At 36.2% G+C, this 47,268-nt stretch carries 43 protein-coding genes; 16 read left to right on the forward strand and 27 right to left on the reverse strand.

Annotation, left to right across the window (positions count from 1 at the left end):
- From ABWO41_RS00270 to ABWO41_RS00285, 4 genes are all read left to right on the forward strand, one after another.
- Positions 1–371 (forward strand): hypothetical protein (locus ABWO41_RS00270; protein WP_353131870.1); only part of this gene is annotated, 371 nt, incomplete at its 5' end.
- Positions 372–574: 203 nt separating this feature from the next.
- Positions 575–1,714, forward strand: a complete 1,140-nt coding sequence (locus ABWO41_RS00275; protein ID WP_353131872.1) for a COG1470 family protein — start codon at positions 575–577, stop codon at positions 1,712–1,714.
- Positions 1,715–1,719: 5 nt separating this feature from the next.
- On the forward strand, positions 1,720–2,673 hold the full coding sequence (locus ABWO41_RS00280) for an ABC transporter ATP-binding protein (protein WP_353131874.1): 954 nt from the start codon (positions 1,720–1,722) through the stop codon (positions 2,671–2,673).
- Complete coding sequence (locus ABWO41_RS00285) at positions 2,670–3,635, forward strand: ABC transporter permease (RefSeq protein ID WP_353131876.1); 966 nt, start codon at positions 2,670–2,672, stop codon at positions 3,633–3,635. Before ABWO41_RS00280 ends, ABWO41_RS00285 begins: the two co-directional genes overlap by 4 nt.
- Before the next feature lie 191 nt (positions 3,636–3,826).
- Here ABWO41_RS00285 and ABWO41_RS00290 read toward each other — a convergent pair whose 3' ends face one another.
- From ABWO41_RS00290 to ABWO41_RS00300, 3 genes are all read right to left on the reverse strand, one after another.
- Positions 3,827–4,519 (reverse strand): metal-dependent hydrolase, encoded by a 693-nt coding sequence (locus ABWO41_RS00290; protein WP_353131878.1) that lies wholly within the window; start codon positions 4,517–4,519, stop codon positions 3,827–3,829.
- Positions 4,520–4,534: 15 nt separating this feature from the next.
- Positions 4,535–4,858 carry a YbaB/EbfC family nucleoid-associated protein gene (locus tag ABWO41_RS00295; protein WP_353131880.1) on the reverse strand — a complete coding sequence of 108 codons (324 nt, stop codon included), beginning with the start codon at positions 4,856–4,858 and terminating at the stop codon, positions 4,535–4,537.
- A gap of 118 nt (positions 4,859–4,976) precedes the next feature.
- A complete protein-coding gene (locus ABWO41_RS00300; protein WP_353131882.1) occupies positions 4,977–6,191 on the reverse strand; it encodes a serine hydrolase domain-containing protein in 1,215 nt (404 codons plus the stop codon).
- 223 nt (positions 6,192–6,414) lie between these two features.
- On the opposite strand from ABWO41_RS00300, the gene fumC reads away from it, so the two are divergent.
- The 5 genes from fumC (at position 6,415) to hisS (ending at position 10,899) form a co-directional block, all read left to right on the forward strand.
- Positions 6,415–7,812 carry a class II fumarate hydratase gene (fumC, locus tag ABWO41_RS00305; protein ID WP_353131884.1) on the forward strand — a complete coding sequence of 466 codons (1,398 nt, stop codon included), beginning with the start codon at positions 6,415–6,417 and terminating at the stop codon, positions 7,810–7,812.
- 50 nt (positions 7,813–7,862) lie between these two features.
- Positions 7,863–8,360 (forward strand): hypothetical protein, encoded by a 498-nt coding sequence (locus tag ABWO41_RS00310; protein WP_353131886.1) that lies wholly within the window; start codon positions 7,863–7,865, stop codon positions 8,358–8,360.
- 9 nt (positions 8,361–8,369) lie between these two features.
- On the forward strand, positions 8,370–8,822 hold the full coding sequence (locus ABWO41_RS00315) for a low molecular weight protein-tyrosine-phosphatase (RefSeq protein ID WP_353131888.1): 453 nt from the start codon (positions 8,370–8,372) through the stop codon (positions 8,820–8,822).
- Entirely contained in the window at positions 8,819–9,238 is a 420-nt protein-coding gene (locus ABWO41_RS00320; RefSeq protein WP_353131890.1) for a hypothetical protein, read from the forward strand. Before ABWO41_RS00315 ends, ABWO41_RS00320 begins: the two co-directional genes overlap by 4 nt.
- A 278-nt stretch (positions 9,239–9,516) precedes the next feature.
- Complete coding sequence (gene hisS / locus ABWO41_RS00325; RefSeq protein ID WP_353131892.1) at positions 9,517–10,899, forward strand: histidine--tRNA ligase; 1,383 nt, start codon at positions 9,517–9,519, stop codon at positions 10,897–10,899.
- A 109-nt stretch (positions 10,900–11,008) separates the two neighbouring features.
- Here the strand turns inward: hisS and ABWO41_RS00330 are convergent, their stop codons facing one another.
- Positions 11,009–12,016, reverse strand: coding sequence for a LacI family DNA-binding transcriptional regulator (locus ABWO41_RS00330; protein WP_353131894.1), 1,008 nt, complete (start codon positions 12,014–12,016; stop codon positions 11,009–11,011).
- A gap of 129 nt (positions 12,017–12,145) precedes the next feature.
- Here ABWO41_RS00330 and ABWO41_RS00335 point away from each other — a divergent pair, with 129 nt between their 5' ends.
- Together ABWO41_RS00335 and azu are read left to right on the forward strand one after the other, a co-directional pair.
- Complete coding sequence (locus ABWO41_RS00335; protein ID WP_353131896.1) at positions 12,146–13,537, forward strand: LutB/LldF family L-lactate oxidation iron-sulfur protein; 1,392 nt, start codon at positions 12,146–12,148, stop codon at positions 13,535–13,537.
- Positions 13,538–13,651: 114 nt separating this feature from the next.
- Positions 13,652–14,182 carry an azurin gene (gene azu, locus ABWO41_RS00340; RefSeq protein WP_353131898.1) on the forward strand — a complete coding sequence of 177 codons (531 nt, stop codon included), beginning with the start codon at positions 13,652–13,654 and terminating at the stop codon, positions 14,180–14,182.
- Positions 14,183–14,371: 189 nt separating this feature from the next.
- Here azu and ABWO41_RS00345 read toward each other — a convergent pair whose 3' ends face one another.
- The 20 genes from ABWO41_RS00345 to ABWO41_RS00440 form a co-directional block, all read right to left on the reverse strand.
- Positions 14,372–14,989: a SprT family zinc-dependent metalloprotease gene (locus ABWO41_RS00345; protein ID WP_353131900.1), complete on the reverse strand. Its 618-nt coding sequence runs from the start codon at positions 14,987–14,989 to the stop codon at positions 14,372–14,374.
- Positions 14,990–14,999: 10 nt separating this feature from the next.
- Positions 15,000–17,117: a ferrous iron transport protein B gene (feoB, locus tag ABWO41_RS00350; protein WP_353131902.1), complete on the reverse strand. Its 2,118-nt coding sequence runs from the start codon at positions 17,115–17,117 to the stop codon at positions 15,000–15,002.
- 7 nt (positions 17,118–17,124) lie between these two features.
- Positions 17,125–17,340 carry a FeoA family protein gene (locus tag ABWO41_RS00355; protein ID WP_353131904.1) on the reverse strand — a complete coding sequence of 72 codons (216 nt, stop codon included), beginning with the start codon at positions 17,338–17,340 and terminating at the stop codon, positions 17,125–17,127.
- 205 nt (positions 17,341–17,545) lie between these two features.
- The gene (locus tag ABWO41_RS00360) at positions 17,546–17,935 is read right to left on the reverse strand and encodes a VanZ family protein (protein WP_353131906.1); all 390 of its coding nucleotides are present in this window, start codon (positions 17,933–17,935) and stop codon (positions 17,546–17,548) included.
- A gap of 3 nt (positions 17,936–17,938) precedes the next feature.
- Positions 17,939–18,316 carry a glycine cleavage system protein GcvH gene (gcvH, locus tag ABWO41_RS00365; RefSeq protein WP_353131908.1) on the reverse strand — a complete coding sequence of 126 codons (378 nt, stop codon included), beginning with the start codon at positions 18,314–18,316 and terminating at the stop codon, positions 17,939–17,941.
- 33 nt (positions 18,317–18,349) lie between these two features.
- Positions 18,350–18,604, reverse strand: a complete 255-nt coding sequence (locus ABWO41_RS00370; protein ID WP_353131910.1) for a DUF1456 family protein — start codon at positions 18,602–18,604, stop codon at positions 18,350–18,352.
- 53 nt (positions 18,605–18,657) lie between these two features.
- Positions 18,658–25,731: a T9SS outer membrane translocon Sov/SprA gene (sov, locus tag ABWO41_RS00375; RefSeq protein ID WP_353131912.1), complete on the reverse strand. Its 7,074-nt coding sequence runs from the start codon at positions 25,729–25,731 to the stop codon at positions 18,658–18,660.
- Positions 25,732–26,316 (reverse strand): Holliday junction branch migration protein RuvA, encoded by a 585-nt coding sequence (gene ruvA / locus ABWO41_RS00380; RefSeq protein ID WP_353131914.1) that lies wholly within the window; start codon positions 26,314–26,316, stop codon positions 25,732–25,734.
- 35 nt (positions 26,317–26,351) lie between these two features.
- Positions 26,352–28,640, reverse strand: a complete 2,289-nt coding sequence (locus ABWO41_RS00385) for an NADP-dependent malic enzyme (protein WP_353131916.1) — start codon at positions 28,638–28,640, stop codon at positions 26,352–26,354.
- Between the two features lie 44 nt (positions 28,641–28,684).
- Positions 28,685–30,112 (reverse strand): lytic transglycosylase domain-containing protein, encoded by a 1,428-nt coding sequence (locus tag ABWO41_RS00390; protein WP_353131918.1) that lies wholly within the window; start codon positions 30,110–30,112, stop codon positions 28,685–28,687.
- A 65-nt stretch (positions 30,113–30,177) separates the two neighbouring features.
- A complete protein-coding gene (gene gatA, locus ABWO41_RS00395) occupies positions 30,178–31,611 on the reverse strand; it encodes an Asp-tRNA(Asn)/Glu-tRNA(Gln) amidotransferase subunit GatA (protein ID WP_353131920.1) in 1,434 nt (477 codons plus the stop codon).
- 75 nt (positions 31,612–31,686) lie between these two features.
- Positions 31,687–31,863, reverse strand: coding sequence for a twin-arginine translocase TatA/TatE family subunit (locus ABWO41_RS00400; RefSeq protein ID WP_353131922.1), 177 nt, complete (start codon positions 31,861–31,863; stop codon positions 31,687–31,689).
- Between the two features lie 33 nt (positions 31,864–31,896).
- The gene (locus ABWO41_RS00405) at positions 31,897–32,175 is read right to left on the reverse strand and encodes a Sec-independent protein translocase subunit TatA/TatB (protein WP_353131924.1); all 279 of its coding nucleotides are present in this window, start codon (positions 32,173–32,175) and stop codon (positions 31,897–31,899) included.
- Between the two features lie 59 nt (positions 32,176–32,234).
- On the reverse strand, positions 32,235–33,494 hold the full coding sequence (locus tag ABWO41_RS00410) for a murein hydrolase activator EnvC family protein (RefSeq protein WP_353131926.1): 1,260 nt from the start codon (positions 33,492–33,494) through the stop codon (positions 32,235–32,237).
- A 22-nt stretch (positions 33,495–33,516) separates the two neighbouring features.
- Positions 33,517–34,293: a lipoprotein insertase outer membrane protein LolB1 gene (gene lolB1 / locus ABWO41_RS00415; RefSeq protein WP_353131928.1), complete on the reverse strand. Its 777-nt coding sequence runs from the start codon at positions 34,291–34,293 to the stop codon at positions 33,517–33,519.
- Positions 34,271–36,016 carry a tetratricopeptide repeat protein gene (locus tag ABWO41_RS00420; RefSeq protein WP_353131930.1) on the reverse strand — a complete coding sequence of 582 codons (1,746 nt, stop codon included), beginning with the start codon at positions 36,014–36,016 and terminating at the stop codon, positions 34,271–34,273. Before ABWO41_RS00420 ends, lolB1 begins: the two co-directional genes overlap by 23 nt.
- A 27-nt stretch (positions 36,017–36,043) precedes the next feature.
- A complete protein-coding gene (gene dut, locus ABWO41_RS00425) occupies positions 36,044–36,478 on the reverse strand; it encodes a dUTP diphosphatase (protein ID WP_353131932.1) in 435 nt (144 codons plus the stop codon).
- A complete protein-coding gene (locus tag ABWO41_RS00430; RefSeq protein WP_353131934.1) occupies positions 36,478–37,956 on the reverse strand; it encodes an oligosaccharide flippase family protein in 1,479 nt (492 codons plus the stop codon). Before ABWO41_RS00430 ends, dut begins: the two co-directional genes overlap by 1 nt.
- A 3-nt stretch (positions 37,957–37,959) precedes the next feature.
- Positions 37,960–38,232: an acylphosphatase gene (locus ABWO41_RS00435; protein ID WP_353131936.1), complete on the reverse strand. Its 273-nt coding sequence runs from the start codon at positions 38,230–38,232 to the stop codon at positions 37,960–37,962.
- 55 nt (positions 38,233–38,287) lie between these two features.
- Entirely contained in the window at positions 38,288–39,460 is a 1,173-nt protein-coding gene (locus ABWO41_RS00440) for an amidohydrolase family protein (protein WP_353131938.1), read from the reverse strand.
- A 109-nt stretch (positions 39,461–39,569) separates the two neighbouring features.
- Between ABWO41_RS00440 and rlmN the strand changes: the two genes are divergently transcribed.
- The 3 genes from rlmN (at position 39,570) to ABWO41_RS00455 (ending at position 42,757) form a co-directional block, all read left to right on the forward strand.
- Positions 39,570–40,625, forward strand: a complete 1,056-nt coding sequence (gene rlmN, locus ABWO41_RS00445; protein WP_353131940.1) for a dual-specificity RNA methyltransferase RlmN — start codon at positions 39,570–39,572, stop codon at positions 40,623–40,625.
- Between the two features lie 105 nt (positions 40,626–40,730).
- A complete protein-coding gene (locus ABWO41_RS00450) occupies positions 40,731–41,348 on the forward strand; it encodes a ComF family protein (protein WP_353131942.1) in 618 nt (205 codons plus the stop codon).
- A 26-nt stretch (positions 41,349–41,374) separates the two neighbouring features.
- Positions 41,375–42,757, forward strand: a complete 1,383-nt coding sequence (locus ABWO41_RS00455) for a hypothetical protein (RefSeq protein WP_353131944.1) — start codon at positions 41,375–41,377, stop codon at positions 42,755–42,757.
- Positions 42,758–42,855: 98 nt separating this feature from the next.
- On the opposite strand, the gene ABWO41_RS00460 is transcribed toward ABWO41_RS00455, so the two are convergent.
- Together ABWO41_RS00460 and glyA are read right to left on the reverse strand one after the other, a co-directional pair.
- On the reverse strand, positions 42,856–43,248 hold the full coding sequence (locus tag ABWO41_RS00460; RefSeq protein ID WP_353131945.1) for a response regulator: 393 nt from the start codon (positions 43,246–43,248) through the stop codon (positions 42,856–42,858).
- Positions 43,249–43,364: 116 nt separating this feature from the next.
- Positions 43,365–44,639 (reverse strand): serine hydroxymethyltransferase, encoded by a 1,275-nt coding sequence (glyA, locus tag ABWO41_RS00465; RefSeq protein ID WP_353131947.1) that lies wholly within the window; start codon positions 44,637–44,639, stop codon positions 43,365–43,367.
- Positions 44,640–44,785: 146 nt separating this feature from the next.
- On the opposite strand from glyA, the gene ABWO41_RS00470 reads away from it, so the two are divergent.
- Positions 44,786–45,808: a Gfo/Idh/MocA family protein gene (locus ABWO41_RS00470; RefSeq protein ID WP_353131949.1), complete on the forward strand. Its 1,023-nt coding sequence runs from the start codon at positions 44,786–44,788 to the stop codon at positions 45,806–45,808.
- On the opposite strand, the gene ABWO41_RS00475 is transcribed toward ABWO41_RS00470, so the two are convergent.
- Positions 45,765–46,523, reverse strand: coding sequence for a segregation and condensation protein A (locus ABWO41_RS00475; RefSeq protein WP_353131951.1), 759 nt, complete (start codon positions 46,521–46,523; stop codon positions 45,765–45,767). The two genes, ABWO41_RS00470 and ABWO41_RS00475, sit on opposite strands and share 44 nt — an antisense overlap.
- A gap of 127 nt (positions 46,524–46,650) precedes the next feature.
- Here ABWO41_RS00475 and ABWO41_RS00480 point away from each other — a divergent pair.
- The coding region (locus ABWO41_RS00480) for a 1-deoxy-D-xylulose-5-phosphate synthase N-terminal domain-containing protein (RefSeq protein ID WP_353131953.1) at positions 46,651–47,268 on the forward strand (618 nt) is incomplete at its 3' end.

Here is a 47,268-nt window from a genome sequence, read left to right on the forward strand (position 1 = left end):
ACGAAAACGGCAGAGCAAAATCTACAATAACCTCGTCTATCAATATTTTTGGGGAAAAGATAAAAAGTATCAAAGGCCATGACGGGAAAGAATCTTTATCCATAAAAAAATCTAAAGATATTTTTGGCAGTGAGATAATCAGCATCAAAGGAGCAAACAGTACCGACGATGGTACGGTAACCACCTCTACCAACATTTTCGGAGATATTATTACTACGGTAAAAGATTCTAATGGACAGGAAGTCCTTTCTATTAAGAAATCTAAAGATATTCATGGTGATGAAACAACAACTATAGACAGGAAGAGTAACAACTCTGATTCTATAAAAAAGGCAATGAATATGCTCCGACTTTTACAGATGAATTTTTAACAAGAACAACAAAAGTTATTAGGAACTCATAGGGTAATCCACCATATACTAAACTACTCAAACACAGACATCTGCTATATATTAAAATCATCTAACTATAGGATGAATTGCAAAAAAATGTTAAATTTTTTGATTTTTTTTAGACCCTCTATAAATTCGATTCAGAAACTCTAAATTATTAATTTAAACCACATTAAAGATCTATGTCGAATAGAGAAAAAAGGCTTCGGTTAATTTTTCTGGGCATTATTTTGATGGTTTTCACAAAACTAAATGCTCAGAGTGTACAACTCTACACCACCTATCCCAAAATCTCAGTCTCTCCCGGAGAAGTAGTAGATTACAACATCGAGTTAATTAATAACAGCAATGGTGTTAAAACCAACGACATCTCCCTGTCTGCTCTTCCAAAAGGTTGGCATTACGAACTCAAATCGGGCAATTATGTTATAGACCGACTCTCTGTCCTTCCGAAAGATCGGAAAACTTTAAACTTAAAAATTTTCGTTCCCGGTATGCAGGCCAAAGGTTCTTATACATTTTATGTGTCTGCAGGGAATGAAGCAAGATTACCACTTACTATTAAGATAACAGAAGAAGGTGTTTCAAGCTCCGAATTAAGTTCGAACCAGACCAATATGGAGGGTTCTGCCAACTCGACATTTACCTACAATGCGACATTGTTTAACAGATCGTCAGATAGCCAGGTTTATGCTTTGTCTGCAAACGCCGCCTCAGGATGGGGTATCGTATTTAAATCTGAAGGTAAACAGGTAAGTTCAGTTAATATTGAGCCCAATCAACGTAAAGATATTATAGTTGAAATTAATGCGCCTGAAGGAGTAAAAAAAGGGAGTTATAAAATACCTGTTAGAGCCACCAATGCCAATAATCAGTCGGAAATCACGTTTGAAGTCGTCATAACAGGATCCTATAAACTAGAATTAACTACCCTATCAGGAGCATTAAGCACCACAGCGACCAGTGGATCGGTCAAAAAAATGCAGCTGTTGGTAAAAAATACCGGAGCTTCAGACCTTAGTCAGATTAACATGTCATCGGAAGCCCCAGCCAACTGGGAAGTCATATTTGAACCAACCAGAATTACTACGCTAAAAGCTGGTGAATCTGCCACGGTCAACATGAGTGTTAAACCGACATCCAATGCCATAGCAGGCGATTATGTGTTAACTGTCTCTGCCAGATCATCAGAAGCAAATGGTCAGGCACAATTCAGAATTACTGTAGAAACTTCGATTCTGAGAGGATGGCTCGGAATATTGTTAATCGCATTGGCTATTGGCGGAGTATATTATTTGATTCGTAAATATGGAAGGAGGTAATAAGTGTGGATACTCCTATTATTTCTATAAAAGGGCTTAGAAAAGTATATCATAACCATATTGCGGTAAATCATCTTGATCTTGATATACACAAGGGAGAAATATTTGGTCTGCTAGGTCCAAATGGCGCTGGAAAATCTACTACTATCCTCATGATACTAGGGCTAACAGAACCAGCTTCCGGCTCGGTTCTGGTTGATGGAATAAACCCGCAGACGCACCCTGTTGATGTCAAGAAACTGGTTGGATATTTACCGGACAATATTGGCTTCTATGAGCAAAGGACTGGTTTAGATAATCTTGTTCTGGTTGCTGAGCTTAATGGTTATAGTTATAACGAAGCACTCGGAAAAGCTAAAGACCTTATTACTACAGTTGGGCTTAAGGAAGTGGGTAATAAAAAAGTATCAACCTATTCGCGCGGAATGAAACAGCGTCTTGGACTGGCTGATACACTTATTAAAAACCCCAAAATTATTATATTGGATGAACCTACGCTTGGACTCGACCCCACAGGTGTTAAAGAATTTTTAGCTCTCATTCAGAAACTTAGTAAAAAAGAAAATCTTACAGTTTTACTTTCTTCGCATCATCTTCACCAGGTACAGGAGGTTTGCAACAGAGTGGGAATTTTTGTTAAAGGAAATCTGATAGCACATGGTAAGGTTCAAGATTTGGCTCATCAATTATTTAGAAATAATGGTGTAACGACCTTATTAGATACTGGTCTCAATGATACAGATGAGATAAACGCCATAAAATCTAGACTCCTGAATATTGATGGTATAGAACATACAGATATGAATGGAAAGCAAATTGCTATTCATCATTCTTTTTCGTCCAATACTCCTTTGATAAAAGCGTTGTCAGATCAGGAAGTACCAATCAGGCAAATACTGCAAAAAGGCTATGACCTTGATGATATTTATTCGTATTATTTTGAGGAAAACAGATTATGAAAAAAGCTGATTTCAATTTTAGATCTTTCAAAATACTCATTAAAAAAGAAATTTCAGATTATATAAAAAGCTGGAAATTCATTATCTTATTGGCTATTGTATTATTAACCTGTGTAGCATCTTTATACAATTCGTTATCTGTTTTAAGGAAAAACATACCTGCCCCGAATGATCTGGATTCAGCTTTCTTCTTTCTAAAAATTTTCACTAGTTCCGACGGGACTTTACCTCCATTCCATGTGTTTGTAGGTTTTCTGGGACCTCTTTTAGGAATATTTTTAGGTTTTGATGCTGTAAATTCAGAATTTAACAATAGAACAATCAGCCGAATTTTGTCGCAGCCTATACACAGGGACAGTTTTTTAAACTCTAAGTTTACAGGGGCGATACTTATAATAGCCAGCCTGTTTAGTACACTGTTTTTGCTTACTACCGGCGCTGCTATAATCTGGACAGGTTTGTCTCCTACCTGGCATGAATGTGGCAGATTATGCCTCTTTTTACTATTAAACATTGTATATGTTGGATTCTGGCTTAATCTCTCTATCCTTTTTTCGGTTTTATGGAGATCTCCGGCCACTTCTGCTCTTATTGGTATTGCAATATGGCTATTCTTCACTATCTTTTTCCCTTTAATTGTAAACGTGATTGCAAAAAGAATGATGCCAGCCCCTTATTCGTCTTACCAGGAAATAAAAGCTTATCAGGACTTCATATTGACTATCACACGCTTTGCGCCAAATCAGCTCTTTGACGACGGCACAAATATATTGTTAATGCCTTCTATACGTAGCCTTGGCCCTTTAAGTATGGAACAAGTACAAGGTGCAATCCCTTCTCCCCTGCCAATATGGGAAAGTATAAAAATTGTATGGAGTCAATTAACAGGTTTACTGGCTGCTACGATTATATGTTTTGCATTGTCTTATTTTAGTTTTATGCGCAGAGAAATAAGAGCCTAAACAAATTGATTTTATAAATCTGAGCATGAGTTAATGGAGATATTGTAATGACGAACACTCTCAAGAAGGAAACATTATTGTACGACAGAAGGGAGACTGCTCATCAGATCCGATTCTGAAAGAGATCTCCCGACTTCATTGTCTTGCAGAATAGATGGTTCGCTCTCGACAGCAAGCGTTCTGAAACAGTATTATATTTCCTCTGCATCTTCCGGCTTGTCACTAATCTTCATTAATGTCAGTTTCAGACCTGCATCTTCAAATTTTTGTTTCGCTTTTTCTTCATCAATTTTTATATAACCAAATGTATCGTAATGCATCCCGATAATTTTTTTGCAGTTGATAAATTTCGCCGCTATTATGGCATCATCTACTCCCATTGTAAAATTATCGCCAATGCATAGGAAAGCATGGTCTATATCATAAAGTTCTCCTAATAACTTCATATCAGATATTAAAGCCGTATCTCCGGAGTAATAATAGGTCTTGTTCTCGGTTTTCACCAGAAATCCGCCGGCTGTACCTCCGTAACTTCCATCCGGCAAGGAATTAGAGTGTGCAGCATATGTCATTTTAACATTACCAAAATCAAAGTCCCAGCTTCCTCCCAAATTCATAGGATGAACTTTTTCAGCACCTTGTTTCGAAGCCCACTGCACCAATTCAAAAGAACTTATAATGGTTGCTCCAGTTCTTTTTGCTATATCGATTAAATCTGCAACATGGTCGCTATGACCGTGAGAAACCAGTATATAGTCACATACAATTTCATCTATATTGATATCTCTGGCCAATTCATTGGGAGAAATGAACGGATCTATCAGGATTCTTTTCCCTGCAGCTTGCAGTAAGAAACAAGAATGTCCAAAATAATTTACTTTCATAGTGCATTTGAATTATTATTTACCAAAAAGTTTACCCAATGCTCCTAAACCGCCCATGCTTCCCAACATCTCTTGTGTCATAGCGGCAGTTTCCGATTGCGAAATATTATCTGCCTGTTCAAAGGCTTTATTTAATGCTACAACCAGTAACTCTTCAATTTCTTCTTTATCAGCATTTTTAAAAAACTCTTCATCAATCTTCACTTCCTTTACTTTTTTATTGGCTGTTACTATTACCTGAATAGCGCCACCCTCGGCCTCTCCTCTTACGCTGATGCTATCTAAGCGCTTTTTTATTTCTTCTGCTTTTTGTTGAGCTTCAAACAATTTATCAAACATATCTTTAGTGTTTTAGTTTATTAATATTTAGTTCATTAACAAAACAATGTGTTATTAGAAGTTCCGAATTTTAATCTCCCGAACCAAACCATCGAACTTTAGCTTGAAATTAAGAATTCTAATCAAAATCGGAACTGCTTCCGTCTCTTCCATAAGCTCCTTTTCTAATTACCGGCATTTTTAGATGTTTGTATAAATCATCTAAATGCAAGAGACTACCGTTCGTTAAATTTCCCAGAAATGCTATAACAATTTCGTTATTTAAATCTCTCACGTATATATTTCTAAAACCATGCCACCAACCTGTATGATAAACCACTTTTTCTCCATTTTTGCCATCAAAAATTCGCCATCCATAACCGTAATTAAAATGCCCGTTTTGGGGTTTATTTCTTCCCGTGTACATAGAGTCTAAGCTCTGCTGACTTAATAAACGTCCATTTTTTAGTGCATGATCGTAAAGTATTAAATCTTTAATTGTAGAATATATCCCCTTATCGCCTACAGGACCATCTAAAAAGTTTTGCGCTACAGAATACCTCCATGTCCTATCATGCCCAACAACATCTACCGGAATTTTATCATAAACTGCGGTTGAATAAACATGGGTATTTTTCATACCTGCAGGTTTAAAAATATGCTCCATCACATATTCCGCATAACTTTTACCAGTAATTTTTTCTATAATAGCGGCCAACACCATGTAATTGGAATTATTATAATGGAAAGTCCTATCAGGACTTGTATATGGTGTGGGTTTATGCTCTGCAATAATATTCATTACATCTTCATTGGTGATTCCCTTACGCATATTTCGTTTTTCTTTTCTCCAGATATCATCTACAAAGTATACATAATTCATCATTCCGCTACGATGGGGAAGCAACAGTCTGATAGTAATATTGTCGTAAGGGAAATTGGGGAAATATTTTTTCACGTTATCATCTAAAGATAGCTTTCCTCCTTCCAGCAACTGCATAATTGCAACGCCAGTGAATGTTTTAGTAACGGAGGCAAGTTCAAATTCAGAATCTATTTTAAGGCTGTCTCTTAGCAGGTAATTTGCCCAACCGTAACTTCCCTGGAATAAAATTTTTCCCTTTTTTGCTACAATAACATTTCCGTTGAAACCATATTTTTTATGAAGGTTTCGCATGAAATCGGCAATGTAGGGATCTTCATTTTTTTGATCATAAACTAATAAAAGGCTATCGGTTTTATCATCTTTATCTGTCCTGGCTTTAGGATCTTTCTTTTCGTTTCCCGATAGAGAACATGAGGAATAAACAACTACAGAAAATACGGCAATAGCTAAGGTTCTAAATAATCTCATCAAATAATATCGTTTTTTACAACCAAAAATTATAAAGCTGGCAAATTAAAAATTATATATTCAATAATTAAGGCTTAGTTTTAAACATTTAGGCCAGTTTCCCTTCTGAAGTTGTCTGTTTTCAGTTGATATCCTTTTTCATGTATAATTTATAACCGAAAAACTCCTAACCCACAACCAAAATAAAATCATAAATTTGGCTGTTAATCAAAAATCAGTAAAAATGGAATACAGAATTGAGCATGATACCATGGGTGAGGTTAAAGTTCCTGCAGACAAATTCTGGGGAGCGCAAACCGAACGTTCAAGAAACAATTTTAAAATAGGTCCGGAGGCGTCTATGCCGAAAGAAATCATTTACGCTTTTGCTTACCTGAAAAAAGCGGCAGCTATGGCAAATGCTGACCTGGGTGTGTTATCTGCTGAAAAAAGAGAGCTTATTGCAAAAGTCTGTGACGAAATCTTAGAAGGAAAATTGGACGATCAGTTCCCTTTGGTAATCTGGCAAACTGGTTCTGGGACTCAGTCTAACATGAATGCGAATGAGGTTATAGCATATCGCGCTCATGTGAATAATGGTGGTTCTTTACTTGATGAAAAGAAAATTCTTCATCCTAATGATGACGTTAATAAATCTCAGTCGTCTAATGATACTTTCCCTACCGCAATGCACATCGCAGCATATAAGCAGGTAGTAGAAATAACTTTACCGGGATTGGAATTGCTAAGAAACACACTGGCTAAAAAAGCAGAAGCATATAAGGATATAGTTAAAACAGGCCGTACCCATTTTATGGATGCGACACCTTTAACATTAGGACAGGAGTTTTCTGGTTATGCACAACAAATAACCAATAGCATCAGAGCGATTAACAATGCTTTAGAGATGATTAAAGAATTGGCTTTAGGCGGCACCGCAGTCGGTACCGGCTTAAATACGCCAAAAGGCTATGACGTTCTGGTAGCAAAATATATAGCAGATTTAACAGGATTACCTTTCGTAACAGCTCCTAATAAATTCGAGGCATTAGCTGCTCACGACGCCATGGTAGAGTTATCTGGGGCATTAAAAAGAGCCTCCGTTTCTTTAATGAAAGTTGCTAATGACATCAGAATGTTATCTTCTGGTCCTAGATGTGGTATTGGCGAAATTATCATTCCTGATAACGAACCCGGATCTTCTATTATGCCGGGGAAAGTTAACCCTACTCAACCAGAAGCATTAACAATGGTTTGTGCTCAGGTAATTGGTAATGATGTTGCCGTTTCGATAGGCGGTACAAACGGACACTTTGAATTGAACGTATTTAAACCGGTAATGGCAGCTAACGTTTTACAATCTGCGCGTTTAATTGGTGATGCCTGTGTTTCTTTCAATGACCATTGTGCAGCAGGTATCGAGCCAAATTTGCCGGTTATTAAACAACATCTTGAAAATTCATTAATGCTGGTTACTGCTTTGAACCCACATGTGGGGTATGAAAACGCGGCAAAAATTGCAAAGAAAGCACATAAAGAAAATAAAACTTTAAAAACCGCTGCTGTAGAATTAGGTTTATTAACTCCTGAACAATTTGATGAATGGGTTAGACCTGAAGATATGGTAGGTTCTTTAAAATAACACAAAAAGCCGGGTGTTTTTAAAGCACCCGCTTTGTCTTACCGAGTAGAATGCAGAAATCGTTTTTAGTTTTTATTATTTCATTGGCCATAAGTTCTTGTGCCTTTAATCCCCCGCCAGACAATTCCGGGAAGGAATTTTTACAGGGCTTTTGGACAGAAGATTCGATACCTTTTGAAGATAAATTGGTTTCTTATGAAAAGTATCATTTCAGATTCGTTTGTGATTCTTTTTATTTAAATATTAAAAACTACTCAAAAATAAACCTGAACGGTGGCGAATGTTACAATCAAAATGAATGGCAGGAATATGTTAAAGGGACTTACAAAGTTAGACAGGACACTTTACATTTAGAAGGTGCATTTGTTAGCTCTACTTACCGTTTTAAACCACAGGGAGATTGCTATCGTTTTGGAAATTTCAAGGAAGAGTTTATAATTAAAAAAATAAGTGCAGATACATTAATGCTTAATAACACCGTTACTTCTCTTCCACATATTATAGTTTTGAAAGAGAAATTAAGCTGCAATACAACAGCACAAAATTAAGTAGAAGGCATGAAAATATTAATGGTGTGCCTGGGCAATATTTGCCGTTCTCCATTGGCACACGGCATTTTAGAACATTTAGCGAAACAAAAGGGATTCGACTGGGAAATAGATTCGGCCGGTACAGGTTCCTGGCACATTGGTAATCAACCAGACAGGCGATCTATTGCTGTTGCTAAAAATTATGGGGTAGACATTACTTCTCAAAGAGCAAGACAATTCAGCACTAAAGATTATGATCTTTACGATTTTATTTTTGTAATGGACGAAAACAATTATAAAGACGTTATAAGATTAGCAAAAACGCAGGAGCATAAAGAAAAGGTAAGCTTGTTTATCCCAAATGGTGCCGTACCAGACCCCTATTGGGATGATAGTCAATTTGATTCGGTTTATCATCTTATTCATGCACAATGCGAAAAATTGATAGAATCATTAAATAAAGAAAAACTAACAAAATGAAGAGATTAATCCTGTTTATTTTATTGGCTTGTAGTTTAGCTACTTTTGCTCAGAAAAAAACAAAAAACCTTGATTATTATTACTACTCTGCAAAAGAAGACCCAACATTCGTAGCTTACTTAAAAGCAAAAAAGAAATTCGATAACAAAAAAACTGATTTTAAACTTCCAAAATCGGAAGCAGCGGTAAAAGAAATAGAACAAAACCGTGAAAAAATCATGCGGAACGAAAAAACCTATGCTGAATTTCTGAGTAAACACGGTATGAAAAACTCAGGAGAATATGCCAGTCTATGGTTTAACCAATTAACAGCATTAAAAAATTTTCTTAAAAAGAACCCTGAATTTTCTGCACTTTCTGCAAAGCAAAGGCAGGACATAATAGATAAATGGTATTTTTCGGGAGAATTTAAATAAGATAATCGTCGTTTTGACTGATCATAGGGAATGGAGGAATCTCTTCATTACATGTAGAAACCTAAATAAAGTGCGTTTTGGGTTATAAATTTTCCACTCCTTACGATTAGTTGAAATGGCATAAGTTTCAATCGCTCCTCCAGTATTTGTGTTTATTCTTATAATACCTAACTGAATAGTTTTCCTGAAAGCCAACCTTTTAAAATCACTTTCAGATAGCTCACTAGCCTGCGGTAAATTTAATCCTAAATTATCTTCCAAATCCTTATTTTTGCGGCATGGCAACTATTAAGGCTTCGGTTCCAAAAGGCACAAGAGATTTTGGCCCTATAGAAACTCAAAAGAGGAACTACATTTACAATACCATTAAATCAGTTTTCAGGAAGTATGGATATCAGGAAATCCAAACTCCTACCATGGAGAACCTGGATACGCTTACCGGAAAATATGGCGAGGAAGGCGACAAACTGATCTTCAAGATATTAAACAGTGGAGACTTTTATGAAAAAGCTTTATCTAAAAAGCCTGCTGATAATGTTTTCAGTTCCAAAAGTATCTTATCACTAATTTCAGAAAAAGCTTTACGTTACGATTTAACGGTCCCCTTTGCCCGTTTTGTGGTGATGCACCAAAATGAAATCACTTTTCCTTTTAAAAGATTTCAGATACAACCTGTTTGGCGAGCAGACAGACCGCAAAAGGGAAGATACCGGGAATTTTATCAATGCGACGTAGATGTTGTCGGTTCTGATTCGCTATTAAATGAAGCGGAGTTCATTTGTATTTACGATGAAGCATTGACCAAACTTGGATTAAAAGATTTCAGCATTAAGATTAATAACCGAAAAATATTGACCGGAATTGCCGAACTAATTGGTAAACCGGGTCAGATTGTCGATATGACGGTAGCTATTGATAAACTGGATAAAATTGGATTGGAGGGTGTAGAAAACGAACTTTTATCGAAAGGTTTTACTTCTTCAGATCTGGAAATTCTAAAACCAGTTATTCTACTAAATGGCAATAATGAAGAAAAGTTAGACCGACTGAAAGATATTCTTAAAAATTCTGAAAATGGGTTGAAAGGAATAGAGGAAATTGAAACCGTTTTAGCATATCTGTCAAACTTCGAGATTAAAACTGCTCAAATTGAGTTAGACCTTACTTTAGCCAGAGGCTTAAACTATTATACAGGTTGTATTTTTGAAGTAAAAACGAATGAAGTTGCAATGGGTTCTATTGGCGGCGGTGGCCGTTATGATGATCTTACCGGAATGTTTGGTTTAAAAAATCTAACAGGAGCCGGAGTTTCTTTCGGTGCAGATAGAATTTACGATGTTCTGGAAGAACTGGATTTATTTCCAAAAGCATCTGAAGAAAGTACAAAAGTACTCATCTGCGTATTCGGGGAAGAAGAAGAACGATACGCTATTCCGGTTTTAGCTAAATTGAGAAGAGCTGCTATCAATTCAGAGCTCTATCCCTTTGGTTCAAAAATGAAGAAACAAATGCAATATGCAAATGACAAGCATATTCCTTATACCATTGTAATAGGTGGGGATGAAATGCAAAGTGGCAAATTGGCTTTTAAAAACATGGATAGTGGCGAACAACGGCAGATAACTGTTGAGGAAATCATAGAATTGCTATCAAATGCTTAGCCGTTTAACTGTTTAATCGCAAAGAACACTAAGAGATTATAAAGCGCACAGAGATTTAATCGCAAAGTGTACAAAGTCTTATGTGAATTTTGCGGTTAAATAATCTCTTTCAGGCATTTTCATGGAATGTTGTATCCAGGATAGCCGTTTCAAATTCTTCTACCGGATATTTACTTTCAATCAGGCTAATTAACATCTCCGCTGCTTTTCTGCCCATTTCAAATGCAGGCTGTCTTACAGCAGAAAGAGACGGAGTTAAGAGTTCAACCACATCGGAATTACTAAACCCTGCAATCAATATATCGTTCTTTATATTATATTTTTTTAATGCCGCCAGACATCCGGTGCTTAATCTGTCACTTGCTACAAATATTGCATCTGGCTTATCTGGCATATTTAAGAAATATTTAACTGCATCTTCTACTTCCTGTTTGTTACTACCACCATATTTACAATACCTTACCAAATCAGGGTTTGGCTCTATTCCATGCTTTCTCAAAGCGTCCTCGTAACCTGTTTTTCTTTCCGAAGTGATAGATAGCTGAGAAGCATTGGCTAAATGCGCAATTCTTTTGCAACCTTTATTAATCAGGTATTCGGTTGCTTTAAACGCTCCTTCCTGATTATTGCTGGTTACTTTGTGTGTATTAATCGAATCTAATATCCTATCAAAAAAAACAATCGGCAAACCTTGCTGATGTAGTTTTATTAAATGGCTATAGTCTTTGGTTTCGGCACTTAACGAAATCAACAGACCATCTACAGATCTATTGGCTAAGTGTTCGGTGTTAATTACTTCCCGGCTATATTTATCGTGTGTTTGCGAAATAATAACATGGTATCCCTTACTATAAGCTATTGACTCTACCCCGTCAATTGCCTGAGAAAAAAACTGGTTGGCCACTTCACATACTACCACACCAATAGAATAACTCCTTCTTTCTCTAAGGCTTAGCGCTATAGGGTTTCGCTGGAAATTAATCTTCTCTGCATACTCCAGCACAATCCTTTTGGTCTCTTCGCTTATTTCATACCCTCCGCGTAAGGCTCTGGAAACTGTTGAGGTAGATAGGTTTAACGCCTTAGCAATATCTTTAATTGTAGTAGGTTTAAACATGAATTCGGCTTTGTATACATCTTAAAAGTAGGCAAATACTAGGTTATTTAAAAATTAAAAAGTTAAAATGACAATATTCTCTAAAAATCGACGTAGGTAAAAAATAGCATTTATTCCTACATTTGCAATATGACAACTTTTGCCAGAGATTTTATAAACACTTCTGCAGAGAAGGCTTTCGATAAGGAACACAGAGATATCATTAATTATAACATTGGCAAATATGATGTTGCGGTAAGTCGTGGATTATCAAGATTGGTTAATCTGGAACATGCTAAAAGAAAGGGGCATGTAATTAAGTGGAAGGTTATGGAAAACCTGGATAAATTACTTCCTGAGTTTGAAGCTAATTTTCAGAAAAAAGGAGGTAAAGTTATCTGGGCAAACGATGCCGCCGAAGCCAATAAAGAAATCCTAGAAATCCTTAAAAGACATCAGGCGAAAAGTGTCATTAAATCTAAATCAATGGTTACAGAGGAAATCCACCTAAATGATTTCCTCGAAAAAAATGGTATCGAATCATTAGAGTCTGATCTGGGAGAATACATTGTACAGCTACTTGGTCAAAAACCATATCATATTGTGACTCCTGCAATGCATCTTAACAAAGAAAAAATTGCAGAGCTTTTTCATAGAAAATTCGGTACACCATTAGATGCTACACCAGAACAGTTAACTTTAAAAGCCAGAGAGCTGCTAAGAGACAAATATTTAACTGCTGATGCTGGTATTACTGGCGCTAACTTTTTAATTGCCGATTCGGGTAGTATTGCTCTTACCGAAAATGAGGGCAATGCCAGATTAACAACAACGTTTCCAAAGATACATCTTGCCATTGTGGGAATCGAAAAAATGATTCCTTCTTTTGCAGATCTGGCTCTTTTCTGGCCTATGTTGTCGACTCATGGAACCGGTCAGAACTTAACTGTCTATAATAGCATTTTAAGCGGCCCAAAACAAGCACATGAAACGGATGGTCCGGAAGAAATGTATGTTATTCTGTTAGATAATGGCCGTACTAATTTGTTGGCACAAAAAGAGCAAAGACAAGGTTTATATTGCATCAGGTGTGGCGCATGTTTAAATGGGTGTCCAATATATAAGAATATAGGCGGACATACTTATGAGACCACCTATAGCGGTCCAATTGGCTCAATTATTACGCCTCATCTTCAGGGGATGAAAGACTTCAAACATCTAAGCTACGCATCCAGCCTTTGCGGAAAATGTTCAGAGGTGTGCCCGGTTAAGATAGATATCCACAAAATGCTGTTATTGAACCGTAGAGACGCTGTTAATGAGAATTTAAGTACTAAAGCAGAGAACATAGGTTGGTTTTTCTGGAAAAAGGCTATGACGAACAGAAAACTGGTCGATCTTTTTGGCGGAAAATGGAAAAACTTCTTTTTAAAGAACTTCTTTTCGAAATTGTGGGGAAAGAGCAGAGTACTTCCGGAAGTAAGCAAAAAATCTTTTAGTCAGGAATGGAAGGAGAATAACGGAATTAAGAAAGATGCATAATTAACTATCTTAATCAAAAGCGATTATATATCAATAATATCTTCTACGCTTTTATCTCCGTTTTAAACTAGGTATCATCTTTGTGGGTTTTTATAAAAATAAAATCCATCAACCATGAAAAAAATTCAATTCCATGTATTGACTGTATTTGCCTGTGTTGCACTTTTATCTTGTGGTGGTTCCGGAGAACGGAAAACTGAATCAAATTCAACTACAAAACCCGAGATTAAATCTACTGAACCCCAGGTAACCAGTTCTGCCGCTCCATTATCTCAGGAGATAGTATTGGAAGGCAATGATCAAATGAGATTCAACACTACAGAATTTAGGGTTAAAGCGGCAGACCCCATCCATTTAACATTGAAACATGTAGGAACCATGAAAAAAGACGTTATGGGACATAACGTTATTGTTCTCAAAAAAGGCTCGGATCTGAATGCTTTCGCTGCCGAAGCAATTAAAGCTAAATCGACAGACTATATTCCGACATCTCTCAGCAACGAAATTATTGCCCATACAAAATTGTTAGGTGGAGGCGATTCCGATACCATTACATTTACTTTAGAAGAACCGGGGACATACGAATTTCTTTGTTCTTTTCCGGGACATTCAACATTTATGAAGGGTAAAATCATAGCAGAATAAACAAATGAATGTAAATCACAGGAGTTATTTAATAGGCTTACTGTTCCTTGTAAATCAATAATACTAATTGCATTTGAGGTGCTGTCTGTTACCTTTGTACAAGCATAACAGACAGCGCCGCTTTTCTCAATTCCCTGTTGGGTAACGGAGATTTTTAGTCCTTCCCGACGTCTATTTTAGATTACTTTTTTATGAAATTGCTTTCACTTCTGCCAACGGGCTAAAGAGATAGATCTTGCCGGTAGAAATCTCAAGGCATTTATAGCGGGTTCTGTTTCTGGTAAGTTTTTTAAACTTTCGTCCGGTTTTAATTTCAAAAATTTGGTTTTCTGTAATTTCCGAAATATTTACATATTCAGAATCCTGCTTAACATCATACTTTTTCAGCACAGAAAAAAGCCCCTGATCTGTACAGCTCGAAGCTGCCGGATTTTTCAGGTATTTCGCTAAGGCCTTTTCAATATCTAAAGGAAAAATAGTCATTTCAAAAAATGGGATCATCATCCTTTTAAAGTTATTTTTCCATTCCGTTCCATGCGGCTTAACCCTACTTTTCCATTGATTATAAGTAAGCAAATGTGCAAACTCGTGTACAGTAGTAATTAAAAAAGCATAACGATTTAAATTATGGTTTACGGAAATACGATGCCCAGCTCCCTGATATGGAGCCCTATAGTCACCAAATTTAGATTCTCTGCTTTTGGTAATCTTGAATTCGCATTTATACTTATCTATCCATTCGGCTATAAGCAAAGCAGCCTTTTCCGGCATATATTCAGTCAATATTTTTACTTTGCGGTCTTCCATAGAAAGATTGCTATTTTAGTAGCTGATAGGCTATAAGAGCAGTTATATAAGCCAAAGTTGTCATATAAACAAATTGTATAGCAGGCCACTTCCATGATTTTGTTTCTCTATGAACAATCGCAACTGTACTCATACATTGCATTGCAAAAGCATAAAAAAGCATTAAAGAGATACCAGTGGCTACCGTATAAACCGGCAACCCGGTTTTCGGATTTATAGAGGCTGCCATCCTTTCTCTAATCGTATTGGTATCTTCATCTCCACCATCTACACTGTAAATTGTTGCCATAGTCCCTACAAATGCTTCACGCGCTGCAAACGAGGTAATAATACCTATTCCTATCTTCCAATCATATCCCAGAGGTCTTATTATCGGTTCTATCGTATGTCCCAAGATACCAATATACGAGTTCTCCAATTTCTCCTTGGCAATTAAAACTTCTATATGCGCCGCTTGCTTTTCATTTGCAGAAGCTAATTCCTTTTCATATTTAGCTTCAATCTGTTCGAATCTACCTCCCGGGCCAAAGGTTGCCAATACCCATAAAATAATAGAAATAGCAATAATTACTTTACCGGCTTCTATAACAAATGTTTTGGATTTATCGTACATCGTGAGCAATACGTTGTTCCATCTGGGCATACGGTATACAGGCATTTCCATTACGAAGTAACCTTTATCCCGTGACTTAATGATTTTTTTCATTATCCATGCTATTACAAAAGCTGCCACCAAGCTTAGTATATAAAGCCCCATTAAGACCAATGCCTGCTGGTTAAATATTCCAAAGACTTTTTCTTCAGGAATTATTAAAGATATCAGCAATGTATAAACGGGTAAACGGGCAGAGCAACTTACCAAAGGAACAACCATAATAGTTATTATCCTGTCTTTCCAGTTTTCGATGGTTCTTGCGGCCATAATTGAAGGTACTGCACAGGCTAAACCGCCTATCATCGGCACTACAGATTTACCATTCAGCCCAACTTTTCTCATTAGCCGGTCCATCATAAACGTAACCCGGGCAATATAGCCGGTTTCTTCTAAAATGGAAATAAAGGCAAAAAGAATAGCTATTTGAGGGATAAAAATTACAATTCCTCCTAAACCTGCGATTATCCCGTCTAAAATCAAATCAGTTAGTAACCCTGCAGGAAGCTTTTCGTGTCCTACCTCAGAGATCCAAACAAATAAACCTTCTATCAAATCCATAGGATAGGAAGACCAGGAAAAAATAGCATTGAAGATAAACAACAAAATGCCGAAGAAGATTACGAAACCCCAAACTTTATGGGTAAGCACATGGTCTATTTTATTACTGATATTTTCTTCTAATGCGACAGATCTATGACTTACCGTATCTGAGAGAATATCATTAATATAGTTGTAACGTTCTATGGTTTCCTTCGCCTGAGATTCCTGTGTATGGAAATTATGTTTCCCTTCAAGTTCTTCTACTCTATTACTTTTTTCTTTAGAAAGGTATCTTAAATACTCATGCTGATGTGCAACCTGTAAGGCTACATAAGGATTCTCAATAACTAACTCACCCTGAATATCAGCTATTAAATCAGGAGCCAGACTAACGACATCAATGGTATCATTCTGCAACGGTAAACGGGTAGAATGAGCAATAGCCGACTTCAATTCTTCTAAACCTCTACCTTTTCTTGCTGCTAAAGGAACAACGGGAACATTTAGTTTTTTTGCAAGACCATCAATATCGATATCAATATTTCCTTTTTCGGCCTGATCCATCATATTTAAAGCTACGATTACCGGGAGCTTTAAATCTGCAATTTGGGTATAAAGCAGCAGATTTCGCTTCAAATTTGTTGCATCAGCAACTATAATTACCAGATCCGGGTAAGATGACTGGCTGGGATCAGACAATACCTGAAATACAATAGACTCGTCTATACTTTTCGGATATAAGCTATAAGTACCTGGTAGATCTATTATTTCCGCGATTTTCCCATCAGGGAGTTTACAAGTACCCGATTTTTTATCGACAGTTATTCCCGGGAAGTTCCCGACTTTTTGATTTAGTCCTGTTAATGCGTTGAAAATAGTAGACTTTCCGGTATTCGGGTTACCTACTAATGCTACTCTGATGCTATGTTCCAATACAATCTTAAATTAATTCTATAGTTGCGGCTTCCTGTACTCTTAGAGATAATTGATAACCAGAAACGCTAACAGCTATTGGGCAACCTAAGGGGGCAATCCTTTCTACTCTTACAATTTCTCCTGGCAAACAACCCATTTCCATTAATTTAACAGACATTTCTAAGTCAGTAAACTCTTTAATGATGCCTTGTTCGCCTTTATTTAATTGAGAAAGTTTCATATCCTGATTATGATTTGCTCCGAATTTACACCTTATTTATAATAATTCCAAATAAGGTATTTAAGTAAAAGAATGAAGTATTGAAAGTGACTAGAAATTTACATTTCTACTAGAAAACTTAGGACATTTACAACCTTGCTTAAAAACTGAACATGAATAAAAAAGCAACGTAAACAATGTAATCAGTAAAATGAGAAAATATTTTTTATGCATGCTTGAACTTCCTGTGCAATATCATGTAACTAAAGATAGCCATACCTACGCCTGCCATATCCGAAAAGAAATCCCACCATTCTGCCGATCTGTAAGTAAAAACTTTCCATTGTAAAATTTCTATTCCTCCACCAATAAACGCCGTTAACAAGATGATTTTGATTATGGTAAGCCAGCTATATTCGTAACTTTTTTGCTGTTTTATCTTTCCATATAAAAGCAATACGGCCAATACAAAAAAGAAACCTAAATGGCACATTTTATCAAAACCTTCAAAAAATTTCTCTGATGAAGGAAGATCTGCCGAAGGCAAATTACAAAGTATCAGGACTAAGCCAGTCCAAAGAATTGCCCATCCCTGATACTTTATATCTTTTAACATTTTTTATGCGCCTACTAACTGTATGTATTCTTCTGCCGACAAAAGACCTTTGCTTTCTGCTGTTGGTAAACTAACTTTTACCATCCAGCCTTCGCCGTAAGGATCTGAATTCACTAATTCGGGACTTGCATCTAATTGAGGGTTAAGTTCCAATACGGTAGCCGTTACAGGCATAAATAAATCTGACACCGTTTTTACGGCTTCTACGGTACCAAAAATATCACCTTCTGCTACTTCCGTACCCACCGTATTAATGTCTACAAATACAATGTCTCCAAGTTCTCTTTGCGCAAAATCTGTGATGCCGATGTAAGCAAAGTCTGCTTCTACTCTAACCCATTCGTGGTCTTTAGTATACTTTAATTCTGCTGGAAAATTCATTTTAGTTATTTCTGATAAATTATTTTTTGTCTATTATTCTGCGTTCTCAGTCTCTGTCTTATCTCCCTCAACTTTGTTTCCTCTCATATGGATTACTAATCCATTCAGGAAGTTCCTTAATACCTGATCTCCACATTTTTTAAAATTTGGATGATCTTCTTTTCTAAAAAAGGCTCCAAGTTCGCTTTTTGTAATCCGGAAATCCACCAGTTTCATAATCTCGATGATTTCATCATTACGTAAATGCAATGCGACTCTTAGCTTTTTAAAAATCTCGTTGTTACTCATCCTTCAAATTTAGTCCCAAAATTAGAATAAATGTTTTAACATCCCTATTTTCTTTATTGAATTGTAAATCGAAGGTTCACACCAAAATTAGAGAACGCCGTATTGAATGTTTGCGATGTATATGGCCTTGTAATATTGGTGTCGTAATAAATCCTCAGATTAAATCTTTGATTGACTACATAATCGATACTCGGACGGTAGGTAATATTTTTAGAACCTCCGGAAATCTCTGCATCATCTGTATCTGCCCTGTAGATTACGGTCTTATTATCTCTGATTGCAATATCTATTTTAAAATTCAAATCGTTCTTAAGTACCGTTCCTTTAAACATACCAAAAGGGAATCGGAAATTATTGGTCCTATAACCAAACCCTACAACAAATGCCTGATCTTTTTGTTGAGCCAATTGACTATTCGCTAAGCTAAAACTTAAGGATCTGGATTTTCTGTATTCTACATTCATCGTTACATTATTCTTAAACCTCATATCTGCACCTAACAAAGGAACAAACTGCTCATATAAAGTAACCTGAGAGAATTGATAGAATGGTAGAAAATCTCCTGCAACATCTCTTGATGAAACAGCTCCATTATTTTCTCCGTACCTGATGAGCGAGCTAAAGCTATTTACATTATAAGTAGAATTATAGCCATGCGAAAGATCAAATGACGAGAATAAATTGCTGAACAAGTCCATCTTAGACAAGCCATTATACGTCAACCTCCAATTAGGAATTGGTATTTTCGGAAAACTGCTTAAGTTGATACTATTCGGATCTTTATTTAGGTATGCTGCCAGTAAGGACGATATCAGTACATCTTGTGAGTTTTTACTATAACCGTCGGCATATCCATCGGGCTCGATACCTGCACTATTTGGATTTTCTTGTCCAAGTCTTTGAGAAATTACTTTTCTATTGGCAAGGAACTCCTGAAACAAAGCAGAGTGTTTACTGCTGTTTTTGTCTTTAAACGCGCTTCCTAAAGATATGATAGAAATACTGTAATCTCCGCTTGTAATAGGGCTCAGATTATAGAAACCTTGCCTGTCGTCATCATATCTGAAATTAGTACTGTAATTCTTGCTGCTGCTTTTTAATGCAGTAAGCTCAATTCTTAAATCCGGAAAAGGCTCTAAAGTTCCTCTAAAATTGATCTTTTCATTAAACGACTGTACATACAGCTGATTCATTAGCGTATCCTGGGTTAGCCAGTCGTTTCGAATGGCCCTATCCCGAAGATCTGCCTGTGAACCCAGTATAAATCCTAATCCCGGGGCATTTAGAGAGAAATCTACACCAAACGCATCTGTTTTTGGTAAATATCCTGGTAAGAATGTTCCTTCGTTTTTGATATAAGAACCACTGATATTTTTAACGCTAAACAGTATGTTTAATAAAGTTCCTCCAAATCCCTTATCCTGATTTTTTCTTAATTCTCTGTAAAATCCAAATTTATTGTACAGCGTATTCATATTTAGGGTTGGATTTACCTGAATGGTACGGGAGTTTTGAATACTGTTACCAAAGTTAAGATTTGGATCGTTTAAGCTTAATAATGGTTCTGTCATCCAGTTAAACTGGGTTTGGTAACGTGTAACCAGATTAACAAAATCTAAATACGGGATTTTATTGATAGGTACCGTATAGCTTAAAGTCATATTATGATTATAATCTGTTGTGCGGCCTAATCTTTTCAGATTATTCCAGACAGTATCTCTCTTCAGACCTGTAATTCGCCCTTCCGGCTCATCAACAACAGATAGATTTGTAGCGTTGAAATCCAATTTCAGCGATTTTGTTAAATCCCAGCTCACACCATATAACCTGGTAATATTAAAGTTTTTATTGAATGTGGTACTGATTGGAATGAAATTATTCGGATCGTTATCCCTCAAAGTATTCTCGGAATATAACCTGTTTACTTCTATTCTAAAATTGAGCAAATTTGGAAGCAGGTTGAAGTTGAAATCTTTAACCAGGCCTAAGTTCCTATTTTTAATTACTTTTCCAAATGGCGAAATAAATTCTGCCTGTTTGTTGTAATTATAGGATAAGGCTCCTCTATGCGTTCTCTGCATAGCATTCTGCGTAGTGAAGTCTTTATGATCGTATTCGGTATAAGCATAGCTTACAGCGAAATTCTCTATATCCCATAACCTTGTTTTTGCATCGGGACTAGTTTTTATTTTACGCACATTGGTAAAATTGATTCCCCGTCTGGTTGTTAACGCCTGTGCATATTCCAAAATGGAATCTTTTTGCGTTCTGTTGAGTTGGGACATAATATTCTTCAGTTCTATATCCGGATTTCTTGGGTCGTACATAGGAGTACTTACCTGAGTTGAATAGTTAAAGAACATTGGAATTTTTATTCCAGACCTTTCCGGGAAGAATTTACCAAGCTCGAAACTGGAAGCCAGATCGAAATACCTGTCTTCAGACCTGTTAACTTCGCTGATACGGGTCTCTAATCCGCCAAATCCTATAGAAGTATTACTTGCCGACATGGTTACATCTGCAAAATCGGCCAGTTTTGCATTCATTCTTGCTGTAGCTGCCCAACCTCCTCTTTCATCAAAATCTGAAAGCCTTAATTCGTTGAACCAGATCTCGACACTCCTCTCATCCGTAGGTCCTCCGATCGGATTTCTGGCACCTAACATAATCGTCCTGATCTTACTTAAATCTGGCTGGCCTTTAATGGTCACTTTATTGTTTCCATTCGTGTAAACATAAGGCTTGCTGTAATCCCAGGGCTGCCCACTAATTGGATCTCTATAGTTATTTCTGGCTGTTTTCGCATTTTGGAAAATAGCAAATTCTACATCCAGATAATTTTCCTGTGGCCAGATTAAATCCGGATCACGTGTTCCTTTATTGGTAATTTTCAACGGTATTTCATATTCGTAGTAGTTATCATTGTAATCTGTTCCTACACGGATGAAAGCGCTCACATCCCCATCGTTTAAAGGTTTCGCCTCATCTGCACTTTCTGCATGGATGAACATCTTCATTCGCTTATAAGCCCTTACATCATTCATGGTGGTTTTATAAGCTGCTCTTGCAAACCCTTCGCTCAGATTTTTTACAATAACTGATAAAGACTGTTCGTTTTGTCTGGTGTCTCCTCGGAAGTTAGAAAAATCCCGCTCTCTCTGGATACCTGGGGGAACTACATACGGAATTGGCGTTCTTGTTCCGTTCTCTTCAATATTTACTGTACTTACTTCTAAAATTGACTGGTCTGGGTTTTGCGGGCCTAAACTCTCATCTGCTAAAACTCTATCTGCCCTGCTTTCTGCATTATACCTTCTCCACTCACCTCTTAACAATTGTAATTTTGCCAAACGAACTACAGCTGTATCAGCGAAATTGGTCATATACATCCTCATAAATCTTATAGATTTAAAGTCTTGTATTCCCCCAACAGCTTCTTTATCCTTATCTGCTATTGGTATTCTAAACTGATACCATTTTACAGGCTTGGTTGTCCCGTCTGCCAATTTAACATTTGCTTCTACCACATCGGTAATATAGTTTTTACCAACTTCCATGTCTGCAGGTCTCAGACTTACTCTATATTCATAATACTCATCGGCTCTTGTAGAATTGTTGTCTCTATTAATATCTTCCCCATCTGGCAAAGCGGTAGCGGCCGCATTTTCTATTCCCAACTTGTCCATGGCCTGTTGCCGCGTCATTGAATTTCCTTCAGTACCGTTAAAATTCTCGTAACGCCTTAAAATACCGGCATTCATCTGATCTAATTGTGGTCCTCTGTAATACTCAAAGTCATCTGTAGATGGGTCTTTTCTCAATTTTTCGGCAGCATCCGGGTTAAGCAAAGGTGCAATTTGATTCACCTGAGGACCAAAATGTTGCGCTTCAGAATCATTATCCAATCCATCTAATCCCACATCCTGTACTTGTCTGGCATTAGGATCATTATCAAAAGCATTGATTACAGGCTGTAATTTAGCAACACGTCCCCACGCTGTAGTTTCTGTTTTAGATGGATCTCCATCTGCGGGAAGCGCATTTTCTAAACTTTTTTGCCCATCTTTCAGAATATCTTCAGATATATTTCCCAGGTTGATATATAAATCTCCTCCTTCTGCGGTGGTATTATATACAAAGGGGTCCATCATCCACATTTCAACAAACTCAATATTTAATGCTTCAAAATCATTGGTTTCGATCTTGCGGAACATTCCTCCCCATTTATCTTTCGGATTGGAAAAAGTTCCATCGGGTCTCAATCCTGTCGAGATGTAGTTATAGGGCCCACGCAACATTGGATAATACGCCAGATTTAAGGTTGGTAATGTTAATAAACTACCTGTAGGAATTTGTTTAAAGGGAAAGACCTCGGTTTCCAGAACCTCCCTTACAAAATGGTTAGAAAGCTCCTCCTTATTATTTGCAATATTCGGTGGGGTAAACCCTCCGGTTCTGTTATAGAAAATAGGATCGATGGTAAAGAAAGACAGTTTTGCTCTGTTATAACCATATGCTAAATCGCTATTTAATTGCGCCTCTGCAAATCGCTGCGGTGTTCCGGAAATTTGCCATGCTATCGGACTTTTTAAATCGATAATGGACTTACTTCCTTCGAAATCGTCGATATAACTTGCTCCGCCAGAACCTCCATCTGAATTAATTGCTTTGGAGTGTCCGGGGTTAAATTTTGCAAATTCTCCTCCAAATGTAAATGAAGAAGCTTCTTTTGTAGAAATAAAAGGAATTTTATCAACTAACTTCGTTAAAAATCTGCTATTGGTATTATAATTCAAATCAAAGCCGTAAATGGTGTTGGAAATAGATTCTTCTCCGAAATTCACCTTTTGTGTTAATGGCGTTTCCTTAAGGCTCATAATGGTAGCACCCAAATTCAACTTTTCGTTTGCCCTATAATCAAACCGGGTTCCAAAGAGCGATTTTTGCTGGATACCGAAGAGTTCATTACTTTCCAATCTGATTTTAATAGGTTGTCCGGAATTTAACAAGGCTTCATTTAGGATTTTCACCCTTCCTATATTGTAATCTACCGTATAATCTGCTCCTTCTGTTAGCTGTATATTGCCTGCAGTTACCATTACAGATCCTTCGGGAACATTAATCGCATTCAGCTGAAATTCTGAACTTACCTGCGATTGATAGGTACCGGCAATAACATATCTATTTAAATTTGGAAAATATTGCTGTGCGATGGCCTTTGTAGAATCGTAAAGTGGTTTATAGACATATTTATCGGTCAGAGATTGATTATTGCCTAAAATATTTTCTAAATCCTGTCCAAAGGGCTCTACATAAGGAAAAACAATTCGTCCGTTTTGAGAATCAATCAACTGACCTTCCAAAAAGTCAAAATAACCATCAGGCTTCTTATCTTCCTGCTGATTCAATCTGTCTAAACCTAAAATCTGAATCCACATTTTACCATTTGCATCGGTTGCATCTTCAGTAAGCAATGGTTTTTCAAATCCCTGTTCATCCAAACGAAAGACATTGAGTCTGAAATCGTCTTTACTGATTTGATAAGCTCCCAAAGAATAAATGTTCTTCATCATCAAATCCCATATTGGCAAATCGGTTTTAAGGGTTTCGTTCTTCAACAATTTGGCATATAAAACCTCTGGAGTTGCTGGATTTACAGGCCTGTCAGTAGAAAGTTCACCCACCTGATATTCTCTGCCATTATAGGTATAACGATAAGAAACCGCTAAAACCTCATCAGCATTAAGAGAACTGTTTAATGAAATGTATCCTAATGTAGAGTTTAATGTATATTCTCTGTCATTCAGCTTTCTGGCATAAGTAATTTTAGCATAATTATCTGTCCTTCTTGTACCTGCAAAAAAAACGTCCAGATCATTATTATTCGTTTGCCTTGACCCCGGAGGGATTGCCGAAAGCAAGTTATTGGATTGTGCGGGGAAGTTAGGATCGGCAAAAGCAGAAGGCAAGGGACTCATGCCCCCCACAAATACTCCTCCCGGAATATTAGCAGGGCTATTAAATGGAGCATTTTCGCCTAAGTCCATAAAAGCAAGAATATCTCTGGAATCCGTTGTACTGTTACTTCTGTTAGTTACCCAAACTTCTATTCTCGTAATTACAATCCCTGATGTAACAATAGGCAAATTTGACATTGCCCTATTAAAATTGTCTCTAAAGTATTGGGCTAAAAAATAGTGTTTATTGGCTTCGTAATTATCTGTTGTTAATCTAAATTCATTTTGCTGTGCCCCGTTAGTAATGTTGATTTCCTTTGCTTGTGATTTTTGTTGAGAATAAATACTGGTAACTCCCAGTCTGCCAAACTGCAACTGGGTTTTTACTCCAAACAAAGCCTGACTACCAGAAATTAATGTTGTATTTAAAGGGAAGCTAACCATACCCGCTTCAAACTTCTGCAAAATTTCGTCTTTATACCCCGTATATTCTAGCTTAAGCTGATTTTCGAAGTCAAATTGTGCTTCAGTATTATAATTGGTTGTTATTTTCAGCTTCTCTCCTATATTTCCAGTTAAATTCATCTGGATTCTTTGATCGAAGTCAAAATTCCCCTGCACACGCTGTCGTTCGTTAAACAGCGGATTTTCATTTTTATTAATTCTGCCCGAAAAAGTTAAATCTGCCGTTCCTCTAGGCTGGATATTGATAGTGTTTCCACCAAAAATCTTTTCAAAAGACTTACTTTTTACCCTTACAGATGGAATTATGCCATTCTCTGGTTTTTCCATACTGGTGACCACAAGATTGTCCCAATATTCCTGCTGAACTCTTTGTTGTTCTAATTTCTGATATTCACTGAAAGATAAATATTGTGCCGGCCGGTATTCTCTGGTTCCCACCATCTCTTTCACAATATATTTTTTTGTGATAGGATCATAAGTTACAGTTCGCTTGATATTTTCCGGATTTTTCAGAAAAACACCACTTTTACCAAAAATAGGTGTCGTTGGCTCATCCTTAACCGGATAAGACATTTTAGAATCTTCGTTTTTATTACTCTGAGCCGTCGCATCGAAAAATGGTGTGATCAGAATCAGTGAGGCAAAAAACAGTCTTAAAACAAGACGGGTAAAATTATGTATCAAGAGGTTTTGGTTAGTTTTCAATTATAAACTCTTTAAAGCTACTTTTATTATTTCTTCAACCGACAAAATTTTATCCGATCCCTTTACAGCTGCTTCAACAGCCTTCTCAGCACTGTTTTTTACAAACCCGAGCATCACCAGCGCACTGATGGCTTCTTCTTTAGCTGTATGGTCCTGTCTGATGGCTATCAATGTTCCATCCCCACTTTTTTTCAGCTTGTCCTGTAGTTCTATAATTAGTCTTTGTGCTGTTTTTGGTCCTATTCCTTTGATAGCTTTTATTTGTGCGACATCACCTCTGATAATAGCTTCTTCGATTTCGACCGGAGAAATGGAGGATAACATCATTCTTCCTGTATTTGGTCCTATCCCATTCACAGAGATTAAATGAAGAAATAATCTCCGTTCTCCTTCTTCGGCAAATCCATACATCGTATGTCCATCCTCTTTTACATGCAACCAGGTATAAAGTTTACATCTTTCCTGATCTTTTACAAGTGAAAACGTGTTTAATGAGATGTTGATATGATAACCTATTCCACCTGCTTCTAAAACAATGTAAGTTGGACATTTATAAGCCAACTTACCGTCAATATATTCGTACATAAATTACACAACAATAAAACAAGATAAATATAAAGTTAATTATCTTTTCCTTGCTCATATATTTCTTTTTCTTGAACATCTACTACCGCTATAGTTACCATGTTCACAATTTCTCTGACGGAGCTTCCCAACTGCAGTACGTGAACCGGCTTATTCATGCCCAACAGAATTGGCCCAATAGCCTCTGCTTCACCCAATTCCTGCAATAATTTGTAAGCCGTATTTCCAGACTCTAAATTAGGAAAAACCAATGTATTAGCCATCTCTTCTCCTAATTTTGAAAACGGAAAATTTTCGCTAAGCATTTCTGAATTAAGGGCAAAGTTAGCCTGTAAATCTCCGTCTGCAATAATTTCCGGATATTCTGTATGAAGAATTTTCACCGCATCTCTAACTTTTTGTGGTATAGTCCCCTCGTTAGATCCGAAATTTGAGTATGATAATAGTGCTATTCTGGGTTCTATGTTGAATTGCTTTACTGCATTATTTACCAAAACAGTAATGTCTACCAATTCACGGGCGCTGGGATTCACGTTTACAGTTGTATCTGCAAAGAAAATTGGTCCTTTTTTGGTAAGCATCATATACATTCCTGCAACACGGTTTACTCCTTCCATAGTTCGTATAATCTGTAAAGCAGGTTTTACTGTATCTACGTAATTTCGGGTAAGGCCAGATATCAATGCATCTGCGTAGCCAAACTCAACCATACTGGCACCAAAATAATTTCTGTCCCGCATATTTTTTCGGGCATCGAACAAAGTAATTCCCCTACGTTGTCTTTTTGAATACAGGTTTTGGGCAAATTCTTCTATCCACTGTTTTTCTTCTAACGGATCTATAATTTCTACACCCGAAAGTTCCAGAGAACTCTCTTTTATAATAGATTCTATAGCTTTTTTATTTCCCAACAATATTGGAATAGCTATGCCCTCTTCCTTAACTATTTGAGCTGCTTTTAGTATTTTATAATGGTCTGCCTCTGCAAAAACCACACGTTTGGGAGACGATTTTGCTTTATCTGAAAGATGACGCATAATTGTATCTTCCAATCCCAACCGCTTTCTTAATTCGTCCTCATAAGCATTCCAATCTGTAATTCTTTCCTGTGCAACTCCAGAATCTATAGCTGCTTTGGCTACTGCAGGTGCAACGGTAGTAATCAATCTGCTATCTACGGGCTTTGGGATGATATAATCTTTTCCAAATTTTAAATTCTTAGAATTATAGGCCTGGTTTACAGCTTCGGGCACTGGTAATTTAGCCAGATCGGCTATTGCCTTAACTGCCGCAATTTTCATCTCCTCGTTAATTGCAGTTGCTCTCACATCTAAGGCTCCTCTAAAAATATACGGAAACCCCAAAACATTATTTACCTGATTCGGAAAATCTGATCGCCCCGTTGCCATAATAATATCATTTCTGGTATCAATCGCCAGATTATAATCTATCTCGGGATTTGGATTTGCCATAGCAAAAACAATTGGATTTTTTGCCATAGAGTTCAGCATTTCTGCATTAAGGACATCTGCAGAAGAAAGACCAATAAATACATCGGCTCCCCTCATCGCATCGGCAAGAGTATGTAAGTTTCTCTTTGTTGCAAATTCTCTTTTTATACCGTTTAAGCCTTCTCTATCCGACCTGATTACTCCACTACGGTCCACCATTACTATATGCTCCGGTTTAACGCCGAGAGAAATATATAAACGGGTACATGAAACTGCCGCAGCACCTGCTCCGTTAACAACGACCTGAATGTCTCCTATTGCTTTACGTTGTATCTCGCAGGCATTTAACAAAGCCGCTCCAGATATTATAGCTGTTCCATGCTGGTCATCATGCATCACCGGAATGTTCATGACTTCCTTTAACCGCTGCTCTATTTCGAAGCATTCGGGAGCCTTAATATCTTCCAGGTTAATTCCTCCGAATGTAGGCTCCAAAGCTTTTACAATATTCACAAACTCATTTACATTCTTCACATCCAGCTCTAAATCGAAAACATCAATATCCGCGAATATTTTAAATAACAGACCTTTCCCTTCCATTACAGGTTTTCCGGCTTCAGGACCAATATCGCCAAGTCCCAGAACTGCAGTTCCATTACTTATTACGGCTACAAGATTTCCTTTTGCGGTATATTTATATACATCTTCTTTTTTTTCGGCAATTTTCAGACAGGGTTCTGCGACTCCCGGAGAATAAGCCAGTGTCAAGTCTCGCTGGGTACGGGTTGGCTTAGTTGGTACAACAGCTATTTTTCCGGGTCTACCATTGGCATGATAGTCTAGAGCATCCTGCTTTTTTGTAGTTTTGCTCATATACTGTTTCGTTAAAAATGCCTTTCTATGAGAGAACACGAAGTTTACATATCCAATTTAATCTTCAATATCTCTCCTACAGACAAATTATAGTCTAACAAATTATTCCATTCTTTTAATGCTGCAACAGTAACTCCTTTGAAGTTATTCGCAATGGAAGACAATGTGTCTCCAGCCTTAACAACATAAGTTCGGTAGCTATTGTTCTCTGCTTTTTTCTGAGTGGTTTGTTCCTTAATTATTTTAATTTTCTGTCCGGGTACTATCGCATTGGTTTTCATCTTATTCCAAACCTTTAAATCCTGAACTTCTACACGATAGGTATTGGCGATAGTTCCTAAACTTTGTCCCTTTTTAACCACATGATGGATTTCTTTTTTTGCAACAACAGCAGGCACTGTTGTTTTAACCGATGCGTACACTAGTTTTGTTTCCGCCTCAGGGTTTAGCACATCAAATAAATGTGCATAGGTGTAAAAGTCCACCTTAGGTATAATCAGTCTTTTTGGATCCTGAACAGTACCATTAACTAAATTTCTTTTGTAGGAAGGATTTAAAATCTGTAACTCTTTTTCTTCTATCCTCAATACATTTGCTAAACTTGAGAAACTAACGCCTCTATTAACATAAATGGAGTCGATATCAATTTTAAATGCCAGTTCGGGAATTGATTTCACATCCATATGCCTATCGAAATAATTCATCATGTAAGCTACTGCAATAAATTTAGGAACATAATCTCTGGTTTCCTGAGGTAAAAGGTGCCTGATATCCCAATAAGTTTTTACGGTTCCTGATATTTTATCCAGAGCTCTTTTAACAGCCCCCATTCCGCAATTGTATGACGCCAGCGCTAATAGCCAATCTCCAAATTCGTTATAGGCATCCTGAAGATATTTACATGCTGCGTAGCTGGAAGTAATTGGATCTTTCCTTTCATCTACATAGCCGTCAATATTTAAGCCATAACCTCTTGCTGTGGTATACATAAATTGCCATAATCCTGTAGCTCCCGAACGTGAAACAGCATGTGGGTTTAAAGAAGACTCTACAATTGGGAGATATTTAAATTCTTCAGGGATATTCTTCTCTTTAAGGGCCTTTTCGAAAATTGGAAAATAATAATTACCCAAACTCACCATTCTTCCAATCTGTTGTGTCCGTTGGGCTATAAAAACATCTATATACGATTGTACATAAGGATTATAATCTAATGAGATTTCCGAATTTAGGGAGTCTAACCTATATTTATAAAGCAGATTGGCATCATACTTAAAAAGTTCGGTATTTAAATTTATTTGGGGGTGCACAAATGAGGTATCTGTATTCACAAGATTCCTGATTACCCTTGATTCTGCAGGAGTTAGCCTACTCACGTAGGCTGTGTCCCTTTTTATTTTATTGTTTTGTGCATAGCCATGGATAAAAGCTAAATTGCAAACAACAAAAAACAGAGCGAAAGTTTTTGCCATTCTTCTAGTTTTTTGCGGCTCTATAAGCCTATTTATATTTTATTCTTTGGCTCGCTGACCAAAATTTATTTCTCTAAATAGTCTTTTGAAAAAGAAAGTAATTTGTCTTCTTCAAAACTTCTCCCCATAATCTGTATTCCTAAAGGCAACCCTGTTTCGGTTGTTCCACAAGGAACAGAGATTGCCGGCAGACCGGTTAAAGATGCTATAACGGTAAAAATATCGGCTAAGTATGATTCTAAAGGATCTGTAATTTTAGCACCAATATCAAAGGCAGGGCTTGGGGTTGTTGGGGTTAAAATAAAATCATATCCCTTTAATATATGTTCTATTTTGTCTTTTATAAGTCTTCTTACTTTTTGTGCCCTTGCATAGTACGCGTCATAATAACCTGCGCTTAAAACGAAGGTTCCCAACATAATTCTACGTTTTACTTCGTCTCCGAATCCTTCACTTCTGGACAATTTATAAGTACTTTCCAAATCAAAAGCCTTTTCACTTCTATGTCCATAATGTATCCCATCGTATCGGGAAAGATTTGACGACGCCTCTGCTGTTGTTAAAATATAATAAGTGGCAACAACATAATCCAGGTATTCAAAAGAAACAGGTTCTACCGTGTGTCCGATAGCCTTTAAATGCGCTATCTGTTCTTTTATATTCTTTTTTATTTCCGGATCCAGTCCTTCGGCATTTAAAGTCTCTTCTATATAAGCAATCTTTTTGGGAGCTGCTTTGGATAATTCGCTATACTGCGGAACTTCTTTACCAGAAGAAATGTTATCATTTTCATCTCTACCCGATATCACTTCCAGCAAAATTGCCGCATCTTCTACAGAACGGGTTATAGGACCAACCTGATCAAAAGAAGAAGCATATGCAATAACTCCGTATCTTGATACTCTGGAATAAGTTGGCTTTATGCCTATAACTCCACAAAAAGCAGCTGGTTGGCGAATAGAACCTCCTGTATCTGTACCTAAAGAGGCCAGGCACATATTAGCCTGTACAGCTACGGCAGAACCCCCGGAAGATCCGCCTGATACCTTTCTTGGATCAATAAAATTCTTTACCGGACCATAATAAGAGGTTTCATTAGAGGCCCCCATTGCGAATTCATCGCAATTTAAACGTCCTATAATAATCGCATCTTCTTTTAATAAGCGTTCTATTACAGTTGCCGAATATACAGCTGTATAGTTTTCCAGCATTTTTGAAGAGGCAGAAACTTTATGTCCCTTGTATGAAATATTATCTTTTATACCAATAACCATTCCCGCCAGCTTCCCGGCAGTTCCGTTTGTAATTTTTTCCTGAATGGATTTGGCTTGTTGGATACTTTCTTCTGTAAAAACTTCTATAAAAGCATTTAAGTCGGAAAACTGTTGAATCTGATGTAAATAAAAATTCACCAGATCTTCCACTGACAATATACCTGCTTTTATATCAGATTGAATATCTTGTAACCTGTTGTAAGTGTATGTTTTTTCTGCGAGCATTGTAAAAATAAGAGAACTTTCGGCTGCCTTTTCAGTAACCGAAAGCACATATTAAAATAGTACGATAATGAAAAATTAATTCTTATCGTCCTGATTATATGTTTTTTCTTCTTTTTCTATGCCTTTTTGGCCTTCTTTAAACTCTTTCACTCCTTTTCCTAAACCTCTCATTAGTTCAGGAATTTTTTTCCCTCCAAACAACAATAATAGTGCTACTACTATTAATATTATCTCTGGTGCTCCTAATCCCATTTTCTTATATTTTTTGATTAAATTAATTGGTATTTATTCTGCTGTTTTGTTATTCTCTTCGTTTTCCTGATATCTTTTTCTTTCTTCCTCTTCTTCCTGTTTAAGCTCTTCTTCTGCAGTTAACGAATTAATGTTTCTGTGAATTTCCCTTTTTACATCATCAGAAGCGTCTTTAAATTCCCTGATTCCTTTTCCTAAACCTCTTGCTAATTCAGGCAGTTTTTTACCTCCAAAGAGCAATAAAACAGCAAAAACTATAAGTATTGTTTCCTGCGCTCCTATATTTAAAAACAAAAGAGTATTCTGAGTCATAATCACATACATAACGCAAATATATATTTATTATGATTTTATTTCCTGTTTTATTGAATTTAATTTGCCAGCCAGCTTCCCGGATTTTGGGTTTCCATACCTTTCCACAGTTCGAAATGAATTTCTGAAATTCCATCTTCATCTGAAGCTACAGTTCCGATAGTCTGTTTAGTTCCTACTTTCTGCCCACTGGAAACACTAATAGATTTTAAATTCTGATAAATAGTAAAGAACTCTCCATGTCTGATCATTACCACATTTTTACCAGCGATTTCAACAATACGGCTTACCGTTCCTTCGAACACGGCTCTTACCGGAGCATTTGTGTTTGCTCTTATTGTCCAGCCATTATTTTCTTTAGTAATATTTCCAATTTTCTGGGTACCATAAGATTCTGTAATAACTCCATTTGCAACCGGCCATGGCAGTCTTCCTCTATTGCTTACAAAACCGGCCGACAATTTTGCTGCTTCCGGAGTAGCTGCCAATACGGAAGATCTGCTTGTACTTGTTGTTGCCGCAGGGGCCTCTTTACCTTCTGCTCTGGCTTTTGCTGCCGCTGCCCTGGCTTCTTCTTCTGCCTTCTTCTTCGCTAAAGCTATCTCTCGTTGGATTGCAGCCCTAATTGCCCGATCTAACTGTGCGGCAGCTCTTTGTTTTTGCGACAGATCTTGTCTAAGTTTTCTTTCCTGAGAGGTTAGACTTTTAATCACTTTGGATTGTTTATTCTCTGCCTGACCTAAGACATTTTTCTCTTTTTGCTGATCTGACAATAAATGAGATTTTTCTGACTTATTTTTATTGAGCGTCGCTACTTTATTTTTAAGCGCCGCTTGAGTTTCTTCTATATACTTAGCTTGCTTTACCCTATACTCGCTAAATTGCTGAAGGTACTTAAGTCTTTTATAGGCCTGGTTAAAATCTTCAGCAGCAAAAACATACATCAGCTTACTATATGCTCCCTGATTTTTTTGAGCGAACCTGATCATGGCAGCATAGTCTGTTTTCAATTGTTTTAACTGGGCTTGCAGAGAGCGAATATTATTCATATTCTGATTGATTTCTCCATCAAGCAATCTCACTTCGGAATTAATGGTCCTGATTTTTTCTTCCCGAAGTCTTATTTGTGCTTTTAATGCATTTAACTCCTTTAAAGTAACCTTCTTACTTGTTGAGGTCTGTTTTAAAGTATTGTTTATCATCTCAATATCTTTATTGAGCTGAGCCTTTCTTCTCTCCAGTTCTGCTCTTGTTTGCGAAAAAGAAGAACCATATATACCTAAAAATACAACTGTTAATGCTAATCTTAAAAGCTTCATCCTTACAAAGGTATCTATTTTTTTATTCTATACGTGTAAATCTTTTGGGTATGGTAAATGGATACTCCAATGGTATATTAAATTGCGGATTTTGATATTCCAACCCAATTTTGATTTCCTTCGATTCTATTTGCGATGCGATTCCTATTTTAAAAGGAACCAGTTTTCCTTCTATTTGTGTGTAACTATCGTAATTGATATTTAGCGATTGTGCAGGCATTTGTTTTTTTAAACTTAAACTCTGGGGTTTAAATAAAGAAGAGTAGACGCTCTCGAACATCAGATCTGCTGAATTTCCTTTTAATAAAAGTAATCCGTTTTCTTTTGTTATCGAAGGATCAGACTCCAGAAGTAGATCTAAAGAATTCCCTACCAGCATAGCTTCCAAAGCCTTAAAATCTATTTGCTTACTGCTATATCTGTGAATAAAATTGAATGGGTAAACGGCATATTCACTGGTCATTCTGTTCAAAAGTCTCACACTATCAGGTGTAATTAATACTCTAACGGCTTCCAGTCCCGCCACATAAGTTAGGGATACCCAAATAATCTTGCTCTTTTTGTTCCTAAGATTGAGGGTTACGTCATAAACTTTCCCGTCTAAAGAAAGATTGGTTTTTGCTTTTGCTGTAAAGGTTTCATAATCTAACTGGGTTTTCTTTAAATCATTCGTAGAGATTTCATTTTCCTTTACTATTTTCTCTTGCTTTACCTCTTTTAGTTTCTTTTTTGCGGCACACGACCAAAAAAGTGGCACAAACAGCAAAATCCAATATTTACTCACTATATTTCTTTTCATTGATTTTTCTCTCTAAAACAGCACTCTCTTCTCCTAGTTCTTTTGCTTTTTTCCAATAAGAAACAGCAGATTCCTCGTCTTTCAGGTGATAAAGAATATCGCCGTAATGCTCTAATAAAACCGCATTTTTTTCTTTACTGGCATTTATTGCCTTCTCTATCCATTCTTTTGCCTCCTCATATTTCTTTTGCCTAAACAATATCCATGCATAAGTATCTAAGAAAGAAGCATTATTTGGACTTAGCTGATTAGATTTCAGAGACATCTGTTCTGCTTTATCTAACCTCTCTGTCCTTAACGATAAATAATACGCATAATTGTTTAAGGCATAAACATTATTCGCATCCAAAGCAAGTGCCTTCTCATAGGAGTCTGCAGATTCTTTATATTTTTTTAATCCTTGATAGGCATCTCCCAGACTACTATAAACCTGTACTTTCATGCCTTTTTCCAGATCAAAATTCAGCGCATTATTAAGATAGGATATCGCTTTTTCATTTTCTTTCATTTGGGAAAGTCCAATAGCGACGTAAACATAAATACTACCGCTTTGCGGAAAATAAGTTAAAGCTTCCTCTCCGGTTTCCACAACGCCTTTCATGTCGTTAAGACTAAGCTTAATCCTTACCAACTGATCCCAAACAGCATAAATATTTTTATTTAGCGCAATAGCTTGCTGATAGGCTTCTCCCGCTTTTTGATATTCTGTTTTCTGGAATAAAACATCACCATAAATAGCAAAAGCTTTTGCTTCCTGCGGATATTCTTCAGTTAATATAAATGCTAATGTTTCGGCATATCTCACATATTTCAGATCAGGGAAACGTGAAAAATAGCTGATAATAATTTTAATTTTCTGATCAATATTGATTTCCGACACCCTAAATACCTGAGTCAATTCTGCAAAGGCTTCTTCAGTTTTTCCTTCCGAATTATAAATGTCCGAAAGTGCCAGATTTACATATCCATTCCCCGGATCAAGCTCTTTGACCTTCTTATAAGTTTCTAGCGCCTTTTCTTTGTCTTTGTTATTAAAATACAGATCGCCTAAAAGTATATAATATCTAAAATTAGTCGGATCTAATGTTATCTGCTGTTTTAAATCGGCTTCTGCCGATTTGAAATCTCCCATTAACCGATAAATTCTTTGTTTGCCTTCCAACGTTTCCAAACTGGCTCCTATATTCTTTTCTATCTCCCGATATTCAGACAATGCATCTTCTGGCCTTTGCAATAACATCAAAGTATTGGCCTTCTCTAAACGGTACTCGGTTCTATCGGGCGACAACTTTATCAGCTCATCAAGTGTATAATTTAATAAATTATAATCTTTTAATTCCTGATAGATACTTGCCGACAGTACCCAATACCATTCGTTAGCAGTATTAATTGTAAGCGCTTTTTGTATACTTTCTTTAGCCAAATCGTATTCCTTATTCTTGAAATAAATTTGAGCCATTTCGTAATAAGCGTTATGCTGTTGCGGATCTACAGCGATAATCTGATTAAAATTGTTTAATGCTGCCTTTGTTTGCTGATTTAGTTTATTCTGTAACCCAGAAAAATACAGGTTTTCTATAATAAGACTATCTGCAGCAGAAATGGGTTTACCTGCAATAAGGACCAATTCCTGTTGTATTTCCTTCTGCTTTTGAGAAAAGCTTCCGAGACATAAAAACAGAAATGCACTTAACAACGCGTATTTTTTCAGAATAAACCTCACTTCTTAATTGACTTTAATAAACGGAAATTAATTCACTCCAGTATGCCCTAAACCTCCTGCACCTCTAACGGTTTCGTTAAGCTCTACAGCTTCTTCCCATTCTATTGTAGCATGACTAGCAATTACCATTTGTGCAATTCTGTCCGCTGGCTGAATAGTATATTCTTCTGACGAAAGATTAACTAAAAGAACCTTCACTTCACCTCTATAATCCGCATCTATTGTACCCGGGCTGTTCAATACCGTAATCCCAAATTTATAGGCTAAACCGCTCCTGGGTCTAATTTGCGCTTCGTAACCTTCAGGTAATTCTATGAACAAACCAGTTGGAACCAATTTTCTTTCCAAAGGCCTTAAAGTGATTATTTTTTCAATGTCTGCTCTTAAATCCATGCCTGCAGAAAGATTGGTTTCGTAGTTTGGCAAAGGATTTTTGGATTTATTGATGATTTTAATTTTCATTATTTCAAAAATATCTTTTTTAGATTTTCTTTTTCAATATATAAAATTAATACTGTAAAAATGACGAATAACGCATTCCCCCAGATAATGTCTCTATTTAAAACTACAAATGAGGTATAAACCAAAATTGTCGCAACTGCAATATATAGCAAGTCTATTTTTATCCTGTATGGAATAGGATAATGTTTTTGCCCCCACAGATAGGAAAGAATCATCATCACACTATAGGCGCATAAAGAAACCCATGCTGATGCTATAAATCCATACATCGGTATGAATACGATATTAAGTACAATAGTCAAAACGGCTCCTATTCCAGAGATATACAATCCATATTTTGTCTGATCGGATAGTTTATACCATATAGACAGATTCATGTATATTCCAAGATTAAGATATCCTAAAAGAAGAATGGGCACTACATATAAACCATCCCAGAACTGCTCTCCTATAAAATATTTTAAAATGTCAATATTCGCAATCAGGCCAACATAAATCAACACCAATGCTATTATGAAATAACTCATAATCAGCGAATAAGTTTCTTTTGCGTCTTTATTTTTAGAACTGCTGAAGAAAAACGGCTCGGCACCTAACCTAAATGCCTGAATGAAGATATTCATGAATATAGCCAATTTAGTGCAGGCGCCATAAATACCGACTTGCTTATCACTAATAGACGGCGGTAACAGCTTTTCCAGAAAAATTTTGTCGCTATTTTCGTTTATGATGAAAGAAAGATTGGCAATAAGTACCGGCCAGCTGTAATGAAACATATCCCAAAGCAATCTTTTATCAACTTTGAAAGTCAATTTCATAAGTTCTGGCAAAAGCAAAGCAAAAGTCAGTATACTTGCCAACAGATTTGACCAAAATACGTAGCCTATCCAACCGGGTTTATACCAACCTGCAAACCACGTAGCCAATGGCCAATTATTTTCTATAATTAAAGGAACGACAAACAGAAAGAATAAATTAAGTCCTATAAAACTTAAAATATTCACCAGTTTTATAAATGCATATCGAAATGGCTTCCCTTCTGCCCTGATCCTGGCAAAAGGTATAACGCATAATGCATCAAAAGCTAAAATGACGATAAAATATTGAATGAAAGAGATATAATCCTGTAAAGATGTTGCTTTTCCGGACTGCATCCATTCGGCTATCGGCCGTATAAATAAAAAAGCAGTTCCTACAAATATTAAAGCTATAAATGCAATTACAAAAAAGGTATTGTTGTATACTCTTTCCTTATCTTCCTTTTTATTTATGAACCTGAAGAAAGTTGTTTCCATCCCAAAAGCCATAATAGCATTTAGAACAGAAGCCCAGGCATACATAGTTGTAAAAACCCCATACGCTTTTGGTGCATATACAGTTGTATAGATAGGAGTCAGAAAGAAATTAAGTATTCGCGAAGCGATAGTACTTAAGCCGTATATAGCCGTTTGTCCGGCGAATTTCTTTATAGAAGACAAATCTTATTTCTTTAAGACTGCAAAATTACTATAGTTTTTTATTTCTATATCTTTAATTTCAATGCTTTCTACATTAGCTTCATCGGGCCCCGACTTACACCAATCTATAAAAAAATTCAGCATCATGTCGTCACCTTCTGCTTCTATGTACACTGTTCCATCCGGTTGGTTCTTAACAATTCCTTTTATAGCCATTTGATCGGCTACTACTTTTGTTGAAGCCCTAAAAGACACTCTCTGAACTTTACCTGAAACAATAATTAAACAAGCTTTCATCTATTAAAATCAATTAAATGATAAAAGTCAAGTTTTAAGTCGAAAACAACAAGTATTAAATCAATTTCACCACCTCAGATTTGTCTGTGATGTGCCCATCTTTAAAGTTTGTAATTAAATTTAAGCCTGGTTTTTTTCCTTTCTCAATACTTCCCAACTCTCCTTCCCATCCAAAAAATTTAGCTCCGTTTAAAGTTGCCCATTGAAGCATTGTCTCAAAAGAAATTTCTGGCCTGCTGTTTTTTACAATTTTCATTTCTTCTAAAATACTCAGTGTTTTATTAGAAGCCAGGCTGTCTGTTCCCAAAGTTGCCGGGAGTTCAGATTTTGTAAAAAAGTCGAAATGGGGAAGCGTGTTTTCTATGTACAGGTTAGCACCCGGACAAAAACACCAATAAAAACCATGATCGAATCTTTTAAGCATATATACATCTTTCAGAGACGTAAAGGTATTATGAACCAACAATATGTTTTGGTTTTGCGGAAAAAGAGGTACCAAAGCCTGTAAAGTATTTTTAGACATAGCCACAAAATGGTCTATATTTATACCTAAATCTTTATAAAAATCTACAAAAGCTCCTGTTTTATATCTATACAATGCATTCTCATCGTCATTTTCCTGATTGTGTATGCTGATTAAATTCTTATGGGTCTTACAATATTTTCTGAAATTTTTGAGAAGATTCTTTGACAAGGTATAGGCTGCATGCAGTGTAATAGAAACCGACCCCGCATTAGCAAATTCAGATTTCATAGCATCTGCTTTTTCTACTAATTCATCGGCAATGTCCGGGTCAATTCCGACCATTTCTATAAATGTATGATACTTGATATTACTTTGGGCTTTTATATCTGCAGAAATAGAAGTGTTGGAAATGTCTCCCACAGCTACAATACCATTCTTCTCCATCAATTTATCTGCCTCCTTCATAGCCGTTATTATCTCCTTTTCGGAGACATTCCGCAATGCTAATACCTTTTTAATAAAGTTTGGCAGACCTTCTTTTTCTTCAATTTTCCCTTTTAAATGAGATAGTTCAAGGTGACAATGGGAATTAATAAAACCCGGTACAATTATTCCTTTATGATGTATTATACTTTTATCATTATCATCATTATAGCTGGATACAGACAATATCCTGCCTTCATCATCCGTTACTACCAAACCATTTGGTATTGGGGTTTTGCCGTCTACAGTAAAAACGTAATCTGCCGTAAATTTTTTCATTTGAAAGGATTAACTAAAATCAACAACATTTTTTTAACATTTAACTTAAGATATTGTTTAGGATAGCTACAATTATAATCCAAATATTATTCCGTAATTTTGCAAACGTATGAACACAGCGTCAACAAAGTCTGATATTCGGAGTTTTTCGCTAGAAGATTTAAGATCCAAATTTATAGAATTAAATGAAAAATCTTTTAGAGCGAATCAAATTTATGAGTGGTTATGGAAAAAATCAGCTACTTCGTTTGATGAAATGACCAATATATCAAAGAGTTTAAGGGATAAACTTAATGAGATTTTTGTCATCAATGCCGTAAAAATAAATAGCTCACAATTCAGCTCCGATAAGACTATAAAAAATAGTTTTGTACTGCATGACACGCATTTAATTGAAGGTGTTCTTATTCCTACACCAGATAGAATGACTGCGTGTGTATCTTCCCAGGTTGGATGCAGCCTTACCTGTAAATTTTGTGCTACGGGTTATATGGATAGAAAACGTAATTTAAATGCCGATGAAATTTATGATCAGGTGGTCTTGATAGATAAACAGGCTAAAGAGAATTACGGCATTCCGTTAACCAATATTGTGTATATGGGTATGGGCGAACCATTGTTAAATTATTCCAATGTGCTCAAGTCTATAGAGAAACTTACTTCGGAAGATGGCTTAAATATGGCTTCAAAACGTATTACGGTTTCTACTGCAGGTATTGCAAAAATGATTAAGAAACTTGGCGACGACAATGTAAAATTTAATCTCGCATTGTCTTTACATGCAGCCAATGATGAAAAACGTAACGAGATTATGCCAATAAATGAGCAGAACTCTTTGAAATCTTTGGCAGAAGCACTTAAATATTTTTATTCCAAAACCAAGAACCCGGTAACTTACGAATATATCGTGTTTAACAATTTTAACGATGGGATTGAGGATGCGAAAGAATTAGCAAAATTTTGTAAGCATATTCCTTGTAAAGTTAATATTATAGAATACAATCCCATTTCATTTGCGGATTTTACCAATGCCGAGGAAGATAAGATTGAGGTTTTTGCAAATTATCTAAAAAAGCAAGGCGTTACTACCAATATTAGAAGGAGCCGGGGAAAAGATATAGATGCAGCCTGTGGACAGCTTGCTGTTAAAGAAGGAGCTAAATAATATTAGCGGATTTATTCTTAACTTAAGAGAATGAATCTGTTAAATAGATACCTTTTGGATTTTAAATCTTTATTTTTCCCCAACCTTTGTAATGGTTGCAAAACCATGCTTACGACTCAGGAAAATTTGGTTTGTACGTCATGCATATACAATCTCCCTTTTACTAATTTTCATATTCACAAAGAAAATCAATTAGAAAAGACATTTTGGGGAAGAGCAAATATTCAAAGTGCATCAGCTTATCTCTATTTTAAACAGGGTGGAATTGTTCAAAATCTCATGCATCAGTTAAAATACAACAATATGCCGGAACTTGGTATTTGGTTGGGTGAAATGTATGGTAGGCAATTGGTTAAATTTTCCGATTATAGTGATTTTGATGCTTTAATCCCTGTACCTCTGCATAAAACCAAGCAAAGAAAAAGAGGTTTTAACCAAAGTGAGCAAATTGCCATAGGCCTTTCTAACATTTTAGGTATTCCGGTTATGACCGATGTTTTAAAAAGAATCAAATATGCCGACAGCCAGGTTCAAAAAAGCAGAATATCCAGATACGACAACCTTAAGGCTTCTTTTACAGCAAAAAATGAAATGAATATTAACAAAGCCATCCTAGTAGATGATACTATAACTACAGGAGCGACACTGGAAGCATGTTTTCATGCACTAAACAATGCCGAAATAGACAAAATTTCTATTATGGGAATTGCCTACACCTCTTAACTGAATTTATATTATTTTTGGTAAGTATGAGATTACTTACACTCTTTATATTTATACTGGCACTATATTGTACAGCCTGCAAGGACAACTCTTCTGTGGGAGAAAATTCCGAAGCCAGACTCTTCTTTTCAACAGATTCTGTACTTTTCGATACTATTTTTACAGATAAAGGAAGTACAACGAGGACTATTAAAGTTTTCAATTATAATAAGCATAAAATATTAATTAATGAACTGGCTTTATCCGGAGGTAACACCTCCAGCTTTAAAATAAATATCAATGGTTTAACAACGAACACTCTTAGTAACATCGAAATTGCCGGCAACGACTCTATCTATGTATTTGTTAAAGCTTTTATCGACCCTAATAGTTCAGATTCTCCTTTTCTTATAGAGGATTCGCTGTTAATGACTTATAATGGAAGAATGCAGAAACTACCTTTAGTTGCTTACGGCCAGAATGCAGTATACATGAGCGATGAAAAAATCAATACAAATATTACTTTTCAAAAAGGGAAACCTTACGTCTTTTATGGAAACAACACGGTAACCAACGGCACTGTTCTCTCATTAGATCCCGGAGTAAGAATGTTCTTTCATAAAAAAGCAAAGCTTACTATAAACGGGAGTTTGCAAGCTAATGGAAGTTTAAACGATTCGATTACTTTCGCCAGCGATAGAATGGAGAGAATTTACAGAGATGAACCGGGGCAATGGGAAGGACTTCATTTCACCAGCAGATCGAAAGATAATCATCTGAATTTCTGCATCATTAAAAATGCGCTTACAGGAATTCAGGTAGATTCTTTAAGCAGCAACAACAACACTAAGCTACTAATTACCAACTCTATTATAAAAAATCATCAGGTTGCAGGTATTATCGCAAATAACGGAGAGATTACCGGGATTAACAACCTGATCTTTAATTGTGGCCAGTTTTTATTATCCTTATCAAATGGTGGAAAATTCCAGTTTTATCAAAACACTTTTGCTGGTTACAATTTTAGCATGTCAAGGAATACTGCTGCTATTTTTATTTCTAACAGCTCGCTCTCCGGAAACAATACTTTAGATCTAAGTGCAAATTTTATTAATAATATCATTTGGGGAAATAACAGAAATGAAATTGAGTTAAAAAAAACCGAAGAGAAGCTCTTCGATGTAGAATTTAAGAGCAATCTTATTAAAACTGACACTCCAGATCAAATACAAGGAAACAATAATGTATTTAATATTGATCCTTTATTCATTAATCCAAGATATGATATCTTTCAGTTAAGTCATGAAAGTGCTTTCTTAAAATATGGGGAAAACATCAACATTCCGAAATTCAATACATTTATAATGAAAGACTTAAAAGGAATAGATAGGTTGTTTCCTTCCACTTTAGGTTGTTTTCAAAAAAATTGAAACCTTTTTGCTCTTTTATCTGTATAAATACTCGAGAGCGTTAATTTAGATTTGGACTGGCGACAACCGTTCTGGTTTTAAGCCAGTCCTTTCTCTTTTCAAGTATGTACATTTGCCATGAGCTTATCTATCTCACGTAATAACACATCTACTCTTAGTGGTTTAGATTGGTAAGAAGTAAAGCCACTATTTAAAATTTCCTCTATATCTTCTGGTAAAATTGAAGCGGTATTAGCAATAATTGGTAACTGCTTAAAGTATATATCTTCCTGAGACCTTACACGACTCACTACATCAAACCCATTCATTACTGGCATATTTACATCCAATAACACTACATCAAATTTCTTGGCAAGTATTTTTTCTAAAGCTAATGTACTATTTGTTTCAAATTCCACATTATTGAAATACTTTGATAATACTTTTCGAGATATCAAGATATTGATTTCATCATCATCAACAACAAGTACTTGTATTGAACTCTTTTCCATATTCTCCCCTTTTCTTAGTTTATACTCAGAACACTATAAATTTGTTTCAATTCTATTGAAAAACAAAAAGTCCCTGAATTTAATTCCAGGGACTTCAACCATTTATATTATAATAACTATTTACTGTACAAAGGGAACGCTTTCATTAATGCATTCACTTCCTGTTTGATCTCTTTTAAACGGTCTTCGTTTTCATAATTATTGATCACATCATCAATGAAACCAATAATTTTAACCATTTCTGTTTCTTTTAGACCACGGCTAGAGATAGCTGCAGAACCTATACGAATACCAGAAGTTACAAATGGCGATCTCTTATCAAAAGGAACCATATTTTTATTAACAGTAATGTCTGCCTTACCCAAGGCTTCCTCTGCTGCTTTACCCGTAATATTTTTATTCGATAGATCAATTAACATCAGGTGGTTATCTGTACCTCCGGAGATTAATTTATAATCACGAGCAACCAGTTCCTTGGCTAAAGTTGCAGCATTTTTCTTTACCTGAAGTACATACTCCATATACTCATCACTTAACGCTTCACCAAAAGCAACTGCTTTAGCAGCAATAATGTGCTCTAAAGGCCCGCCCTGAGTTCCAGGAAAAACTGCACTATCTAAAATTGCAGACATTTTTCTTATCTCTCCTTTTGGTGTCGTCAATCCCCAAGGATTATCAAAATCTTTCCCCATCATAATAATACCACCTCTTGGGCCTCTTAATGTTTTATGGGTAGTTGTTGTTACGATATGACAATGCGGAAGCGGATCTGCCAATAAACCTCTGGCAATTAAACCTGAAGGGTGAGAAATATCTGCTAAAACCAAAGCACCAATTTTATCTGCTACTGAGCGGATAAATACGTAATCCCAATCTCTGGAATAAGCAGAAGCACCACAAATAATTAATTTGGGTTTTTCTCTTAAAGCTACCTCTTCTAATTGTTTATAATTAATTAAACCAGTCTCTTCATCTACTCCATAAAAAAACGGTTGGTATACTTTACCAGAAAAGTTTACCGGAGAGCCATGAGTTAAGTGACCGCCATGAGACAAATCGAAACCTAAAATCTTATCACCAGGTTTTAAAACAGCTAAAAATACTGCTGTATTGGCTTGTGCTCCGGAATGTGGCTGAACATTAACCCATTCTGCGTTAAATAGCTGTTTAGCTCTTTCGATAGCAATATTTTCAATTTCATCAACAACTTCACAACCTCCATAATAACGTTTTCCCGGAAGCCCTTCTGCGTATTTATTGGTCAAAACAGAACCAGCAGCTTCCATAACCTGCTTGCTAACAAAATTTTCGGAGGCAATAAGTTCTATGCCTTGCTCCTGTCTTTGCAACTCTTCGTTGATTAAATCAAAAATAATTTCGTCCTTTTTCATGAAATTTTTTTATATATTGCTATCGTTAAATTAAAATAATCCTTTTCAGATTAAAAGTTTTTTCTAATCTTTAGGGACTTATAGCATCCGCCTTTTAAAAGACAAATTTAGAATTTTATATGGATTTTTAGATTAAAAAACTATAAATGAACAAACTGAGTTTTGTAATTGTCGGAGTTGGAAATATAGGTTCAAAATATGCCAAGATTATAAAATCTTTGCCTGATGCAGAATTGATAGCTGCTGTAGATACTGATTTTAACAAACGTAAGAATCTTATCGATTTAGTACCTTTTTTTGTTTCACTGGAAGATTTCCTTAAAAATAAAATCCCTGCAGATATCGTATGCATTTGTACTCCAAATGGCAATCATGCTCAGCAAACAATAGACTGTCTGAAAGCGGGCTATCATGTAATTTGCGAAAAACCTATTGCATTAAGCACAGATGATGTTTATAACATGATGGAAGCGGAAGAAATTTCGGGCAAAAAAGTATTTGCGGTAATGCAAAACAGATATAGCCCGGTATCTATCTGGCTAAAAAAAATACTGGAGCAGAAAAGATTGGGCGAGCTACGCTATATTCAAATTAATTGCTTCTGGAACAGAAATGAGAAATATTATGCTGAATCTCCCTGGAGAGCTACCTCCAATTTAGGTGGAGGTCCATTATATACACAGTTTAGCCATTTTATTGATTTAATGATTTGGCTATGTGGCTCACCTGTAGATATCTCTGCCGAGACGTTTAATTTAAATGATACTGTAAAAACCGAGTTTGATGATAGTGGGAACATTAAATTTAAGCTAAAAAATGGCGGCCGAGGTTTGTTTAATTTCACCAATGCATCCTGGAACACAAATATAGAGAGCAGTTTAACAATTATCGGAACGAAGGGGAATGTAAAAGTTGGAGGACAATATATGGAAAAGCTGGATTTTATACAGGTTGAAGACAAGATAGACCTGCCTGCATTTCAGGAAATATCACATGCCAATAACTATCATTTTTATAAAGGCTCAGCAGATAAACATGACGAGTTCTTAAAAAAGGTAATATCATGCATTTATGAAAATAAGAACCCGGAAATTGGTCTGAAAGATGAATTACATGTTATTGATTTTATTGAGCAATCTCTTCTTTATTTACAATCCAGAAGTTATTAAACCCTAATCCAATTTGAATATTAATCAATTGTTGTTGCAGCATTTCTAAAACAGCCAAAAAATTGTAAACAAACTGAACCTTATCTTTTGAATGCTGTACAATATTTTTAAAATCTAATCTGGCATTGATGTTTAACAACTGTGAAATAACCAGCTTTTGTTCTTCTATCGTATATGGATATTTAACTACAGTATGTTTTACTTCTTCTGAACGGATACTGTAATTTCTCATCATGCGGTGATAAACTTTCAGCAATTTGTACAAATCAAAGGTTGCAAGTTCTTCTCCAGAATTCCCCGTTTGTTCAAATCGCTTCACATCCTCCACGATATTTCCTCTTCTCTCCTTAAAAAACCTGTCTTCTTCCAGGAGCTTAAAAGTCTCCGTAACTTCTTTAAAGCGTTTGTATTCTATCAATTTCTGAATAAGGTTTTGCTTTAAATCAATTTCATTACCCTGTTCATCTACTTCCACTCGCGGCAACAACATCTTTGCTTTAATCCTCATCAAAGTCGAGGCGACAAAAATAAACTCACTGGCCAGCTCCATGTTTAATGAATTCATCTGGTGAATATATTCCAGAAAATCATCCGTAATTTTGGCAATAGGAATATTATGGATATCCAATTCGTCCCTTTCTATAAAGAAAAGGAGCAAATCGAAGGGTCCTTCGAAAACTGGTAATTTAATAGAAAAATTCTCTACCGCTTCCATTATTCAGCCGCAAATATAGATTGTTTTTATTAAGCTTAATATAGTTATCTGCAAATCATAATCTAAAACATATCACATGTTTAAGTCAGGAATTCTTTTAAATTTGTAAATTATTTTAATAGAAAACATGGAAGTAAAGGCGGGCAAGCTACTAACTCAAATCAATACGCCTTCTGATTTAAAGAAATTTAAGGAAGAAGATTTAGTCGAAATTTGCAAAGAACTTAGACAATATATTATTGATGTGGTATCTGTAAATGGTGGTCACTTTGCATCTAGCTTAGGTGTAGTAGAACTTACCGTTGCTTTACATTATGTAATGAATACGCCATACGATCGTTTAGTTTGGGACGTAGGTCATCAGGCATATGGTCATAAGATTCTAACAGGCCGCAGAAATATATTCCATACCAACAGGATATACGGAGGGATAAGTGGTTTCCCAAAAAGAGCAGAAAGCGAGTATGACACTTTTGGGGTAGGGCATTCTTCCACTTCTATTTCCGCAGCATTAGGCATGGCCGTGGCTTCACATCTGAAAGGAGAAAATGACAGACAGCATGTCGCTATCATTGGTGATGGTTCTATGACTGCCGGAATGGCCTTTGAAGCATTAAATCATGGTGGTATTGAAAAATCAAATCTGCTGGTTATCCTTAATGATAACTGTATGTCGATTGATCCAAATGTAGGGGCACTTAAAGATTATCTTACCAATATTACTACCAGCAAAACTTATAATAAA

The sequence above is a fragment of the Pseudopedobacter sp. genome (assembly GCF_040392825.1).
Lineage (GTDB): Bacteria > Bacteroidota > Bacteroidia > Sphingobacteriales > Sphingobacteriaceae > Pseudopedobacter.

Coding starts and splice junctions, on each gene's coding strand:
- ABWO41_RS00400 (WP_353131922.1), bottom strand. CDS start 31,863: ATGGGATTAGGAGCACCAGAGATAATATTAATAGTAGTAGCACTATTA.
- azu (WP_353131898.1), top strand. CDS start 13,652: ATGAAAAAAATTCAATTCCATGTATTGACTGTATTTGCCTGTGTTGCA.
- ABWO41_RS00475 (WP_353131951.1), bottom strand. CDS start 46,523: ATGGAAGCGGTAGAGAATTTTTCTATTAAATTACCAGTTTTCGAAGGA.
- ABWO41_RS00460 (WP_353131945.1), bottom strand. CDS start 43,248: ATGGAAAAGAGTTCAATACAAGTACTTGTTGTTGATGATGATGAAATC.
- ABWO41_RS00290 (WP_353131878.1), bottom strand. CDS start 4,519: ATGAAAGTAAATTATTTTGGACATTCTTGTTTCTTACTGCAAGCTGCA.
- dut (WP_353131932.1), bottom strand. CDS start 36,478: ATGAAAATTAAAATCATCAATAAATCCAAAAATCCTTTGCCAAACTAC.
- ABWO41_RS00390 (WP_353131918.1), bottom strand. CDS start 30,112: ATGGCAAAAACTTTCGCTCTGTTTTTTGTTGTTTGCAATTTAGCTTTT.
- ABWO41_RS00315 (WP_353131888.1), top strand. CDS start 8,370: ATGAAAATATTAATGGTGTGCCTGGGCAATATTTGCCGTTCTCCATTG.
- gcvH (WP_353131908.1), bottom strand. CDS start 18,316: ATGAATTTTCCAGCAGAATTAAAGTATACTAAAGACCACGAATGGGTT.
- gatA (WP_353131920.1), bottom strand. CDS start 31,611: ATGCTCGCAGAAAAAACATACACTTACAACAGGTTACAAGATATTCAA.
- ABWO41_RS00295 (WP_353131880.1), bottom strand. CDS start 4,858: ATGTTTGATAAATTGTTTGAAGCTCAACAAAAAGCAGAAGAAATAAAA.
- ABWO41_RS00440 (WP_353131938.1), bottom strand. CDS start 39,460: ATGAAAAAATTTACGGCAGATTACGTTTTTACTGTAGACGGCAAAACC.
- ABWO41_RS00300 (WP_353131882.1), bottom strand. CDS start 6,191: ATGAGATTATTTAGAACCTTAGCTATTGCCGTATTTTCTGTAGTTGTT.
- ABWO41_RS00435 (WP_353131936.1), bottom strand. CDS start 38,232: ATGAAAGCTTGTTTAATTATTGTTTCAGGTAAAGTTCAGAGAGTGTCT.
- ABWO41_RS00345 (WP_353131900.1), bottom strand. CDS start 14,989: ATGGAAGACCGCAAAGTAAAAATATTGACTGAATATATGCCGGAAAAG.
- ABWO41_RS00285 (WP_353131876.1), top strand. CDS start 2,670: ATGAAAAAAGCTGATTTCAATTTTAGATCTTTCAAAATACTCATTAAA.
- rlmN (WP_353131940.1), top strand. CDS start 39,570: ATGAACACAGCGTCAACAAAGTCTGATATTCGGAGTTTTTCGCTAGAA.
- ABWO41_RS00360 (WP_353131906.1), bottom strand. CDS start 17,935: ATGTTAAAAGATATAAAGTATCAGGGATGGGCAATTCTTTGGACTGGC.
- lolB1 (WP_353131928.1), bottom strand. CDS start 34,293: ATGAAAAGAAATATAGTGAGTAAATATTGGATTTTGCTGTTTGTGCCA.
- ruvA (WP_353131914.1), bottom strand. CDS start 26,316: ATGTACGAATATATTGACGGTAAGTTGGCTTATAAATGTCCAACTTAC.
- ABWO41_RS00330 (WP_353131894.1), bottom strand. CDS start 12,016: ATGTTTAAACCTACTACAATTAAAGATATTGCTAAGGCGTTAAACCTA.
- ABWO41_RS00370 (WP_353131910.1), bottom strand. CDS start 18,604: ATGAGTAACAACGAGATTTTTAAAAAGCTAAGAGTCGCATTGCATTTA.
- fumC (WP_353131884.1), top strand. CDS start 6,415: ATGGAATACAGAATTGAGCATGATACCATGGGTGAGGTTAAAGTTCCT.
- ABWO41_RS00335 (WP_353131896.1), top strand. CDS start 12,146: ATGACAACTTTTGCCAGAGATTTTATAAACACTTCTGCAGAGAAGGCT.
- ABWO41_RS00410 (WP_353131926.1), bottom strand. CDS start 33,494: ATGAAGCTTTTAAGATTAGCATTAACAGTTGTATTTTTAGGTATATAT.
- ABWO41_RS00310 (WP_353131886.1), top strand. CDS start 7,863: ATGCAGAAATCGTTTTTAGTTTTTATTATTTCATTGGCCATAAGTTCT.
- ABWO41_RS00455 (WP_353131944.1), top strand. CDS start 41,375: ATGAGATTACTTACACTCTTTATATTTATACTGGCACTATATTGTACA.
- ABWO41_RS00405 (WP_353131924.1), bottom strand. CDS start 32,175: ATGACTCAGAATACTCTTTTGTTTTTAAATATAGGAGCGCAGGAAACA.
- ABWO41_RS00275 (WP_353131872.1), top strand. CDS start 575: ATGTCGAATAGAGAAAAAAGGCTTCGGTTAATTTTTCTGGGCATTATT.
- hisS (WP_353131892.1), top strand. CDS start 9,517: ATGGCAACTATTAAGGCTTCGGTTCCAAAAGGCACAAGAGATTTTGGC.
- ABWO41_RS00385 (WP_353131916.1), bottom strand. CDS start 28,640: ATGAGCAAAACTACAAAAAAGCAGGATGCTCTAGACTATCATGCCAAT.
- ABWO41_RS00320 (WP_353131890.1), top strand. CDS start 8,819: ATGAAGAGATTAATCCTGTTTATTTTATTGGCTTGTAGTTTAGCTACT.
- ABWO41_RS00450 (WP_353131942.1), top strand. CDS start 40,731: ATGCTTACGACTCAGGAAAATTTGGTTTGTACGTCATGCATATACAAT.
- glyA (WP_353131947.1), bottom strand. CDS start 44,639: ATGAAAAAGGACGAAATTATTTTTGATTTAATCAACGAAGAGTTGCAA.
- ABWO41_RS00355 (WP_353131904.1), bottom strand. CDS start 17,340: ATGAAACTTTCTCAATTAAATAAAGGCGAACAAGGCATCATTAAAGAG.
- ABWO41_RS00470 (WP_353131949.1), top strand. CDS start 44,786: ATGAACAAACTGAGTTTTGTAATTGTCGGAGTTGGAAATATAGGTTCA.